The organism is Ancylobacter sp. G4_0304 (genome assembly GCF_047501495.1).
In the GTDB taxonomy this organism is placed as follows: domain Bacteria; phylum Pseudomonadota; class Alphaproteobacteria; order Rhizobiales; family Xanthobacteraceae; genus Ancylobacter.
This window is the reverse complement of record NZ_JAZDRM010000003.1, coordinates 112,343-168,414: the sequence shown is the minus strand read 5'-3', so window position 1 is coordinate 168,414 and position 56,072 is coordinate 112,343. Positions and strand designations below refer to the sequence as shown.

The 56,072-nt window shown below is 67.6% G+C and carries 53 protein-coding genes, 2 tRNA genes and 1 pseudogene (2 of these 56 running past the window's edge); 13 read left to right on the top strand and 43 right to left on the bottom strand.

All coding sequences use genetic code 11. The annotated features are described in order from the left end of the window. Together mfd and VRZ77_RS03165 are read right to left on the bottom strand one after the other, a co-directional pair. A pseudogene (gene mfd, locus VRZ77_RS03170) lies at positions 1–846 on the bottom strand (transcription-repair coupling factor); its annotated part reaches 2,646 nt to the left of the window's first position; the annotation flags it as partial. Next, positions 843–1,139, bottom strand: coding sequence for a succinate dehydrogenase assembly factor 2 (locus VRZ77_RS03165; RefSeq protein WP_414591257.1), 297 nt, complete (start codon positions 1,137–1,139; stop codon positions 843–845). The pseudogene mfd and the gene VRZ77_RS03165, both read right to left, overlap by 4 nt. A gap of 151 nt (positions 1,140–1,290) precedes the next feature. On the opposite strand from VRZ77_RS03165, the gene recG reads away from it, so the two are divergent. The 3 genes from recG (at position 1,291) to mobA (ending at position 4,437) form a co-directional block, all read left to right on the top strand. Next, positions 1,291–3,375, top strand: coding sequence for an ATP-dependent DNA helicase RecG (gene recG, locus VRZ77_RS03160; protein ID WP_414591283.1), 2,085 nt, complete (start codon positions 1,291–1,293; stop codon positions 3,373–3,375). A 103-nt stretch (positions 3,376–3,478) separates the two neighbouring features. Further along, positions 3,479–3,823, top strand: a complete 345-nt coding sequence (locus VRZ77_RS03155; RefSeq protein WP_414591256.1) for a YbaN family protein — start codon at positions 3,479–3,481, stop codon at positions 3,821–3,823. After that, a complete protein-coding gene (gene mobA, locus VRZ77_RS03150; RefSeq protein ID WP_414591282.1) occupies positions 3,823–4,437 on the top strand; it encodes a molybdenum cofactor guanylyltransferase MobA in 615 nt (204 codons plus the stop codon). The genes VRZ77_RS03155 and mobA overlap by 1 nt, the downstream gene beginning before the upstream one ends. 58 nt (positions 4,438–4,495) lie before the next feature. Here the strand turns inward: mobA and mobB are convergent, their stop codons facing one another. Continuing rightward, positions 4,496–5,023, bottom strand: coding sequence for a molybdopterin-guanine dinucleotide biosynthesis protein B (gene mobB, locus VRZ77_RS03145; RefSeq protein WP_414591255.1), 528 nt, complete (start codon positions 5,021–5,023; stop codon positions 4,496–4,498). 204 nt (positions 5,024–5,227) lie between these two features. Between mobB and VRZ77_RS03140 the strand changes: the two genes are divergently transcribed. Beyond that, the gene (locus VRZ77_RS03140) at positions 5,228–5,485 is read left to right on the top strand and encodes a sulfurtransferase TusA family protein (RefSeq protein ID WP_414591254.1); all 258 of its coding nucleotides are present in this window, start codon (positions 5,228–5,230) and stop codon (positions 5,483–5,485) included. A 15-nt stretch (positions 5,486–5,500) separates the two neighbouring features. Here the strand turns inward: VRZ77_RS03140 and VRZ77_RS03135 are convergent, their stop codons facing one another. The 5 genes from VRZ77_RS03135 to VRZ77_RS03115 all read right to left on the bottom strand — a co-directional run bounded on the left by VRZ77_RS03135 (position 5,501) and on the right by VRZ77_RS03115 (position 13,922). Next, positions 5,501–9,322, bottom strand: coding sequence for a VWA domain-containing protein (locus VRZ77_RS03135; RefSeq protein WP_414591253.1), 3,822 nt, complete (start codon positions 9,320–9,322; stop codon positions 5,501–5,503). 66 nt (positions 9,323–9,388) lie between these two features. Beyond that, a complete protein-coding gene (locus VRZ77_RS03130; RefSeq protein WP_414591252.1) occupies positions 9,389–10,684 on the bottom strand; it encodes an HlyD family type I secretion periplasmic adaptor subunit in 1,296 nt (431 codons plus the stop codon). A 9-nt stretch (positions 10,685–10,693) separates the two neighbouring features. Next, entirely contained in the window at positions 10,694–12,370 is a 1,677-nt protein-coding gene (locus VRZ77_RS03125; RefSeq protein WP_414591251.1) for a type I secretion system permease/ATPase, read from the bottom strand. Between the two features lie 446 nt (positions 12,371–12,816). Continuing rightward, positions 12,817–13,524, bottom strand: a complete 708-nt coding sequence (locus VRZ77_RS03120; RefSeq protein WP_414591250.1) for an FkbM family methyltransferase — start codon at positions 13,522–13,524, stop codon at positions 12,817–12,819. Between the two features lie 322 nt (positions 13,525–13,846). After that, positions 13,847–13,922, bottom strand: a tRNA-Lys gene (locus tag VRZ77_RS03115). Between the two features lie 234 nt (positions 13,923–14,156). Here VRZ77_RS03115 and wrbA point away from each other — a divergent pair. Then, entirely contained in the window at positions 14,157–14,756 is a 600-nt protein-coding gene (wrbA, locus tag VRZ77_RS03110) for an NAD(P)H:quinone oxidoreductase (protein WP_414591249.1), read from the top strand. An 88-nt stretch (positions 14,757–14,844) separates the two neighbouring features. On the opposite strand, the gene tgt is transcribed toward wrbA, so the two are convergent. The 7 genes from tgt to gyrA all read right to left on the bottom strand — a co-directional run bounded on the left by tgt (position 14,845) and on the right by gyrA (position 22,356). Next, positions 14,845–15,978, bottom strand: a complete 1,134-nt coding sequence (gene tgt / locus VRZ77_RS03105; RefSeq protein ID WP_414591248.1) for a tRNA guanosine(34) transglycosylase Tgt — start codon at positions 15,976–15,978, stop codon at positions 14,845–14,847. Then, the gene (gene queA, locus VRZ77_RS03100) at positions 15,975–17,054 is read right to left on the bottom strand and encodes a tRNA preQ1(34) S-adenosylmethionine ribosyltransferase-isomerase QueA (RefSeq protein WP_414591247.1); all 1,080 of its coding nucleotides are present in this window, start codon (positions 17,052–17,054) and stop codon (positions 15,975–15,977) included. Before queA ends, tgt begins: the two co-directional genes overlap by 4 nt. Before the next feature lie 114 nt (positions 17,055–17,168). After that, positions 17,169–17,630: a peptidylprolyl isomerase gene (locus VRZ77_RS03095; RefSeq protein ID WP_414591246.1), complete on the bottom strand. Its 462-nt coding sequence runs from the start codon at positions 17,628–17,630 to the stop codon at positions 17,169–17,171. 44 nt (positions 17,631–17,674) lie between these two features. Next, entirely contained in the window at positions 17,675–18,226 is a 552-nt protein-coding gene (locus tag VRZ77_RS03090) for a peptidylprolyl isomerase (RefSeq protein WP_414591245.1), read from the bottom strand. A 39-nt stretch (positions 18,227–18,265) separates the two neighbouring features. Then, the gene (coaD, locus tag VRZ77_RS03085) at positions 18,266–18,778 is read right to left on the bottom strand and encodes a pantetheine-phosphate adenylyltransferase (RefSeq protein ID WP_414591244.1); all 513 of its coding nucleotides are present in this window, start codon (positions 18,776–18,778) and stop codon (positions 18,266–18,268) included. Positions 18,779–18,912: 134 nt separating this feature from the next. Next, positions 18,913–19,494 (bottom strand): TIGR00730 family Rossman fold protein, encoded by a 582-nt coding sequence (locus VRZ77_RS03080; protein WP_414591281.1) that lies wholly within the window; start codon positions 19,492–19,494, stop codon positions 18,913–18,915. A gap of 90 nt (positions 19,495–19,584) precedes the next feature. After that, positions 19,585–22,356 (bottom strand): DNA gyrase subunit A, encoded by a 2,772-nt coding sequence (gyrA, locus tag VRZ77_RS03075; RefSeq protein ID WP_414591243.1) that lies wholly within the window; start codon positions 22,354–22,356, stop codon positions 19,585–19,587. A gap of 267 nt (positions 22,357–22,623) precedes the next feature. On the opposite strand from gyrA, the gene VRZ77_RS03070 reads away from it, so the two are divergent. After that, complete coding sequence (locus VRZ77_RS03070; protein ID WP_414591242.1) at positions 22,624–23,250, top strand: MarC family protein; 627 nt, start codon at positions 22,624–22,626, stop codon at positions 23,248–23,250. A gap of 9 nt (positions 23,251–23,259) precedes the next feature. On the opposite strand, the gene VRZ77_RS03065 is transcribed toward VRZ77_RS03070, so the two are convergent. After that, a complete protein-coding gene (locus VRZ77_RS03065; RefSeq protein WP_414591241.1) occupies positions 23,260–23,658 on the bottom strand; it encodes a DUF2306 domain-containing protein in 399 nt (132 codons plus the stop codon). 391 nt (positions 23,659–24,049) lie between these two features. Further along, positions 24,050–24,616, bottom strand: a complete 567-nt coding sequence (ssb, locus tag VRZ77_RS03060; protein WP_414591240.1) for a single-stranded DNA-binding protein — start codon at positions 24,614–24,616, stop codon at positions 24,050–24,052. A gap of 219 nt (positions 24,617–24,835) precedes the next feature. On the opposite strand from ssb, the gene VRZ77_RS03055 reads away from it, so the two are divergent. Further along, positions 24,836–25,027: a hypothetical protein gene (locus tag VRZ77_RS03055; protein ID WP_414591239.1), complete on the top strand. Its 192-nt coding sequence runs from the start codon at positions 24,836–24,838 to the stop codon at positions 25,025–25,027. A gap of 66 nt (positions 25,028–25,093) precedes the next feature. Next, complete coding sequence (uvrA, locus tag VRZ77_RS03050; RefSeq protein WP_414591238.1) at positions 25,094–28,000, top strand: excinuclease ABC subunit UvrA; 2,907 nt, start codon at positions 25,094–25,096, stop codon at positions 27,998–28,000. 1,293 nt (positions 28,001–29,293) lie between these two features. Here the strand turns inward: uvrA and VRZ77_RS03045 are convergent. Next, complete coding sequence (locus VRZ77_RS03045; RefSeq protein WP_414591237.1) at positions 29,294–30,391, bottom strand: COX15/CtaA family protein; 1,098 nt, start codon at positions 30,389–30,391, stop codon at positions 29,294–29,296. A 175-nt stretch (positions 30,392–30,566) separates the two neighbouring features. On the opposite strand from VRZ77_RS03045, the gene VRZ77_RS03040 reads away from it, so the two are divergent. Next, a complete protein-coding gene (locus VRZ77_RS03040; protein WP_414591236.1) occupies positions 30,567–30,830 on the top strand; it encodes a DUF2842 domain-containing protein in 264 nt (87 codons plus the stop codon). An 8-nt stretch (positions 30,831–30,838) separates the two neighbouring features. Here the strand turns inward: VRZ77_RS03040 and VRZ77_RS03035 are convergent, their stop codons facing one another. From VRZ77_RS03035 to VRZ77_RS03020, 4 genes are all read right to left on the bottom strand, one after another. Continuing rightward, the gene (locus VRZ77_RS03035) at positions 30,839–32,236 is read right to left on the bottom strand and encodes a lipopolysaccharide biosynthesis protein (protein ID WP_414591235.1); all 1,398 of its coding nucleotides are present in this window, start codon (positions 32,234–32,236) and stop codon (positions 30,839–30,841) included. 214 nt (positions 32,237–32,450) lie between these two features. Next, positions 32,451–32,528, bottom strand: a tRNA-Pro gene (locus VRZ77_RS03030). A 127-nt stretch (positions 32,529–32,655) separates the two neighbouring features. Continuing rightward, positions 32,656–33,372, bottom strand: coding sequence for a hypothetical protein (locus VRZ77_RS03025; protein ID WP_414591234.1), 717 nt, complete (start codon positions 33,370–33,372; stop codon positions 32,656–32,658). A gap of 69 nt (positions 33,373–33,441) precedes the next feature. Beyond that, a complete protein-coding gene (locus VRZ77_RS03020) occupies positions 33,442–33,630 on the bottom strand; it encodes a hypothetical protein (protein WP_414591233.1) in 189 nt (62 codons plus the stop codon). Between the two features lie 84 nt (positions 33,631–33,714). On the opposite strand from VRZ77_RS03020, the gene VRZ77_RS03015 reads away from it, so the two are divergent. Beyond that, a complete protein-coding gene (locus VRZ77_RS03015; protein ID WP_414591232.1) occupies positions 33,715–34,350 on the top strand; it encodes a nitroreductase in 636 nt (211 codons plus the stop codon). A gap of 3 nt (positions 34,351–34,353) precedes the next feature. Here VRZ77_RS03015 and VRZ77_RS03010 read toward each other — a convergent pair whose 3' ends face one another. Beyond that, positions 34,354–35,916 carry an aldehyde dehydrogenase family protein gene (locus tag VRZ77_RS03010; protein WP_414591231.1) on the bottom strand — a complete coding sequence of 521 codons (1,563 nt, stop codon included), beginning with the start codon at positions 35,914–35,916 and terminating at the stop codon, positions 34,354–34,356. Positions 35,917–36,331: 415 nt separating this feature from the next. Between VRZ77_RS03010 and VRZ77_RS03005 the strand changes: the two genes are divergently transcribed. After that, complete coding sequence (locus tag VRZ77_RS03005) at positions 36,332–36,691, top strand: septal ring lytic transglycosylase RlpA family protein (RefSeq protein WP_414591280.1); 360 nt, start codon at positions 36,332–36,334, stop codon at positions 36,689–36,691. A 71-nt stretch (positions 36,692–36,762) separates the two neighbouring features. On the opposite strand, the gene VRZ77_RS03000 is transcribed toward VRZ77_RS03005, so the two are convergent. From VRZ77_RS03000 to VRZ77_RS02975, 6 genes are all read right to left on the bottom strand, one after another. After that, positions 36,763–37,836 carry a MerR family transcriptional regulator gene (locus tag VRZ77_RS03000; RefSeq protein ID WP_414591230.1) on the bottom strand — a complete coding sequence of 358 codons (1,074 nt, stop codon included), beginning with the start codon at positions 37,834–37,836 and terminating at the stop codon, positions 36,763–36,765. Between the two features lie 131 nt (positions 37,837–37,967). Next, entirely contained in the window at positions 37,968–38,273 is a 306-nt protein-coding gene (locus VRZ77_RS02995; RefSeq protein ID WP_241616225.1) for an integration host factor subunit alpha, read from the bottom strand. 102 nt (positions 38,274–38,375) lie between these two features. Further along, entirely contained in the window at positions 38,376–39,353 is a 978-nt protein-coding gene (locus VRZ77_RS02990) for a beta-ketoacyl-ACP synthase III (RefSeq protein WP_414591229.1), read from the bottom strand. Continuing rightward, complete coding sequence (gene plsX, locus VRZ77_RS02985; protein WP_414591228.1) at positions 39,350–40,438, bottom strand: phosphate acyltransferase PlsX; 1,089 nt, start codon at positions 40,436–40,438, stop codon at positions 39,350–39,352. The genes VRZ77_RS02990 and plsX overlap by 4 nt, the downstream gene beginning before the upstream one ends. Positions 40,439–40,559: 121 nt before the next feature. Further along, a complete protein-coding gene (locus VRZ77_RS02980; RefSeq protein ID WP_414591227.1) occupies positions 40,560–41,105 on the bottom strand; it encodes a YceD family protein in 546 nt (181 codons plus the stop codon). Continuing rightward, the gene (locus tag VRZ77_RS02975; RefSeq protein WP_414591226.1) at positions 41,102–41,662 is read right to left on the bottom strand and encodes a ubiquinol-cytochrome C chaperone family protein; all 561 of its coding nucleotides are present in this window, start codon (positions 41,660–41,662) and stop codon (positions 41,102–41,104) included. Before VRZ77_RS02975 ends, VRZ77_RS02980 begins: the two co-directional genes overlap by 4 nt. 213 nt (positions 41,663–41,875) lie before the next feature. On the opposite strand from VRZ77_RS02975, the gene VRZ77_RS02970 reads away from it, so the two are divergent. Next, positions 41,876–42,403 (top strand): outer membrane protein assembly factor BamE, encoded by a 528-nt coding sequence (locus tag VRZ77_RS02970; protein WP_414591225.1) that lies wholly within the window; start codon positions 41,876–41,878, stop codon positions 42,401–42,403. A gap of 33 nt (positions 42,404–42,436) precedes the next feature. Here VRZ77_RS02970 and VRZ77_RS02965 read toward each other — a convergent pair whose 3' ends face one another. The 9 genes from VRZ77_RS02965 to glyA all read right to left on the bottom strand — a co-directional run bounded on the left by VRZ77_RS02965 (position 42,437) and on the right by glyA (position 50,241). Further along, a complete protein-coding gene (locus tag VRZ77_RS02965) occupies positions 42,437–43,678 on the bottom strand; it encodes an NAD(P)/FAD-dependent oxidoreductase (RefSeq protein ID WP_414591224.1) in 1,242 nt (413 codons plus the stop codon). A gap of 77 nt (positions 43,679–43,755) precedes the next feature. Continuing rightward, positions 43,756–44,514 (bottom strand): ABC transporter substrate-binding protein, encoded by a 759-nt coding sequence (locus VRZ77_RS02960; protein WP_414591279.1) that lies wholly within the window; start codon positions 44,512–44,514, stop codon positions 43,756–43,758. 129 nt (positions 44,515–44,643) lie between these two features. Then, positions 44,644–45,654 carry a thiamine-phosphate kinase gene (gene thiL, locus VRZ77_RS02955; RefSeq protein ID WP_414591223.1) on the bottom strand — a complete coding sequence of 337 codons (1,011 nt, stop codon included), beginning with the start codon at positions 45,652–45,654 and terminating at the stop codon, positions 44,644–44,646. Positions 45,655–45,662: 8 nt separating this feature from the next. Next, positions 45,663–46,154, bottom strand: coding sequence for a transcription antitermination factor NusB (gene nusB / locus VRZ77_RS02950; RefSeq protein WP_414591222.1), 492 nt, complete (start codon positions 46,152–46,154; stop codon positions 45,663–45,665). Then, positions 46,151–46,648 carry a 6,7-dimethyl-8-ribityllumazine synthase gene (gene ribH, locus VRZ77_RS02945; RefSeq protein ID WP_414591221.1) on the bottom strand — a complete coding sequence of 166 codons (498 nt, stop codon included), beginning with the start codon at positions 46,646–46,648 and terminating at the stop codon, positions 46,151–46,153. The genes nusB and ribH overlap by 4 nt, the downstream gene beginning before the upstream one ends. Before the next feature lie 43 nt (positions 46,649–46,691). Beyond that, positions 46,692–47,282, bottom strand: a complete 591-nt coding sequence (locus VRZ77_RS02940; RefSeq protein WP_414591220.1) for a riboflavin synthase — start codon at positions 47,280–47,282, stop codon at positions 46,692–46,694. Next, a complete protein-coding gene (gene ribD / locus VRZ77_RS02935; RefSeq protein ID WP_414591219.1) occupies positions 47,282–48,394 on the bottom strand; it encodes a bifunctional diaminohydroxyphosphoribosylaminopyrimidine deaminase/5-amino-6-(5-phosphoribosylamino)uracil reductase RibD in 1,113 nt (370 codons plus the stop codon). The genes VRZ77_RS02940 and ribD overlap by 1 nt, the downstream gene beginning before the upstream one ends. Further along, positions 48,391–48,927, bottom strand: a complete 537-nt coding sequence (nrdR, locus tag VRZ77_RS02930) for a transcriptional regulator NrdR (protein WP_414591218.1) — start codon at positions 48,925–48,927, stop codon at positions 48,391–48,393. Before nrdR ends, ribD begins: the two co-directional genes overlap by 4 nt. Positions 48,928–48,939: 12 nt before the next feature. Next, complete coding sequence (gene glyA / locus VRZ77_RS02925) at positions 48,940–50,241, bottom strand: serine hydroxymethyltransferase (RefSeq protein WP_414591217.1); 1,302 nt, start codon at positions 50,239–50,241, stop codon at positions 48,940–48,942. Positions 50,242–50,436: 195 nt separating this feature from the next. Between glyA and VRZ77_RS02920 the strand changes: the two genes are divergently transcribed. Then, on the top strand, positions 50,437–51,465 hold the full coding sequence (locus tag VRZ77_RS02920) for a histone deacetylase family protein (protein ID WP_414591216.1): 1,029 nt from the start codon (positions 50,437–50,439) through the stop codon (positions 51,463–51,465). A gap of 7 nt (positions 51,466–51,472) precedes the next feature. On the opposite strand, the gene VRZ77_RS02915 is transcribed toward VRZ77_RS02920, so the two are convergent. The 5 genes from VRZ77_RS02915 to VRZ77_RS02895 all read right to left on the bottom strand — a co-directional run. Continuing rightward, on the bottom strand, positions 51,473–52,615 hold the full coding sequence (locus VRZ77_RS02915; protein WP_414591215.1) for a diguanylate cyclase: 1,143 nt from the start codon (positions 52,613–52,615) through the stop codon (positions 51,473–51,475). Positions 52,616–52,797: 182 nt separating this feature from the next. Beyond that, positions 52,798–53,934 carry a GGDEF domain-containing protein gene (locus VRZ77_RS02910; protein WP_414591214.1) on the bottom strand — a complete coding sequence of 379 codons (1,137 nt, stop codon included), beginning with the start codon at positions 53,932–53,934 and terminating at the stop codon, positions 52,798–52,800. Between the two features lie 111 nt (positions 53,935–54,045). Beyond that, positions 54,046–54,558, bottom strand: coding sequence for a transcriptional regulator LdtR (gene ldtR, locus VRZ77_RS02905; protein ID WP_414591213.1), 513 nt, complete (start codon positions 54,556–54,558; stop codon positions 54,046–54,048). A 176-nt stretch (positions 54,559–54,734) separates the two neighbouring features. Beyond that, positions 54,735–55,166: a DUF6163 family protein gene (locus tag VRZ77_RS02900; protein WP_414591212.1), complete on the bottom strand. Its 432-nt coding sequence runs from the start codon at positions 55,164–55,166 to the stop codon at positions 54,735–54,737. Between the two features lie 25 nt (positions 55,167–55,191). Then, positions 55,192–56,072: the 3' portion of an enoyl-CoA hydratase/isomerase family protein gene (locus VRZ77_RS02895; protein ID WP_414591211.1), read on the bottom strand. 181 nt of this gene lie beyond the right edge of the window; only the last 881 of its 1,062 coding nucleotides appear in the window; its start codon lies off the right edge, out of view; the stop codon is at positions 55,192–55,194.

Below are 56,072 nucleotides of genomic sequence, written 5' to 3'. Positions count from 1 at the left end.
GTCGAGCCCGTCATTGAACAGCGGCAGCCAGTGCTCCATGCCGGGATAGCGCCGGCCCTCGCTCACGGCCTCGTACAGCAGGTCGCCGCGCTGGGCGGCGCCGAATTGCGCGACATAGGCCATGCGGAAGCGGCGCATGGTCTCGGTGGTGAGCTGCAATTCGCTCATCGGCACGAGGTCCAGCGCGCGCATCTGCGTAGCGGTGCGCTGGGTCTCGGGATCGAAGGAGCGGATCGATTCCAGCGTGTCGCCGAAGAAGTCGAGCCGCACCGGCGCCGGCAGTCCCGGCGGAAACAGGTCGACGATGCCACCGCGCACGGCATATTCGCCGGTGTCGCGCACGGTCGGCGTGCGCAGGAAGCCGTTCACCTCGCCCCAGCCGACGATCTCGTCCAGCGAGAGCGCATTGCCCGGCGCGGCGGAAAAGGACTGGGTCGCGATCAGGGCGCGCGAGGGCACGCGCTGGAGCGCGGCGTTGACCGTGGTCAGCACGATCGAGCCGCCCTCGCGGCCCTTCACCCGCGCGAGACGGGCGAGCGTGGTCATGCGGCGGGCGACGATGGCGCCGTTGGGCGAGGCGCGGTCATAGGGCAGGCAGTCCCAGGCAGGCAGCGCCAGCACCTCCACGCCGGGGGCGAAGAAGTCGAGCGCCCGCTCCAGCTCCGCCATGCGCTCGGTGTCGCGGCAGACCACGATCAGCGTCGGCCATGGCGCCTTGTCCTGCGCCGCGAGGGTACGGGCGAGGTCGGCGATCACCAGACCCTGCATGCCGGGCGGCACGTTGGCGAGGGTCAGCGTCTTGCCGGGCGCCAGCAGCGCGCCCAGCCGGGAAAGCGAGATCGTCATATTTCGGGAACGCCCTCGCCGGACAGGTGGAACAGCCGGAAACGGTGGAAGATGGGAGTATCGAACGCGGGATCGGGCACGCCGGTATTGATCCAGCCGAACAGGTCGGGGTCCTCGACCTCGATCAGCTTCTCGAAATCGGCGACATCCTCTTCGGAAAGCTCGGAAATCAGCGCGTCCGCGAAGCGGCCCATCAACAGGTCCATCTCCCGCGTCCCGCGATGCCAGGAGCGATAGAGGATGCGGCGGCGGCGGGGGTCAAGGCCCGCGCTCGAACGTGTCGTTCCGGTCATGAGAGGACCTCGTGGATCGCCCTATAGCGAAGGAAGCGGCTTTTAGCGCGACATGGGCGCCCTGTCATGCCTTGCGGGGGAATGCGTGCTGCGCGGATTGCGCAGGCGACACGCTTCGTCCACCTTGCCCCGCACCATGGCAACCGGCTCCCTGCGTCCCGACATCCTCAACCCGTATTTCGCATCGATCGAGAGCCTTCCCGGCATCGGTCCCAAGCTCGCGCGCCCGTTCAACCGGCTGCTCGGCCGTCCCGAGGGCGCGCGGGTGCTGGACATCCTGCTGCACCTGCCCTCCTCCACCATCGACCGCCGCGCCCGTCCGACCATTGCCGAAGCGCTGCCCGACACGGTGGTGACGCTCAAGCTCCATGTCGACCGCCATGTACCGACCCCGCGCGGCGCCCGCACCCCGCACCGTGTCTTCGCCCATGACGAAAGCGGCGATATCACCCTCGCCTGGTTCAGTGCCGATGGCGGGTGGATCGAGCGTCTGATGCCCGTCGGCGAGACCCGCTATGTCTCCGGCACCCTGACGCTCTATGACGGCGCCGCGCAGATGGTTCATCCGGACCGGGTGGTCGATGAGGCTGGCCTCGCCAAGCTGCCGGCAATCGAGCCGATCTATCCCTTGGTGGAAGGTATCGGTCAGGGCCATGTCCGCCGCGCGGTCGAAGCCGCGCTGGCGCGGGCGCCGGAACTGCCAGAATGGCGCGCCGATGCCGCCGGTCTGCCAGGCTTCCATGCCGCGCTCGCGCGCATCCACCATCCGCGCGAGCCGATCGACGCCAGCCCCGCCGGTTCGGGCTGGCGACGGCTGGCCTATGACGAATTGCTGGCGAGCCAGCTCACCCTCGCTCTGGTGCGCGCCCGCACCGTTCATCTGGCAGGCCGGCCGAGCGTCGGCGATGGCCGGCTGTCGCGGCGGATCGAGGAGGCGCTGCCCTTCGCCCTCACCTCCTCGCAGGTCGAGGCGCTCAAGGCGATCCGATCCGACATCGCCTCGCCCCACCGGATGCTGCGGCTGCTTCAGGGCGATGTCGGCTCCGGCAAGACCGTGGTCGCGCTTCTGGCGAGCGCCACCGTGATCGAGGCCGGGCGGCAGGCCGCGCTGATGGCACCGACCGAAATCCTCGCGCGCCAGCACATGAAGACGGTCGAGAAGATCGCCGCCGCCGCCGGCCTGCGCGTCGCGCTGCTGACCGGGCGCGAGAAGGGTCGCGCGCGGGAGATGGTGCTTGCCGCCCTCAAGGCGGGTGAGATCGACCTGATCATCGGCACCCATGCCCTGTTTCAGGAGGGCGTGGAGTTCCATGACCTCGCCCTCGCCCTCGTCGACGAGCAGCACCGCTTCGGCGTGCACCAGCGCCTCGCCCTCGCCGCCAAGGGTGAGGCGGTGGACGTGCTGGTGATGACCGCGACCCCGATCCCGCGCACGCTGGTGCTCACCTATTTCGGCGACATGGATTCCAGCGAGCTGCGCGAGAAGCCGGCCGGGCGCAAACCGATCGACACCCGCACCATTCCCTCCGACCGGCTCGACGAGGTGGTCCAGCGCCTTGCCCATGCGCTGGCAGAGGGGCGGCGTGCCTACTGGATCTGCCCGCTGGTCGAGGAATCGGAAAGTTCGGACCTCGCCGCCGCCGAGGCGCGCTTCGAGGAACTGCGCCACTGGTTCGGCGACAAGGTGGGGCTGATCCATGGCAAGATGAAGGGCGCGCAGAAGGACGCCGCCATGGCCGCCTTCGCCGCCGGCGAGACCCAGCTTCTCGTCGCGACCACCGTGGTCGAGGTCGGCATGGACGTGCCGGAGGCCACCATCATCGTGATCGAGCATGCCGAGCGCTTCGGCCTCGCCCAGCTGCACCAGTTGCGCGGGCGCGTGGGGCGCGGCTCGGAGGCCTCGATCTGCCTGCTGGTCTATCGCCGCCCGCTTGGCGAGATCGCGCGCGAACGCCTGCAGGCGCTGCGCAGCTCCGAGGACGGGTTCTTCCTCGCCGAACAAGACCTCAAGCTGCGCGGCGAAGGCGATGTTCTCGGCACGCGTCAGAGCGGCTTTCCCGGCTTTCGCCTCGCGCGGCTCGATGTCCATGGCGACCTTCTGGAGCGCGCCCGCGCCGAGGCCCTAGATATCGTTCAGAATGATTCCGACCTGATCGGGGAACGTGGAGCGGCCCTGCGGACTTTGCTACATATCTTCGAGCGAGACATCGCCGTGAAGCTCCTGAGCGCCGGCTGATTATTGCGTCACGACGATGGAACGACTTTACCCTGCGATGGTAATGAACCCGACGGACGATAAACCCCGCCGCATTTCTTACGCTACGTCACCCCTGCGCTGGATGATGTTCGCGCTTGGCTGGCTGTGCGTCGGCATCGGCGTTGCCGGCATCATCCTGCCCGGACTGCCGGGCACCGTCTTCCTCATCCTCGCCGCCTGGCTGTTCTCACGCTCCTCCCCGCGCTTCGAGGCCTGGCTGCTTGCCCATCCCCGGCTGGGGCCTTCCGTGGTGCGCTGGCGCGAGCGGGGCGCGGTGCCGCGCTGGGCGCAGCTCGTCGCGACGGGAAGCATGGCCCTCAGCTTCGGTCTGATGGTTTATACCGGGGTGCCGCCTGCCGGGCTGATCCCCGCAGGGCTGGTGATGCTGGCCTGCGCCGCCTATCTGCTCACCCGGCCGCCCGCGTGATGGACAAGCCGGTCGGCCTCATCCTCGCGGGCGGGCTGTCGCGCCGCATGGGCGGCGGCGACAAGGCACTCCGGCCACTGGGAGCGGGCACGGTGCTCGGCGCGGTGGTGGCGCGCGTCGCGCCTCAGGTGAGTGGGCTCGTGCTGAACGCCAATGGCGATGCCGCGCGCTTCGGGCTCGCGCTCACCGTCGTTCCCGATACGCTGCCCGACGCGCCCGGCCCGCTTGCCGGCCTGCTCGCCGGGCTCGACCACGCCGCGCGCCACCGGCCGGAGGTCCGGTATCTGCTCACGGTGCCGGCCGACTGCCCGTTCCTGCCGGACGACCTCGCGGCACGGCTGCTTCAGGCCTGCGTTGCCCATGGTAGCACCGCCGCCATCGCCGCCTCGGGCGGGCGGAGCCATCCGGTGGTCGGCCTGTGGGAGGTCACGCTGCGCGAGCGGCTGCGCACCGCTCTGGTGGACGAGGCCGAGCACCGCGTCGGCCGCTTCGCCGCCGCGGTCGGCGCTGTCACGGTGGAATGGCCGGCGGCGCCCGCAGACCCGTTCTTCAACGTCAACACCCCCGAGGACCTGGCGCAGGCGGAGCGGATGCTGGCGGACGGTGCGGGCTAGTCGTTGATTTCACGCATTTTCTTCACGCGAACCGGAATCCGCTTCGCTCGAAAATGCCCTAATCACCCGCCTGCCGCCACTCGATGGCGGTTACCGGCGCGGCATGCGCCTCGACCAGATCGGCGATGGCGGCGATATCGTTGAGGTCGATCACCGGCAGCGGCGCGTCCGGCAGCGCGGCATCCGAGGCGATGGCGATGATGTGGGCGTCCTCAGGATAGAGCAACGGCTTGCCGACCTCGGCACGGTGAATCTCGATCTTGGGGTGATGGTCGCGCTTGAAGCCTTCCACCAGCACCAGATCGACATGGGACAGATGCGCCAGCAGCTCCGGCAGCTCCGGCTCCGGTGCGCCGCGCAGCTCGTGCATCAGCGCCCAGCGATTGGCGGAGGAAATCAGCACTTCGGTCGCGCCCGCGAGGCGATGGGTGTGGGAATCCTTGCCCGGCTTGTCGACATCGAAATTGTGGTGGGCGTGCTTGACGGTCGACACCCGCAAACCGCGCGCCACCAGCGCGGGGATGAGCTGCGCCAGCAGGGTGGTCTTGCCCACCCCGCTCCAGCCGGCAAAGCCGATGAGCCTCATAGCCGCGTCTCCTTCGAGGATGGATGGCGTGACCGGCACATCGGATGGCGGGGCGGCCCTGTCAAGCCGCCGCCCGCCATCGCCCGATCGGGCTTCCAACTTGTCCCGATCCGGCTTTTGCTTGCGCGAGCGGCGCGGCCGGGCCTATTGCGACCGCAGGAGCCCCGGCCATGAACCAAGATCCGCCATGAACCAAGATCCGCCATGAACGACGACCCGCCGCAAAATCCGCCGACCGACGAGGCACAGACGCTCGACCTCCGGGGCCTGAAATGCCCGCTCCCGGCGCTGCTGACCCGCCGCGCGCTGGAGCGCGCCGCGCCGGGCCTTCGCCTCACCGTGGAATGTACCGACCCGATGGCGGTGATCGACATTCCCCACATGGTGCGCGAGACCGGCAACACGCTGGTCGGCCAGGAACGCCTGGACGACCGGCTGGTGTTTCATATCCGCAAGATGTGAGGCCACCAGTACCCGCTACAGCAGGAAATAATCCTTCAGCAGCGTCACCTGGGAGAGGTGGATGGAAAAATCCGCGCCGCCATCGCCGTTGACATCAGCGAGCACGAAGGAGCCTGAACTATTCTTATAGTAGCGCAGCTCACCCGCATGGTGGGTGAAATTCTGTGTGCCGATGAAGTTGAACGCCTGATCGCCCCCCAGATTCACATTGGCGTCGATCCCGGTGAGATCGATGCGATCCCCACCCGCGCCGTCGAAGCCGGCGATGGTATCTCGACCCGCGAGGCCCACCGTTGAATCCGCGATGGAGCGGAAGATGAACGTGTCCTTGCCGGCCTCACCGAACAGCTTGTCCGCGCCGATCCCACCGAACATCCGGTCGTCGCCCGCTCCACCGTAAAGCCGGTCATCGCCGGCGCCTCCATTGAGCGTGTCGTTACCGCCCCCACCCGACAGGCTATTCGCGGCGCCGTTGCCCAGCAGGAAATTATCGAGGTGGTTGCCCCAACCATTGATGGCGGCGGTTCCGGTGAGCGTGAGGTTCTCGACAAAATTGGCGAGCACGTAGCTGATTGAGGACTGGACCACGTCCAGGCCTTCACCACGCAGTTCGATCACCCGGTCGCCGGTATTGTCGACCACGTAGACGTCGTTGTCGGCACCGCCATACATCGTATCGGCACCGCCGCCGCCGTTCAATATGTCGTCGCCGTCGAACGCCTTGAGCGTATTGGCCGCACTGTTGCCGACCAGCTTGTTGCTGAAGTCGGTTCCCCAACCACTAATCCGCGCCGCACCGGTCAGGACGAGCGTTTCAACATTATCGGGCAGGGCGTAGCTTACCGAGGAGCGTATGGCGTCGACGCCTTGGCCCCATTGCTCGACCACGCGATCGCCGAGGTTGTCGACGATGTAGGTGTCATTGCCGGTGCCGCCCTCCATGGTGTCGGCGCCGGCGCGCCCGTCCAGAATGTCGTTGCCCCCGAACGCCTTGAGAATGTTGGCGCCGTTGTTGCCATACATCTTGTTGTTGAGATGGGTGCCCCAGCCGACCAGATTCGCCGAGCCGGTCAGGATGAGATTCTCGACATAGGCCGACAGGGCGTGGCTGACGGACGCGCGTACCGTATCGACGCCCTCGCTCAGATTTTCGTTCACCCGATCACCGGCGTTGTCGACGATGAAGGTGTCGTTGCCGAGGCCGCCATCCATCCGGTCGGCGCCGGCGCCGCCGTCGATCCAGTCGTTGCCGGCTTCGCCGCTCATGAAGTCGTTGCCGGCGTCGCCATAGAGCTGGTCATCACCACCGCCGCCCCATATCAGATCGTCGCCATTGCCGCCGAAGACGAGGTCAGCGCTGTCGAAGAATCGGGCCTCTTCGACGATTTGCGACGATGTCACGCTGGTGTTGGCAGGATCGCTGGCCGTTACCCGAACCGTGACAATGTCATCGGCGCCGATCGTGAGACCGTGCAGCACCGTGCTGAACGAAAAGCGCAGCCCCAGTGGGGTCGCGGTGAGCTGGTTGCCCGTGAGCGTGGTTGTAAGCGTGCCGTTGACGAACAGCTCGACAGAACGCACGTCCGACTTGCTGATGCCAGGATCGATCAATACGCTTGAGAGGTCGGAGGGATCGAGGACGATGTCGACCGAATTGTTGGACAGCCCATCATCGACCAGATCGAGATCACGCTCGACCGCGTAACGGCCGACGCCGAATGATTTCACCGTCGCTGCGATGCCATTCTTCGAGATCAGGCTGCTCACTTCGTCGGTGATGGTGCCGCCTTCATTATTGCCGCCGTCCGAAAGGAAGAAGACGAGGTTCTGGCCTTCCGTCGTACGATTGAAAAAGTTGATGGTCTGCTGCAGTCCCGCCTCGAAATCGGTTCCCCCGAGCTCATCCAGCGAGCGCAGGCTTTCGACGACGTTGCTCACACCATTGCCGTTGCTGTCATAGGCAGCGTTACCGGAATAATCGATCAAGGCATTCGATTCGAAAGGGATGACGGCAATGTTCAGATTCTCGGCGCCGATCTGAGCCGTGATCCCGGCGAGCAGCGCCTCGAAGGCGGCGATCTCGGCGTCGAGAATGGTGTTGAATACCCCGTCGCCATTGCGATCGCCGATGGTCACGTCGCCCGAAAAGGTGTCGGCCGTGCTGCCCGATACGTCGATCACGAAGGCGATGTTGAATTGGGTGCTGGTGATGGGCGTACGCGAAACGAAGCCGGTCACGGGCACGGCGGAACTGCTGGAAGCGTCCGGCAACGTCAGACTGACGGAAAGCTGCTCCCCGGTCGAGGGAATGGTTGTCGTTGCACTGGTTGTGACGAGGCCACTGCCGACATCGCCATGGAGTTCGTCGTTTCCATCGCCTCCGAAGAGCTTATCCTTTCCGTAGCCACCTAACAGCCGGTCATTGCCGCCGGCACCGGAGAGCACGTCGTCACCGCCGAGGCCGCGCAGCGTGTTCGCGAGGGCATTGCCCGTGAGCGTGTCGGCATGAGCCGAACCTGCGAGGTTTTCGATCGAGGAATAGACGTCGCCGCGGGCATCGTTCGTGTTGATCCCCGGCGAGGTAAGGCTTGCGCGCACGCCGGCACGGGCGTTCTCGTACGACGCGGTGTCATTGCCGGAACCGCCGACAAGCGTGTCAGCGCCGCCACCTCCAATCAGCGTATCGTTTCCACTCGCGCCGGTCAGCGTGTTGGCATTTCCATTGCCGGTCAATCGGTCATCGAAGCGCGAACCGGACAGATTCTCGATCGACGAAAGGAGATCAATGCCGGCACCAACCGTGTCCTGCCAGCCGGCGATATCCAGCGAGACGGAAACGCCCGCGGTTGCCGAGCCGTAACTGGCGGTGTCGAAGCCGGCTTCCCCCGCCAGCACGTCGTCGCCTGGACCGCCATCCAGCGTGTCGTTGCCGACACCGCCATACAAGCGATCGTCGCCGCCGCGGCCATAGAGCGTATCATTACCGCCGACGCCCTTGAGGAGATTGGCGGCGTTGTTTCCATAGATTGTATTGGCATAGCCGTTGCCAACACCGAAGATCGGCGCGCCTCCAATCAGTTCGAGATCGGAATATTGGCTCGGCAGAGCCGACACCGACACCGAGCTGGAATATATCGACGCCACATTGGCAACCTGAGACACCTCGGCCGACGTCATTGCGGTTGCGAGATGGGCCGAGATGTTGCTTGTCAGGGCGGTGGCGATCGAGGTCAGCTGAGACAGATCATGGCTCTGCGCCATGAAATGCACGAAGGCCTTGGTTTCTCCCGGCCTGAGCGTGACGTTGAAGCTGTAGGTCAGGTTGTCTCCACTCAGGCTGACGTTGGAAGGCCTGAGCGCGGCACCATTGATGCTGAAGAGATGCAGCACCGCCGGATCACCGCCGCCGCTCGTTGCATCATCCGTCACAATCCAGTTGTCGCCCGTCGAGAACGTCGTATCGCCCGAGGAGGTCGACAGGATGCGGGTCGAACCATCGCTGCCGAGATTGGTCGACAGGGTGAGCGTGCGAGTAATGGTCGACGATGTGGTGTTGGTCAGGAATTCGGTGAACCGGGCATAGGCAGCTCCGCTGCTCGGAACATAGCCTTTGCGCACGACGGCGACGTCGAGGATCGGCGTATAGCCGGGGACGACATGCTCGCGATCGCCATTCTCAAGATACGAAATATGGGGGCTGAACGACTGGCTGCGGACGCCGTCGCCAATGGTCAGATTGGCGGCCCCATCAAAGGCATCGGAAGTGCCGTTCGAAACCGTACCGTAATTCGTGAAGTCCCAGAGAAAACCTCGTGTGTCGATCAGCGATGCGGTCATATGTCCAATCCAACGTATGTTGATGATAAGTTTTGACGGCGCGACTTCTTTCTATTATTTGCCTTCTCACCTCTCCCGGAACGCCTTGTTGAAGTAATCCGCGAGCGGGCGGACGAGGTAGTTCAGGGGGGAGCGTTCGCTGGTCTGGATGAAGGTCTCGACCGGCATGCCGGGAATGACGTGGCGATCGCCGAGCACCTGGAGCTGTCCGGGATCCGGCTTGATCTCGACCCGGTAGAACGACGCGCCGGTGCGCTGGTCGGCGAGTACATCGGCGGCGACCTGGGTGACGTGGCCGAAAATATCCGGCGTCGAGCGATGATCGAAGGCCGAGAAGCGGATCTGCGCCACCTGCCCGACCTGCACCTGATCGATCTGCGTCGGCGCGATCTGGGTGGCGATCACCAGCTCGCTCCGCTGGGGGATGATGTAGAGCAGCGGGTCGGCCGGGCGGATCACCGAGCGCAGCGCGTGCACCTGCAAGCCCAGCACCACGCCCGGCACCGGCGCGGTCACGTCCATACGGTTCAGCACTTCGAGCTTGGCGGCGCGGTTGACCCGCAGTTCCGCGATCTTGGTCTCGATCTCGCGCAACGTCGTGGTCGCCTCCTCGCGCACCGTGGAGTGCACGTTGAGGATCGCGAGCTCGATCTCGGCGATCTTGCTGGCATTCTCCGCGATGCTGGCGCGGGCCTGGCTGATCGTGCCGTGGATCTCCGCCTCTTCGCGTTGAAGCGCGAGCACGCGGCTGGCGATGGTCAACCCCTGGTCGAGCAGCTGGTTCTGCACCGCCAGCTCCTGGCGTATCAGCTTGAGCTGGGTGTCGAGCGCCTCGATCCGGCTGGTCAGCCCCTCGGTCTGCCGGCCGATCTGGGTCTTGCGCTCCTGAAGCTGGCTGACCTGCTTGTCACGGGTTTCCGCGCGCGTGGTCATAAGCCGGGTCTGGCTGGCCATGATCCCGGCCGCCTCGGAGCTGGACGCCGCCGCGGCAACCAGATCGGGGTCGAAGACGATGCTATCGGCGCCGTCCTGTTCCGCCCTCAGCCGTCCGGCCGTGCCGAGAAGGCTGTAGAGCTGGCCCTCGATCACCGAGAGCTCGGAGCGGTCGAACGTGTCGTCGAGCCGCATCAGCACGGCGCCGGCCTCCACCGCATCGCCCTCCTTGACGAGGATGGTCCCGACCACGCCGCCGGTCGGATGCTGCACCACCTGCCGGTTGGTCGCCACCTCGACGATGCCAGGGGCGATCACAGCACCATGGATCCGGGTAAACGCCGCCCAGGCGCCGACACCGCCGACGAGGACGAACAGGGTGAGAAAGCCGATCAGGGCAAGGCCGCCGCTTTTCCACCGGGTGTCCATCGCCTCCCCCTAGCGCTGGCCGGCGGACATGCCGCCCGGAACGATCTGGGCGTGGTTGGCCAGACGCTCGCGCAATACCTGGTCGCGGGGCCCGAACGCGGTGCGCTGGCCATTTTCCAGCACGAGCAGCAGGTCGCATTCCTCGATGGCCGCCGGCCGGTGGGCCGTGACGATCACCGACTTTCCCGCCGCCTTGAGCTGCCGGATGGCAAGGTTGAGCGCCATGTAGCCCTCGGCGTCGAGGCTGGAGTTCGGCTCGTCGAGCACCACGAGCGCGGGATCCCCGTAAAGCGCGCGTGCCAGCGCCACCCGCTGCTTCTGGCCACCCGAGAGCCGCTCGCCGACACCGGTGAGCCGGGTGTCGTAGCCCTCCGGCAGGCGCAGGATCATGTCATGCGCCCCCGCCCGCTTGGCCGCCTCCACCACCTTGGCCGCATCCGGCACCTCGGCCATACGGGCGATGTTCTCCGCCACCGTCCCCGGAAACAGCACCACATCCTGCGGAAGATAGCCGACATGTTCGGCAAGGCCGTCGGGGCCGTACTGGTCCAGCGCGGCGCCGTCGAGGCGGACATGGCCGCCGACGGGCGCCCAGATCCCGGCGAGCACGCGCGCCAGCGTCGACTTGCCCGACGCGCTCGGCCCGATGATGCCGAGCGCCTGCCCGGGCTGCAACTCGAAGCTCAGCAGCCGCAGGCTGGCCGTCTTGCTGCCCGGCGGCACGACCGTGACCTGCTGCACCTCCAGCAGGCCGCGCGGCCTGGGCAGAGCGGTGCGGCCCTGCTCTTGGGGAACGCGCGCGAGCAGGGCCGACAGCGACCGCCAGCCCTGCGCCGCGCGCTGGATCACCGGCCAATAACCGATCGCGCCTTCGATCGGCGCCAGTGCGCGGCCGATGATGATCGAACTTGCGATCATGGCGCCCGCGGTGATTTCGTTGCCAAGCACCAGCCAGGCGCCGAGCGCGAGAATCGCCGATTGCAGGAACACCCGGAAGGTCTTCGAGGTGATGGAATAAAGGCCGTTGCTGTCCGAGTAGCGGATGTTGGCCTCCAGCGCCCGGCCGCGAAGCGCCTGCCAGCGTTGGCCCGCCGCGCCGCGCATGCCGAGCCCGCGTACCGTGTCGCTTTCGCGCTGCAACGTGTGGGCGTACTCGTCGCATTGTTGCGCGGCGGCGGTGGCGTGGGACTGATCGGCCTTTGTGCCGCTCTGGTTGAGCCAGGTCAGCAGAACCAGAATGATCCCGCCGACAACGCCCAGAAGCCCCATCAGCGGGTGAAATACATAGATGACGAAGAGAAAAAACGGCGTCCACGGCACATCGAACACGATGAACACCGCCGGCGAAGCCAGCATCTTCTGGATGGCTTCGAGATCGCGCGCGGCGGAAGATGCGCCGACGCCCTGCGCTTCCAGCATGGTCCGGTTGATCTGGGCCTGGAACACGCGCCCGTCGAACCGCTCCTGAAACCGCGCGCCGATGCGCGCGGCGAGGCGGCCGCGAATATGGTCGAGCAGCCCCATGGCGAAGTAGAGCCCGACCACCAGGCCGACGAGCACCACCAGCGTCGCTTCCGAACGCGACGGCAGGACCCGGTCGTAGACCTGCAGCATGAAGAGCGGGCCGGTCAGGACCAGAAGATTGACGAAGACGCTGAAGACGCCGATCGCCAGAAAGCCGGCCATGTCCGCGCGGAGGGCGGACGCCAGCTCGTCAACGCCTGATCGGGCCGGTGCGGGCATGAGTTCGATCTAGAAAACGGGGAACATGCTACCGATATCACACCATTCTCAAACAATTGTCGACGCTTCTTCTCGGCACAACCTCTGTTCAACGTGAGAACATCAGTACAATGTTGGTCACGTGGCGCATTTTGTAGCCGTCGCAAGGATGTAAGGGTGACTTGCGACACTTTACTGTTGAGATGGGGCGTCTGATCCGCCTCTTTTTGCGCTGCTCCGATAATCCGCCGCCCCTGTGCGGAGGCGGAGCTTTGCAGAAAAGCGGGTGATATTCGGATGGCATGGCCACGACCATCGGGTCGCGGCGATGCGCCGGAAAAGGGCATGGCCCCATGCGGTGATAGGCAGCCGGACAGCTGGGCGACTGTCCCAGACGGACCGCAGGCTCCTCAGCCGGCCGAGGCGACGAAGTCCGGGTTCTCGAACAGCAGAAACCCGTCATTGGTCTTGATCTCGCCCCAGGGCGTCTGGTTGACGCTGTTGCGTGGAAACACCAGCACTTCGCGCCAGCCATGGTCTCGGAAGGTCGCGAGCAGAGCGTCGTGGCTGCTGTCGGGATGATGCGTGCCGATCATGATCGACTTTACCGAGGCCTTGAGCGCGTCCATGGCGGCCGGCAGGGAATCATATTCAGCGCCTTGAATGTCGACGTGGAGGAAGTCGAGCGGGCCGGAGAACCGCGCCAGCACTTCCGGGACGCTCCAGCCGCGCACCTCGATGGTGTCGGTCGCCAGCGCCGTGCCGCGCAGCGACGCACCGTAATCGATGTCCGGGTCGACGACGGCGGGAAAGCTCAGCATGCCGGGACGCGAACTCACCGCGCCATGGACGATGCTGTGCTCAACCGGATCGATGTCATTGTCGAGAAAGTGCTGGATGATCCAGGAATGGTGGGCGGGATCGGCCTCGATCGCCAGCAGCTCCAGCCCGGTGATCTGGGGTCTCTGACGGCTGGCCAGCGCCGCGCGGACCAGCCAGGGCGCCCATCCGGCGCCGAGTTCCGCCATGCGAAACACGCCATCGGCGCGCGCGACTGCCGTGAGCAGGCCGATCCAGTCGAAATAGTGCTCATCGACCGGTGGAGCGGTCGGATGCACCACGCGTTCGGCGTTGCCGCCATGCGGAGCCCAGGCTCGCTTGAAGGAAAGCCGGGTTGCCGAGCCGATGAAGTCGTACAGGTGTTCGCCGGAGGCAACGGATGCGACGCTTGCAAACGAACTGAATATAGGATGATGGGCCAACGTCTCGAATCCAGCTTAGTTCTTTATTCTCTGAATAGAGAACGGTTTCCACTTCGGGTCTAGGGCATGGCGCCCCGGGTATCGAGCCGCGCGCACGGCCCGTCGCGTCCGCCTCGACCCACGCCGAACCGCGACACGCCGAACGTTGAAGGAATTCGCCGGAGAGGTAAAGGGAAAGTGGTGAGCCCGTCGGGATTCGAACCCGAGACCCCATGATTAAAAGTCACGTGCTCTACCGGCTGAGCTACGGGCTCCCACGGGAACGGGGCTTAAGGGTTTAGCAGCCAGAACGCAAGACGAAGACCCACTCACGTGGCGGCAAACCCCAGCTGTCCACGCCCGGCCCTCGCCTCCGCCATTGCATCGCTGCAAACATGCTCTGTCGATCATACCGCTTTCGATGCGCGGCCGGGGCGACTAGCTTGGTGTCCAGGAATTCGACGGCTCGCCCGACGGCGCGCCGGATACCATGTGAGGAGTTGGTTCAAATGGCCAAGGTTCTGGTTCTCTATTATTCGACCTACGGACACCTTGAGACGATGGCCGAGGCCGTCGCCGAGGGCGCGCGCGAGGCGGGTGCCGAGGTGGTGGTGAAGCGCGTGCCGGAGACGGTGCCGACCGAAATCGCCCAGCAGAATCACTTCAAGCTCGACCAGAAGGCGCCGGTCGCCACTGTCGACGAGCTGAAGGACTATGACGCCATCATCTTCGGCGCGCCGACCCGCTTCGGCACGGTCGCCTCGCAGATGCGCGCCTTTATCGACCAGACCGGTGGCCTCTGGTTCACCGGCGGCCTTGTCGGCAAGGTCGGCTCGGTGTTCACCTCCTCGGCCACCCAGCATGGCGGCCAGGAATCCACCATTCTCGGCTTCATGCCCACCCTGCTGCATCACGGCATGGTCGTGGTCGGCCTGCCCTACGCCTTCCAGGGCCAGATGGGTGTCGACGAAATCAAGGGCGGCTCGCCCTACGGCGCGTCCACCATCGCCGATGGCGACGGCTCGCGTCAGCCTTCCAAGGTGGAACTGGATGGCGCCCGCTTCCAGGGCAAGCATGTCGCCACCATCGCCGGCAAGCTGCACGGCTGATAGCCGGCATCGCCGGACACACGAACGGCCGGACCTTCGCGGGTCCGGCCGTTCTGGTTTGGGCACGCCTGCTGTCTGCCCGCAAGGGTCAGCGCGCCGGAATATCCCCGCGCGCCCAGCCTTCCTTGACCTCGGCCTTGTGCGCCTCGAAGCGCCCTTCCGCGATGGCGGCGCGGATGCCGGCCATCAGCGTCTGGTAATAGGCGAGGTTCACCCAGGTCAGCAGCATCGAGCCCAGCATCTCGTCGCAGCGGATGAGGTGGTGCAGATAGGCGCGCGAATAGTCCCGCGCCGCCGGGCAGTCGCTCGCCTCGTCGAGCGGGCGCGGATCATTGGCGTGGCGTGCGTTCTTCAGATTGATCTTGCCGAAGCGGGTGAAGGCCAGCGCGTGACGCCCGGCGCGGGTCGGCATCACGCAGTCGAACATATCGACGCCGCGCCCCACCGCCTCGATGATGTCGTCCGGCGTGCCGACGCCCATGAGGTAGCGCGGCTTGTCCTGCGGCAGGATGGCGTTGACCACCTCGATCATGCCGAGCATCACCGCCTGCGGCTCGCCGACCGCCAGCCCGCCGATGGAGTAGCCGGGAAAACCGATATCGACGAGCCCGCGCGCGGATTCCTCGCGCAGCTCCGGCACGTCGCCGCCCTGCACGATGCCGAACAGCGCGCGGCCCGGCGGCTGCGCCTCGAACGCCTTCTTCGAGCGCTCCGCCCAGCGCAGCGACAGGCGCAGCGCACGGGCCACTTCTTCCGGCGCGGCCGGCAGGCGCACGCATTCGTCGAGCTGCATCTGGATGTCGGAGCCGAGCAGGCCCTGGATCTCCACCGAGCGCTCCGGCGACATCTCGTGATAGGCGCCGTCAATATGCGAGCGGAAGGTCACGCCCTTCTCGTTCAGCTTGCGCAGGGCCGCCAGCGACATCACCTGGAACCCACCGGAATCGGTGAGGATCGGGTACGGCCAACGCATGAACTTATGCAGGCCGCCCAGCTCCGCGATCCGCTCGGCGGAGGGGCGCAGCATCAGATGATAAGTGTTGCCCAGCACGATATCGGCGCCGAGTTCGCGCACCTGCTCGGGATACATGCCCTTCACCGTCGCGGCGGTGCCGACCGGCATGAAGGCGGGCGTGCGGATGATACCGCGCGGGGTGACCACCTCGCCGAGGCGCGCGGCCCCGTCGGTGGCCTTGAGATGATAGGCAAAAGGCTGGGTCATGAGCGAGGTTCTGGCAGCAAAAGACTGGCGTCGCCATAGGAATAGAAGCGATAGCCGTCGGCGATGGCATGGGCGTAGGCGCGCTTCTGCACGTCATGGCCGATGAAGGCGGCAATCAGCATAACCAGCGTCGAGCGCGGCAGGTGGAAATTGGTCATCATCCCGTCGATGAAGCGGAAGCGGTAGCCGGGCGTGATGAAGATGTCGGTATCGCCGCGCCATTCGTGCAAGGCGCCGTCCTCGCGCGCCGCGCTTTCCAGCAGGCGCGTCGCCGTGGTGCCGACCGTAACCACCCGCCCGCCGCGCGCCTTCACCGCGTTCAGCGCCCGGGCGGTGGCGGCGGACACCTCGCCCCATTCCGCGTGCATGCGATGGCCCTCGGTGTCGTCGACCTTCACGGGCAGGAAGGTGCCGGCGCCAACATGGAGCGTGACGCGGTGGGTCTCGACCCCGCGCGCGGCCAGCCGCTCGATCAGCTCGGGCGTGAAGTGCAGGCCGGCGGTCGGCGCGGCGACCGAGCCCTCATAGTGCGCGAACATGGTCTGATAGTCGGCGCGGTCCCGCGCGTCATCCTCGCGCTTGGCCGCGATATAGGGCGGCAGCGGGATATGGCCGAGCGTGGCGATCGCGGCGTCCAGCGCCGCGCCGGACAGATCGAAGCGCAGCGTGACCTCACCGCCCTCGCCTTTCGCCTCGATGCGGGCAGCGAGCGGATGGCCCGCGCGGGAAAAATCGATGGTGTCACCGACCGCCAGCCGCTTGCCCGGCCGCGCCAGCGCAAGCCACGTGTCGCCCGACACCCGCTTGTGCAGCATCGCTTCCACCCGCACGCCCTCGCCCTGCGAGGTATCGCGCCGGCGGACGCCGTCGAGCCGGGCCGGAACAACGCGGGTGTCGTTCACCACCAGCGCGTCGCCGGGGTTGAGCAACTCCGGCAGGTCGCGGACGTGACGGTCCTCAAGCTCGGGTTTCCCCCCCGACCGCACCACCAGCAGGCGCGCGGCGTCGCGCGGCGAGACCGGGCGCAGCGCGATCCGCTCGGGCGGCAGCTCGAAATCGAACAGGTCGACACGCATTCACGTCATCCGTCATCCGCCGCGCCCTTCGCGGGCCGGGGGCCGTTCTCAAAAAACGATCCCGGAGCGCGCTCGTCGCGCGTCCGGGATCGGGTCTCAACGATGAGACGATGCTCAGGCGGCCGAGACGCTCGCCTTGACGATCATGTCCGGGTTGCGCACCGGCTCGCCGCGCTTCACCTTGTCGACATTCTCCATGCCTTCGACCACTTCGCCCCACACGGTGTACTGGCCGTCGAGGAAGGAGGCATCGCCGAAGCAGATGAAGAACTGGCTGTCGCCGGAATCGGGGTGCTGGGCGCGCGCCATGGAGGCCGTGCCGCGCACATGGCGGCCCTTGTTGAACTCGGCCTTCAGCTTCTTGCCCGAGCCGCCGGTGCCGTTGCCGTGCTGGCCGTCGCCGGTCTGGGCCATGAAGCCCTCGATCACGCGGTGGAACGGCACGTTGTCATAGAAGCCCTCGGTCGCCAGCTCGGCGATGCGCGCGACATGGTTCGGGGCGAGGTCGGGGCGGAACTTGATCTTGACGGGACCCTGCGTGGTTTCGAGCAGCAGGAAGTTGGCGGTTTCGGCCATGGTTTTTCTCCTTGGAAAACGTCAGCTACGCGAAGGAACGCCGCTCACTTGTCGGCGGCGACCTTCATGGAAACGATCTTGTCGGGGTTCGCCACCGGCTCGCCGCGCTTGATCTTGTCGATGTTCTCCATGCCCGACACCACCTGACCGACCACGGTATACTGGCCGTTCAGGAACGAGCAGTCCTGGAAGCAGATGAAGAACTGGGAATTGGCGCTGTTCGGGCTGGAGGCGCGGGCCATGCCCACCGTGCCGCGGGTGTGCGGCAGGCTGGAGAACTCCGCCGGCAGGTCCGGGTAGCGCGAGCCGCCCGTGCCGTTGCCATACTGGCCGTCGCCGGTCTGGGCCATGAAGCCCTCGATGACGCGGTGGAACGGCACGTTGTTGTAAAAGCCCTCGCGCGAGAGCGTCTTGATGCGCTCGGCATGCTTGGGCGCCACGTCGGGGCGCAGCACGATCACGACGGGACCCTTGGTGGTCTCCATCAGGATCGTGTTCTGCGGATCGGCGTTCGCCGGGATCTTGGGGGCCTGCGCGCTCGCCGGCACGGCGAAGGCGAGGCTGACGGCAAGGGCGGCGAAGAGGCTGCGGACCATGGGTGAACTCCGTTGAGGAACGCGGACCGGGAGGCCGTGTCAGGCGGGGGCGCGGCCGAACCGCGCCTTCAGCCGGTCCAGCACGGCGGGCGGCACGAAGGCCGAGACATCGCCGCCCATCTGGGCGATCTGCCTGACAAGGGTGGCGGTGATAGGGCGGGCAATCGGCGAGGCCGGCAGAAAAACCGTCTGCACCTCGGGGCGCAGCACGGCGTTCATGCCCGCCATCTGCATCTCATAGTCAAGATCGGTGCCGTCGCGCAGGCCGCGGATCAGCAGCGTCGCGCCGTGATCGCGGGCGGCGTCGACGACGAGATTGTCGAAGGTCAGGCATTCCAGCGCCGCGCCCTCGGCGGCGGCGATCGGCGCGAACACCTCGCGCAGCATCTCCAGCCGCTCGGCCGCGCTGAACAGCGGCGTCTTGCCGGGATGGATGCCGACGCCGACGATGAGCTTTCCCGCCAGCCGCGCCGCGGCGCGGGCGACCTCGACATGGCCGTTTGTCGGCGGGTCGAAGGAGCCGGGGTAGAAGGCGATGGCGTCGGCGCTCATGCGGTGTGTCCGTGGCGTCGTTTGCGTGGGCGGTCTCGGCTTCGGCGATGTTCAGCATGCGCGCGACGGCTCGGGGCCGGCGGGCGCGCGCAAGGGTTAGCCGCGCAAGCGTCGGCGCGCAAGCCGTGCGCCGCTCAGCGATGGCGGTCGGCGATCCATTTGGTGACGTTCGGCGGCTGATACGCGCGCAGTCGCTCGATCAGCGCGCCCGGCTCCTCCGCCACCAGCAGCATGTCGCGATGGGCGGGCTTCATGAAGGCTTCGTCGACCACATGGTCGAGAAAGCCCAGCAGCTGGTCGTAATAGCCCTCGACATTATAGAGCGCGCAGGGCTTGGCATGGCCGCCGAGCTGCGCCCAGGTCCACACCTCGAACAGCTCCTCCAGCGTGCCGACGCCGCCCGGTAGCGCGACGAACGCATCCGACAATTCGGCCATCAGCGCCTTGCGCTGGTGCATGGACTGCACGATCCGCAGGTCGCTCAGGCCGGGATGGGCGACTTCCTTGTCCACCAGCCGCTGCGGGATGATGCCGATCACCTCGCCGCCCGCCGACAGCGCGGCATCGGCGACCGCGCCCATCAGCCCGACCGAGGCGCCGCCATAGACAAGGCCGAGCCCCTGCCGGGCGAGCGCCGTGCCGAGCGCGGTTGCCGCCGCGCGATAGGCCGGCCGGTTGCCGCTGTTGGAGCCGAGAAACACGCAGACACGACGCATCGTGGATTCGGACATCGGATCTTCCGTCAATCGCTGAAATGACTGAAGGCGGCCGAAGCCGCCTTCAATGAGGTTCAAAGGGACCGCGGCTCAGGCCTCTGCTTCGCCGCCGGGCTCGTCCTCGCCCTCCTCCTCGGAGACGCGCTCGACCGAAACCACTTTCTCGTCCTCGGCGGTGTCGAACACGATGACGCCCTGGCTGCCGCGCCCGACGATGCGGATGCCGTTGACCGGGCAGCGGATGAGCTGCCCGCCATCGGTCACCAGCATGATCTGGTCGGTCTCCTCCACCGGGAAGGACGCCACCAGCGGCCCGTTGCGGTCGTTCACCGCCATGGCGACGATGCCCTTACCACCGCGCCGGGTGGTGCGGTACTCATAGGACGAGGACCGCTTGCCGTAACCGTTCTCCGACAAGGTGAGGATGAACTGCTCGGCCGCGCCCAGCTCGATGTAGCGGGCCTGGTCGATGCTGGCGGCGGCGAGCCCGGCCTCGTCGGCACCTGCCTCCTCGACATCCACCACCTCGGCCTCGGCCGCCTCTTCCGCTCCGGTCTCGGCGGCGTTCTGGCTGCGGCGCACCTGGTTGGCGAGCTTGATATAGGCGGCCCGCTCCTCGGCGCTGGCCGCGACATGACGGATGATCGCCATCGAGATCATGCGGTCGCCATCGTCGAGCTGGATGCCGCGCACGCCCATGGAATCGCGGCCCTTGAACACGCGAACCTCGGTGACCGGGAAGCGGATGCACTGCCCCCTGGCGCTGGTGAGCACCACATCGTCGTCCTCGGTGCAGAGCTGGACGTCGGCGATGGACTCGCCCTCCTCCAGCTTCATCGCGATCTTGCCGTTCCGGTTCACATTGGTGAAGTCCGACAGCTCGTTGCGACGCACCGTGCCGCCCGTGGTGGCGAACATGATCTGTAGCCGGCTCCACGTCTCCTCGTCCGGCAGCGCCATGATCGAGGTGATGCGCTCATCCGCGTCGAGCGGGAGGATGTTCACCAGCGCCTTGCCGCGCGCCTGCGGGGCCGCCAGCGGCAAGCGCCAGACCTTGAGCTTGTAGACCTGCCCCTTGGAGGAGAAGAACAGCACCGGGGCGTGGGTGGAGGCGACGAACAGGCGGGTGACGAAATCCTCGTCGCGCGTCTGCATGCCCGAGCGACCCTTGCCGCCGCGCCGCTGCGCCCGATAGGTGGAAAGCGGTACGCGCTTGACGTAACCGGCATGGGACACGGTGACCACCATGTCCTCGCGCGCGATCAGGTCCTCATCCTCGAAATCGCCCTCGGCTTCGGTGATCTCGGTGCGACGCGGCGTGCCGAATTCAGCTTTCACCGCAAGGAGTTCGTCCTTGACGATCTCATAGATCCGCGCGCGGCTGGCAAGGATGTCGAGATATTCGCGGATCTCCGCGGCGATCTTGTCGAGCTCGTCGGCGATCTCGTCACGCCCCAGCGCGGTGAGCCGCTGCAGGCGCAGGTCGAGAATCGCGCGCGCCTGTTCGGCGGAGAGGCGATAGGTATCGTCCGGCCCGAGCCGATGACGCGGATCGTCGATCAGCGCGATCAGCGGGGCGACATCGGCCGCCGGCCAGTCGCGGTTCATCAAGAGGTCGCGGGCGGTCGCGGGGTCCGGCGAGGTGCGGATGGTGCGGATCACCTCATCGATATTGGCGACCGCGATGGCGAGACCGACCAACACATGCGCCCGGTCGCGCGCCTTGCGCAGCAGGAATTTGGTGCGCCGGCTAACCACTTCCTCGCGGAAGGCGATGAAGGCGGTCAGCAGGTCGTGCAGCGTCATCAGCGCCGGCTTGCCGCCGTTCAGCGCCACCATATTGGCGCCGAACGAGGTCTGCAGCGCGGTCATGCGATAAAGGTTGTTGAGGACGACATCGCCCTGCGCGTCGCGCTTGACCTCGATGACGATGCGCATGCCCTCGCGGGAGGACTCGTCACGGATCTCGGAGATGCCCTCCAGCCGCTTCTCGCGCACCAGCTCGGCCATGCGCTCGATCATCGTCGCCTTGTTCACCTGATAGGGAATCTCGGTGATGATGATCGCTTCGCGGTCCTTGCGGATGTTCTCCACCGTGGCGCGCGAGCGCATCACGATCGAGCCGCGGCCCGTCATATAGGCCTGCCGAATGCCGCTGCGGCCGAGGATGAGCGCGCCGGTGGGGAAATCCGGGCCGTGGATGATGTCCAGCAGCCGCTCGACCTCCAGCGCGGGCTCGTCGATCAGCGCGACGCAGGCATCGACCACCTCGCCGAGATTATGCGGCGGGATATTGGTCGCCATGCCGACCGCGATGCCGCCGGCGCCGTTGACCAGAAGATTGGGGAACCGGGCAGGGAGCGCGGTGGGCTCCTGCTCGCGCCCGTCATAATTCTCCTGGAAATCGACCGTGTCCTTGTCGAGGTCGTCCAGCAGCGTCATTGCCGGCTTGGCCAGGCGCACCTCGGTGTAGCGTTCCGCCGCCGGGGGGTCGCCGTCGACCGAGCCGAAATTGCCCTGCCCGTCGATCAGCGGCAGGCGCATCGAGAAATCCTGCGCCAGCCGCACCAGCGCATCGTAGATCGCCTGGTTGCCGTGCGGATGGTACTTACCCATCGTATCGCCGGTGACGCGGGCGGATTTGTTATAGGCACGCTCGGGCGTGTAATTGTTCTCGCGCATCGAGAACAGGATGCGCCGATGCACCGGCTTCAGACCGTCGCGCACATCCGGCAGCGCGCGGGAAACGATCACGCTCATCGCATAGTCGAGATAGCTGCGCGAGAGCTCGTCGGTGATCGAGACGGGCCGGATGTCCGAGGGACCGCCGTCCTCCGGCTTAGAGGTATCGGAATCAGACAAGGAATCGACTTTCCGTGGTTGCGGAACAAGTGTGACTGTCTAGCCGATTCCGCTCCCGGACACCAGCCCGAGAGCGCTGGAACCTCTCAAAAAACGCCATTATTTTCAATGCGTTATAGCCGCTACTCCGAGAGGGCGCGCGAACGTGGCGGAACCGTGGCGTCGAGCCCTCCCGAAGATGCGCGCGGTGTGCTCTTCTGGGGCTGGCGCGGGGCTTGCTAAGTCCGCCCGGCGCGGGCCCGCATCGGGCCGCAAACAGGGGCCGACATGCTGGATTATCTGATCTCCGCCGCCATCACCATGCTGGTGGTGATCGATCCCATCGGCCTCGCGCCGATCTTCCTCGCGGTGACCGGCGGCCTCTCGCGCGAGGAGCGGCGAGTGGTCGCCTGGCGCTCCTCCGGCATCGCGCTCGGCATATTGGTGGTTTTCGGGGTGGTGGGCGCACCGATGCTGCACGCGCTGGGCATCACCCTGCCGGCCTTCCGCATTGCCGGCGGGCTGCTGCTGTTCACCATCTCGTTCGAGATGGTGTTCGGCCAGCGTCACGAGCGGCGCATCGATCCCGGCGAGACCATGGCGCGCGACAGCCTTTTGCGGAACCTCGCGGTGTTCCCACTCGCCATTCCGCTGATGGCCGGCCCCGGCGCCATCACCGCGATGATGCTGCTGGCCGGCGAGGCCAAAGGCGACCCGGCCAAGCTGGCGATGCTGTTCGCCATCACTGTTCTCGTGGTCGCCGCGAGCCTTGCGGTCTATCTCGCCGCCGAGCGGATGGACCGGCTGCTCGGCGTCACCGGCAACGCCATCCTCTCGCGCCTGCTCGGCGTGCTGCTGGCGGCGCTGGCAGTCCAGTTCGTCATCGACGGCATCCGCGCCGCCTTCCTGAGCTGACCGCGCGTCTCAATTGCCGAACACCACGGCATTCATGATCCGCCCCGGCCACAGGGTGAACAGCCCGGCCAGTACGAGGCCGCCCAAGAACAGGCCGCGCATGCCGTTCTCATGGCGCGTGATATCGCCCTGACGGGCGCGGTACACCGCCATCGGCAGCGCCCAGACCACATAGAGCGAGAGCAGATGGATCGGACCGAAAGGACCGATCCAGCGCATCTCATGGATCAGGAACGAGGAGAGCGCCACCACGGCCATCAACGTCGTCCAGGCCCAGCCCAGCGCGCGATGCGGCCCGGTGCCTTTCGGCGCCAGAAGCTGGAGTGTACCAAGCCCCAGCGCCGCCAGCGCCGCGAAGGCATGGATGCGGATCGGCAGCGACGCATCAAGCAAAGGCGCCAGCGTCATCAGATCCGTCTCCTTCTCACGACACTTGCAACGCTCACGACACTTGCAACGCTCACGACACTTGCACGCGATCCCGTCGCACCACCTCGAAAGCCGGATCGACGGGCTGAGTTCCAACCTCACCCGTCATCGTGCTCCCGCAATGCCGCCAACGAATGCGCGCCACCGGCCTGAACAGCATACCGGAGTGTCCCCGGCCTGAATGCCCTTGCCGACGGACCCTGCCGGCGATTGACACTGCTCGTTGACGCCCGCACCGGCGCCTCAGCCCGCTCCGCAGCGCTCGCCCGATTACCGCACCAGCAGAGCCGCACGCGCCGACGGCCGAGCCGTTCCGGTGGTGAGCACGCCCCGCCCCGCGGCGCACAGGCAGGCCGAGCAGGCCGCGCGATCAGAACGGGATTTCGTCGTCCAGGTCGCCGCCGCCACTGCTGCTGCCGCCACCGAAGCGCGAGCCTCCGCCCCCACCGCTCACCGCCGCCGGCTTGCGCTCGCCGCCGAACGACCGACCGGAGGAACCGCCGCCGAAGCTCTGCGAACCGCCCGAGCCGAAATCGCCCCCGCTGCTCGCGCCGTAATCGTCACCGCCCTCTGAGGCGCCGCCGCCACGGCTGTCGAGAATGGTCAGTTCGCCGCGGAACTGGCGCAGCACGACTTCGGTGAAATAGCGCTCGCCGCCGGACTGGTCCGTCGCCTTGCGGGTCTCGAGCTGGCCCTCGATGTAAACCTTGGTGCCCTTGCGCAGATACTGCTCGGCGATGCGCAGCAGGTTCTCGTTGAAAATCACCACGCTGTGCCATTCGGTACGCTCGCGCCGTTCGCCCGACGCCTTGTCGCGCCAGGTCTCCGAGGTCGCGATGCGCAAATTGCACACCCGCCCGCCATTCTGGAAGGTCCGCACTTCCGGGTCGCGGCCCAGATTGCCGACCAGGATCACTTTGTTGACGCTGCCCGCCATTCCGTCCTCCACAGCCCGTCATCCGCGCAAAAGCGGACCTGTCGCCATACCATAAACCACGCGCCCGCCCGACGCCCCTCCCGGCCCCGTGCTGTCCACATATTGGTCGGATGCGGCGGGGGAAAGGCGAAGGAAAATTGTTCTTGTTTTGTTCCTACCACCATGCTTATTTGCTGGCAACGGCAAATGACGCGGCTTTCACGCATTTCAGGCAGCACCATGCGACACGCTCCCGCCCGGTCTTTTAACGGCTCTCCCCTCGACACCCGCGCCCGTGCCGCGACGCTGCGGGCGCGCGACCATGCAACCGCCGACCATATGGGCGCCGCCTGCACCTTCGCCGCCGGCATGCTCGCGGCGGCGACGCTCGCGGTTGCGATGTTGCAAAGCGGCGCCGGCCTTCCTTTATAAGGGAGTGTCGCGCCGGGACGTTTCCGGCCGGCCTTCCCTTGCTCGTTCGCGAAAGAAGACATTCCAATGCAGGACCGCGTGGATCCGCCGCGTCGTGACGCCCGATCGATCGTCGTGCGGGGCGCACGCGAGCACAATCTCAAGAATGTCGACCTTGAGATTCCGCGCGACAGCCTCGTGGTGTTCACCGGCCTGTCCGGCTCCGGCAAATCCTCGCTCGCCTTCGACACCATCTATGCCGAGGGCCAGCGCCGCTATGTCGAGAGCCTTTCGGCCTATGCGCGCCAGTTTCTGGAGATGATGCAGAAGCCGGATGTCGACCAGATCGACGGCCTGTCGCCGGCGATTTCCATCGAGCAGAAGACCACCTCGAAGAATCCGCGATCGACCGTCGGCACGGTGACGGAGATTTACGACTATATGCGCCTGCTCTGGGCGCGCGTCGGCGTGCCCTACTCCCCCGCCACCGGCCTGCCGATCGAAAGCCAGACGGTGAGCCAGATGGTCGACCGCGTGCTGGCGCTGCCGGAGAAGACCCGGCTCTACCTGCTGGCGCCGGTGGTGCGCGGGCGCAAGGGCGAATACCGCAAGGAACTCGCGGAGTTCCAGAAGAAGGGGTTCCAGCGCGTCAAGATCGACGGCACCTTCCATGAGATCGCTGACGCGCCGGCGCTCGACAAGAAGTTCAAGCACGATATCGACGTGGTGGTGGACCGGCTGGTGGTGCGCGCCGACATTGCCAGCCGCCTGGCCGACAGTTTCGAGACCGCGCTGGGCCTTGCTGACGGAATCGCGGTGATCGAGTTTGCCGACGAGAAGGAGGAGAACGGCGAGGCCCGCCGCATCGTGTTCTCGGAGAAGTTCGCCTGCCCAGTCTCCGGCTTCACCATCCCCGAGATCGAGCCACGGCTATTCTCCTTCAACAACCCGTTCGGCGCCTGCCCAACCTGCGACGGGCTCGGCCACGAGAGCAAGATCGATCCCGAACTGGTGGTGCCGGACACTTCGCGAAGCCTCAAACAGGGCGCGCTGGCGCCCTGGGCGAAGTCCTCCTCGCCCTATTACGGCCAGACGCTGGCCGCGCTCGCCAAGCATTACGGCTTCAAGCTGACCGTGCCGTGGTCCGAGCTGCCCTCGCGGGCGCGCGATGTGCTGCTGTACGGCTCGGGCATCGAGCAGGTGACCTTCGTCTATGACGACGGCATGCGGGCCTATGAGACCACCAAGACCTATGAGGGCCTTGTCAACAATCTGGAGCGGCGCTGGCGCGAGACCGACAGCGACTGGGCGCGCGAGGAGATCGGCAAGTATTTCTCCGCCGTGCCCTGCGCCGCCTGCCACGGCTATCGGCTGAAGCCCGAAGCGCTGGCGGTGAAGATCGCCGGGCGGCATATCGGCCAGGCCGCCGAGCTTTCCGTGCGCGCGGCGCTGGAGTGGTTTGCCGCCCTGCCCGGCCAGCTCACCGACAAGCAGAACGAGATCGCGGTCCGCATCCTCAAGGAAATCCGCGATCGCCTCGCTTTCCTGCTCGATGTCGGGCTGGATTATCTCACGCTCGCCCGCGCCTCCGGCACTCTGTCCGGTGGCGAGAGCCAGCGCATCCGCCTCGCCTCGCAGATCGGCTCCGGCCTGACCGGCGTGCTCTATGTGCTGGACGAGCCGTCGATCGGCCTGCACCAGCGCGACAATGAGCGGCTGCTCGGCACGCTGCGCCGACTGCGAGACCTCGGCAACACGGTGATCGTGGTCGAGCATGACGAGGACGCCATCCTCTCGGCTGATTATGTGGTCGATGTCGGCCCCGGCGCCGGGGTGAATGGCGGGCGCATCGTCTCGCAGGGCACGCCGAAGCAGATCCTCGCCGACCCGGCGTCGCTGACCGGCAAGTACCTGACCGGCGCGCTCAGCGTGCCGGTGCCCAAGCGCCGCAAGCCCGACCCGAAGCGCCAGCTCCGCATCGTCGGCGCGCGCGGGAACAACCTCAAGAACGTCACCGCCGAGGTGCCGCTCGGCCTGTTCACCGCGGTCACCGGCGTCTCGGGCGGCGGCAAGTCGACCCTGCTGCTCGACACGCTCTACAAGGCGGTCGCCCGCCGGCTCAACGGCGCCTCCGAGCCCCCCGCCCCGCATGACCGGCTTGAGGGGCTGGAGCACCTCGACAAGGTGATCGACATCGACCAGTCGCCGATCGGCCGCACCCCACGCTCCAACCCGGCGACCTATACCGGCGCCTTCACACCGATCCGCGAGTGGTTCGCCGGCCTGCCGGAGGCCAAGGCGCGGGGCTATGGGCCCGGGCGCTTTTCGTTCAACGTGAAGGGCGGGCGCTGCGAAGCCTGCCAGGGCGACGGCGTCATCAAGATCGAGATGCACTTCCTGCCCGATGTCTACGTCACCTGCGACGTCTGCAAGGGCAAGCGCTACAATCGCGAGACGCTGGAGGTCGCTTTCAAGAACAAGTCGATCGCCGACGTGCTGGACATGACGGTCGACGAGGGCGCGGAGTTCTTCAAGGCGGTGCCGGCGGTGCGCGAGAAGCTGGAGACGCTCTCGCGCGTCGGGCTCGGCTATATCCATGTCGGCCAGCAGGCCAATACGCTGTCGGGCGGCGAGGCGCAGCGGGTCAAGCTTTCCAAGGAACTGTCGCGCCGCGCCACCGGGCGCACGCTCTATATCCTCGACGAGCCAACCACCGGCCTGCATTTCCATGACGTCGCCAAGCTGATGGAAGTGCTGCACGAACTGGTCGAGCAGGGCAACACGGTGGTGGTGATCGAGCACAATCTGGAGGTCATCAAGACCGCAGACTGGGTGATCGACCTCGGGCCGGAAGGCGGCGATGGCGGTGGCGAGATCGTTGCGGTCGGCACGCCGGAGGCGATCGCCAAGGAGCCACGCAGCCACACCGGCCGTTTCCTCGCCGAGGTGCTGGCGCGCCGCCCGGTCAAGCGCGGAAAGCAGGCGGCGGAGTAGATAGAGGATTGCGGGGCGACATAGAGCGGCGGAACAGGTGCGTGCAACGGGCTGCCATGTCGATACCGGGTCTGCCTCGTTCGGCTCGGCGGTAGCGCTTCCGGCTTCTTGCCGGCGGCATTTGGCGGAAAACCGTACGTACGCATGCCGGCTCCCTAGGAAGATCGCCTATCGACGGGCGGCGGCGGGATGGTGAGCCGCGCGGCGATGGAGATGTCCTGCGGGCAAAGGGAAGGCTTGAGGCCGGGAACGCGTCTCCCGTGCTGGTTTGTAGGCCCGGCCGCCGGGCCGCACGTGGCGCTGGCGCAGGTCGAAGTCGGGAAGCTCGACGCATGAGGCTCCGGAGTGGGAGACTCCGGAGCGGAGAGCTTCGGAGCCAAAGGCTCCCAGTGGAACGCCCGGAATGTGAGGCTCGATAGCGCGCGACTTTTATGAAGCGCGGACCGAAGACGAAGCGGCTGATTGCGCATCGCCAAGCCACGTTCTTCGAAGGCAGTCAGGTGCGTCGTCCCTCTCATCCGGCCGACGGGCCTGCGCTAGCAAGCGCCTGCGTGTCCCGGATGTCTGCGCGCAGCGCGACGGCCGCCGCATTCGCGGTTCACGGGTCGCGGCGCGAGGCCGTTGCGTTAGGAGCAACGGTTTCCGTCGCCGCCACGGTCCTTGTTGGACCGCCTTGCTCCGGCCGCCGCGTCACCGCTGTACCGGATCGACGCCACATCCGCCGTTCACGCGTTGCGGCGCGAGGCCGTTGCGTTACGATTCCAAACGAGGGGACAGTTCGCGTCGCCGCCACGATACTGGTCAGACCGCGCGCTCGACGGCCGCGTCAACGTTTATTCGGATCGCCGCCGCATTCGCGGTTCACGCGTGGCGGCGCGAGGTTGTTCCGTTAGGCTTCCGAAAGAGGCGGCAGTTGGCGTCGCCGCCACAGTCCTTGTCGGACCACCTTGCTCCGGCCGCCGCGTCACCGCCGTACCGGATCGCCGCCGCGTGAGGCTGCTCCATTAGGATTCCGAAGGAAGCTACAATTCCCATCGCCGCCACGATCCTCGTCCGACTGCGCGTTCCGACCGCCGCCGCGTCACCGTTTTGCCGGATCGCTCCAGGGTTTGCGCGGCTCGGATCGCGGACGGGTCGGTCATGAGCGGTTAGGTGACGAGCGGCTCGGTCACCGGCAGGTCAGCTTGCGGCAGCGGCGGGACCTGGTGAACCGGACGATGCTTCCTCGTCCTAGGCCTCCATAGCGGACGGATGCGCGGAAACGCGACGCGGGTGTAACCGCACCGGCCGGGTTCAGGCCGGCGCGTGATGCCCGGCCAGCCCCGCCGCCTCGCGCAGCCGCACCACATGCACCGTCACTGCGACCAGAACCACGGTGGCGCCGAACTGGTGCGCCAGCGCGATATCGATCGGCACCTGATGCACCAGCGTCATGATGCCGATGAACGCTTGCGCGGTGACGAGGCCGAAGATCAGCGCGGCCCGCCGCGCCGCCACGCCGCCCGCGCGCCGCGCGTCCAGCCAGTGCAGCAGCGCGAGCGCCCATAGCGCATAGGCGAGCATGCGATGGTCGAACTGCACGGTCAGCACGTTCTCGAAGAAGTTCCGCCACAGCGGCTGCTGCACGAACAGGTTCGCCGCCGGCGGAATGATATGTCCGTCCATCAGCGGCCAGGTGGTGTAGGTGAGGCCGGCATCGAGCCCGGCGACCAGGCCGCCGAGGAAGATCTGCACCAGAATCAGGGCCAGCAACACGCTCCCGCCCAGTGCCACCCGGCGCGAGGGCGCGGCCTGCGCCCCCGCCGGCTTCAGCCCGGCAGCGGTCGCCACCGTCGCGGCGAGGATCACGCAGGCCAGCGTCAGGTGCACGGCGAGCCGGTACTGGCTCACATCCACCCGCCCCACCAGGCCGGACGCCACCATCCACCAGCCGATCGCGCCCTGCAATCCGCCCAGCACGAACAGCCCGGCCAGCTTCCAGCGCAGCGGCCCGGTGACGAGGCCGCGCCACAGGAAGTACAGGAACGGCAACAGAAACACGAAGCCGATCAGCCGGCCGAGCAGACGGTGCCCCCATTCCCACCAGAAGATGGTGCGGAACTCATCGAGGCTCATGCCCTTGTTGATCTGCTGATATTGCGGGATCTGCTGATATTTCTCGAATTCCACCTGCCAGGCCGCTTCGCTCAGCGGCGGCAGCGTCCCGGTCACCGGCTTCCATTCCACGATGGACAGGCCGGATTCGGTCAGCCGCGTCGCGCCGCCGACCACCACCATCAGCATGATCATCGCGGCGACGAGGTAGAGCCACGCCCGCACCGGCCGGAACCTGTCGCCCGTCGTCCGCCCGTAAACCCCATCGGCCGCCACGGCCGGTACATCGAGGGCCATCTCTGCGCTCCCTGCAGCATTGCGACGGCCCTGCCCCCGCGCACGGGCCATCCGTTCCCGGAGGCGCCACCTCTGGTGGCTTCCTCCCCGGCGCGGCGAGGGTTATAGAGCAGTTTCCCCGCGCGCAACGGGCGTTTTGTCCCGCGCGCGGCATTGTGTCCCGCCGGAACCCGCCATGCCCGAGACCGACAAGCGCCCCGCCATCCCCTCCGCCGCCCTGCCGCCGCGCTGGCGCAAGCTGGTCGGCACGCTGGCGATGATCGTCCTGGTGCTCGGCTGGGCACTCGGCGCGATGGCGCTGGCACAGGGCCGGGTCACGGTGCTGCCGGCGTTCTGGCAGTTCCTCGCCTATGTCGTGCTCGGCATCGGCTGGATCGTTCCTGCCGGCCTGCTCATCCGCTGGATGCTGAAATTTGACCGGCGGCCGGACACGCTGTAGCGCGCCGCTCACGCCGCCTGCGAGAAGCCGGGCGGCGGCGCCTCGGTGAAGGTCACCATGGCAATGTCGCCGAAGCCCCAGGACGCCAGCCGGTCGAAGGCCTGAACCGCGTCGGTCGCGAGCCCGCCGGGCCGCGTCACCAGAATTAATGTCGGCTGGAGCGCGGCGAGGCGGCCGGCACCCTCTTCCTCGCTCAGCGGCGGCGCCGCCACCACGACGTGATCATAGGTGCGCTCCAGCGCGCCCAGAATCAGCGCCAGCCGTTCCGCCGATACCAGCCCGTCCGCCTCGCGCGCGCCGCGGCCAGGCGGAATGACATGGCAGCGCGAGGCGGTCTCGCGATGGATCACATCGGAGAAGCTAGCGACGCCGAACAGCAGGTCGGTGAGGCCGGCGGCGCGCGGATCGGCCGTCAGCCCGTCGAGCTGCGGCGCCGCGACGTCGAGGCACACGATCACCACCCGCTTTTCCACCGCCAGCGAGCGCCCGAGCGCCAGCGCGCAGTCGGCCGCGCCCGCCTCGGGGCCAAGGCCGGTGACCACCACCAGCCCGGCCGCCGGGCCGCGCAGCTCGACAAGGCGGGCGAGGTCGGCCAGCTCGCCATCGCGGGACACGCGCCGGCGCGGCTCGGCCTCGCTCTCCGCACCGTCATCCTCGGCCTCGCTGCCGATCCACGGCAGATGTTGGGCATGGCCTTGCGGCGCGGGGGCGGCGACGGCATCGGCCGGGTCCAGCGCATGGACCTCGGCGCGGCGGCGGCGCGCCAGCGCCTGAACGGCGAAGGCCAGCACGAAACCGGCAATGCCAGCCCCGGCGACGAGCATCCAGGGATGGGGCAGCAGCGGCAGCTCCGCCGGCTCGGCCCGCGCCAGCACGCGCGGCGTAGCCGGTGCGGGCTGCGGGTTCATGCTGAACGCGGTCGTGGTCTGCTGCAATTTCAGATAGCCGTCGGCAAAGGCATTGGCGACATCGGCGGCGAGGCGCGGGTCGGTCGCGACATAGCTGATGGCGGCGCGCCCCTCGCCGAGCGGAACCACGGTGAGATTGGCCTCGATCTCGCGCAGCGCCTGCGTCTCGCGCGAGACCGGCAGACTACGCGGCGCGCCGAACAGCCCGGCGAGCCGCACCGTGGCCTGAGGCGGCGGCAGGAGGCGGGCCGTCAGTCCGGCGTCGGCGAGAATCTGCCGGGCGAATTCGCGCGAGCCTATTACCTGCACCCGGCTGCGGCTCGACTCGTTCTGCCGCCCCTCGACCCGCAGCAACGCCTCGGAGGCATAGCGCGCGGCGGTAAACGGAACCATGACCGCGGCACAGACCGCGCCTGCCAGTACAGGGGCCATCAGATGGCGGCGCAGGGCGCGCAGCACGGACGCGCGGGCCTGTGGCGGAACGGGCGACGCGGACACGACAGCACCGGCCTCGCCTTCCCTCGGGAAGGTCGGAGAATCGCCGGACGCCTTGTTGCCATCGCTCCACATGACGGCGATTAGAGCCGCGGCATGGTTTCCGTCGCGTTAAAGCGGGGCGAAGAGTCGGGTCAATCAGCCGGGGAAATGCGGACGGCCACGCGGCGGACGGACGCCCGTTTCGGCAAGCCCTTGCGATTTACCGAGAATGAAATGGTCGGAGCGAGAGGATTTGAACCTCCGACCCCTAGTCCCCCAGACTAGTGCGCTAACCAGGCTGCGCTACGCTCCGACGCCGTGAGGCGCGCCTTCTCTAGCCATTTGCCGGCCGTGACGCAAGCCGCACAAGGCGATCAATCCACGCCAAACCGCGCCAGTGTGCCGGCGGAGCTCCGAAAGCGTCCGGGAAACCGGCCGGCTCATTTGCCCGCCAGCGGTACGGCGGGCGCCGGGAAGGCCAGCACATCGCGGCGGTAGCTTTCGACCAGGGCGCTGAACGGCGTGCCGTCGGGCAGGGTCAGCACCGCGCGGTGCTCCAGCAGGAAATCGGGAATGGCCAGCGTTTCCCCGCCCGCTGGCGGCGGCGCGCCATTCTCCCAGCCCGGCGGCAGCGGATGCCACAAGAGCTTGGCCGACAAGGTGGTGCGGCGGAAGCCGAGCGGGCGGACCACGCGGCCGAAGGAGGTGTCGCTGGTGTCGAGCTCGCGATTCATCTCCGCCGTCAGCCGCGCCGGCACATACCAGTTATCCGCCTCGGAGAGCACATGCTCGCCGCAGCGCAGCCGCACCCGGCGATAACGCACCGGCTCGTCCGGGCCTACTTTGAGCTGCGCGCGGACCTCGTCGGACGGCGCCTTGTCCTGCCCGGTGACGCGATCGGCCACAATGGTCGGCGGATCGGCGAGCCGGTGCGCGCCGCACCAGCGGTCGAGCGTCAGCGTGGCGCTGGGGTTGGCGAGCAGGTCGGCATTCAGCGTCTGGATCAGCGCGAGGGCCTGAAGGCGGGTCACATAATCATCCGGCCACTGGAAGGCGGCAGCCGGCGCGCTGGCGGCGACCAGGCCGATGAATGCCGCGGCACCACCCGCTCGCCATTTCGAGAACTGTCGACGCAGGGCGCAAAAGAAGATCGACATGGCGGGGCGAGCCGGGACCTGTTGCGGAGGCCGCAGTGTTGGCGATTCAGGCCGGGCGGGAAAGCCCGTTCATTCGTGCATGATCGGTGCCACGCCGGGCCCGACCGCGAATTCGTCGCTGACAAAGCCGAGCACCGCCAGCACCAGCAGCGCGATCACCAGCACCACGAGCACGCCGCGCAGGCCGTGGGTGCGATGTCCGTAGACGCCGCCGCCCAGCAGCAGAATGACCAGGATCAGGATGATGATGGTCAGCATGTTTCCCCCTCGCCGCCTCTATCCTTGCCAACAACCCGCCTCTCCGCGAAAAGTTGCCGGTGTCGCGCCACGCCGGAGCCCGCCATGAACCACCACAGCCACGCCTCCGCCCCTGCGCTCGACGACGCCGCGGCGCTGGAGATTCCGGCGAGCGAGGAGATGCTGGCGCGGCTGGAGGCGCGGCGCTCGGTGCCGCTGCGCGCGCTGGCGGGGCCCGGTCCAACGCCTTCGGAACTGGCGCGCCTGCTCACGCTGGCCGCGCGGGTGCCCGATCACGGCCGGCTGGTGCCGTGGCGCTTCATCGTGATCGAGGGTGAGGCCCGGCGCGCGCTCGGCGAACAGCTGGATGCGCTCTATGCCACGCAGAATCCGGAACTGCCGCCGGCCAAGGCCGATATGTGGACGCTGTACCTCTCCCGCGCGCCGCTCACCGTGGTTCTGGTGAGCCGGCCGGATCCGGCGGCCAAGGTGCCGGAATTCAATCAGGTGCTTTCCGCCGGGGCCGCCGGCATGGCGCTGACGGTGGCGGCGAGCGCCATGGGCTTTGCCACGCAATGGCTGCTGAAATGGCCGGGCCGCGACCCGGAGGCGGCCGCGCTGGTGGGCGCGCGGCAGGGCGAACGCATCGCCGGCTTCCTCCATGTCGGGCGCCCGCGCATGGTGGCGCCCGACCGCCCTCGCCCATTGCTGGACGAGGTGGTCACGCGCTGGGGAGAGTAAGGATCAGTCCTCGATGTCGAAAGAAACGCCCTGAGCCAGCGGCAGGGCGCGGGAATAATTGATGGTGTTGGTGGCGCGGCGCATATAGGCCTTCCACGAATCCGAGCCGGCCTCACGCCCGCCGCCGGTTTCCTTCTCGCCGCCGAACGCCCCGCCGATCTCCGCGCCCGAAGGCCCGATATTCACATTGGCGATGCCGCAATCCGAACCTTCAGCCGAGACGAAGGCCTCGGCCTCGCGCAGGTCGTTGGTGAAGATCGAGGAGGACAGGCCCTGCGGCACGTCGTTCTGCAGCTTGATGGCTTCGGGCAGGCCGCCGGCGCGCAGCACATAGAGGATCGGCGCGAAAGTCTCGTGGCGCAAGATCTCGACCTGCTCGTCGATCTCCACCAGCGCGGGCCGGACATAATAGGCGTCCGGCGCGCCGGTCTCGACACGCTCGCCACCGTGGATGGTGGCCCCAGCCGCGCGGGCGGCTTCCAGCGCCGCCTGCATGCCGTCAAACGCCGCCTTGTCGATCAGCGGGCCGATGAGGGTGCCGGCCTCGCGGGGGTCACCGATGCTCACCGAGCCATAAGCCTTGGCGAGGCGCGGGACCAGCGTGTCGTAGACGCCCTCATTGACGATGAGGCGACGCAGCGTGGTGCAGCGCTGGCCGGCCGTGCCCATGGCGGCGAAGGCGATGCCACGCAGCGCGAGGTCGAGGTCCGCGGACGGGCAGACGATGGCGGCGTTGTTGCCGCCAAGTTCCAGAATGGAGCGGCCGAAACGGCGCGCCACCCGCTCGCCGACGATGCGGCCCATGCGGGTCGAGCCGGTGGCGGACACCACCGGGATGCGGGGATCGTCGGTCAGCACCGCGCCGATCTCCGCGCCGCCGACCAGCACCTGCGAGAGCCCTTCCGGCACGCCGCCGAACACCTTCGCCGCCTTCTCGAACAGCGCCTGCACCGCGAGCGCGGTGAGCGGGGTCTTCTCCGACGGCTTCCAGATCACGCTGTCGCCGCAGACCAGCGCCAGCGCCGCGTTCCACGACCACACGGCGACGGGGAAGTTGAAGGCGGTGATGATACCGACCGGCCCGATCGGGTGCCACGTCTCCATCATGCGGTGGCCGGGGCGCTCCGAAGCGATGGTGAGGCCGTAGAGCTGGCGCGACAGGCCGACGGCGAAATCGCAGATGTCGATCATCTCCTGCACCTCGCCGAGGCCCTCGGAGACGATCTTGCCGGCTTCCAGCGTCACCAGCCGGCCGAGCTCGGTCTTGTGGGCGCGCAACTCCTCGCCAATGAGGCGGACCAACTCGCCGCGACGCGGAGCCGGCACGGTGCGCCACGCCTCGAAGGCCTCGCGCGAACGGGCGACCGCCGCCTCAGCTTCGGCCTTGGAGGCTTCCGCCACCTGCGCCACCACCTCGCCGGTGATGGGCGAATGCGACGTACGGGCGCCGCCCTTCCACAGCGCCTCCGGCACGCCGAGCGCCGCGAGCAGCCCGGCGACCTCGGCCGTGACGGAGGGATGCGCCTTGCCGGTCGCGTTCTGGCCGGCGGTGCTCTGGGTGGTCATGGCGTGCAACTCCTCGGCGGGCTCGTGTGACGTCCCGGTCCATAGCACTGGCGGGGCGGGCAAATCCATTGCGCCGTTATGGCGAGAGCCCGCGCCAAAGCCCGCCGCAACCATCTTCCGCTGATGCGTGAATGACGCGAAAACGCGCATGCGTCTTGTCTGTTCACGACTGTGTATAAGCCTTGCAGCGCGCAGGCAAATACCTATCTTTTGAGCGCGATGAGGCAAATATAGCCGCGATCGACTGGCCGCATATATTATGCGTAATGCCAGCTATGGTTCGCTCTTTTCAAATTCCTGCCGCATAATCGCTAAGACCCCGACACATTTCCTTCTCATCCAGACCGCTGGATGCAACTTCAGAAGGAAGAGGGTATTGCAGGCTTGGGAAAAGGGGCGGATCACGCGCCTGGCGATGGTCGCCGGCGTCATCGTCGCCACCACCGGACACGCGGCCTTCGCGGACACAAAGAAGAACGTTACCAACACCAACGCCGCCATGTCGGGGATGGCGTCGTATTACGGCTATGGCGGACGTACCGCCAATGGCGAGCGGCACAGCCCGCAGGCCATGACCGCCGCGCACCGCTCGCTGCCCTTCGGCACCAAGGTGCGGGTCACCAATGAATCCAACGGAAAATCGGTCGTGCTGCGTATCAATGATCGCGGCCCCTTCGTGCGCGGGCGCGTCATCGATGTCTCGACCGCCGCGGCCGACACGCTCGGCTTCCGCAAGCGCGGCGTCGCCAAGGTCTCCCTGGCCGTCGTCGACTGAACACTGACGAGCTGGCGGCACGGCGCGGAACAGCGCCGGCCGCAGCCTCGCGCCGTCTTACTCTGTCGCGCTCAGCCTTCCTCGCGCGCGTCGTCGAGCAGACGGCGGCACTCCTGCAATTCGTAGAGCGCCGCCTGCAGCCGCTGGATATCCTCGCGCGCCAGCGTGTCCTCGACCGGGCGCAGCGGGATCGGGCGCAGCGGCGCGACGGCGGCGGGAGCCGGACGCGGCGGCGGCTCCGGCACATAAGGCTCCGGCGCGTAATCGGTCTCGTCCGCGTAGTCCGTCTCGTCCACGTCCTGTGGCTCGGGTTCCGGCGTCAGCGCGCGGAACGGGAAGCCGGCACGCCCCTCCCCGCCGGGTTCCTGCGGCGGGCGCGGCTCGACGCGCGGCCGAACCGGCTCGGCACGAGGCGGATCGTGACGCACAGGTTCATGCCGCACCGGCTCGTGGCGAACCGGCTCATGACGGGCCGCCTCGGGCGCATAGGGCTCGCGGCGCAGCATCTCCGCGCGCGGCGCGGGCTCCATGCGGGGGGGCTCGGCGCGGGGCGGCTCCGTCCGGTGCGGCTCCATGCGCGGCTCCCCGCGCGCGGGGCGGCTCTGCGGGGCGAGATCCGGCAGCAGCGGCAGCTCCAGATATTCCGGCTCGGCCTCGGGACGGCGGCGCGCGGCGCGGCGCGGCGCGGGCTCCTCCGGCTCCGGTTCCGGCTCGGGCTGCGCGGCGCGCTGGCGCGAGGGCAGCAGGCTGAAGAAGCCGCCAAGCCCGCCCGAACGCGGCGCGGGCTCGCGACTGACCGCCGGATGACCGGCATCGACCGAATAATCCTCGACGTCCTCGCTCAGGCCGGACGCGGCCAGCGCATCGGCTTCCGCGTCGCGCCAGATCGCCTGCACGTAGCGCGGGCCCTCCTCCTTGAGGATGCGCTGCACGCCGCGGATGGTGTAGCCCTCCCCGTACAGGAGATGGCGGATGCCGCGCAGCAATTCCACATCGTCGGGGCGATAATAGCGGCGACCACCGCCGCGCTTTAGCGGGCGAATCTGCGGAAAGCGCGACTCCCAGAAACGCAGCACATGCTGCGGAAGATCGAGATCATCCGCGACCTCGCTGATCGTGCGGAAGGCATCGGGGCCTTTCTCCACGCTCGGCTGCTCCTGGCTGGCGCATCGTCGGGCCGGATCGGAACGATCTCGCCGCGCGAACGATGCTCACTCGATTGATTCCCGTGTCTTCTCAATCGCCCGACATGCCGGCGAAAGCAGGGCCGCGGCCCTCACGCGTCCGGCGTTTCGCCGTTGATCTGCTGCTTGAGGATGTTGGACGGCTTGAACACCATGACCCGGCGCGGCGCGATCGGCACTTCTTCGCCGGTCTTGGGATTGCGGCCGACCCGCTCGCCCTTCTGGCGCACCACGAAAGAACCGAACGAGGACAGCTTCACCGTCTCGCCCCGCGCGACGCAATCGGCGATCTCCGATAGCACCGTCTCGACCAGCGCGGCCGATTCCGTACGGGACAGCCCGACCCGCTGATACACTGCCTCGCAAAGGTCCGCCCGGGTAATGGTACGACCCGCCATAGCTCGTCTCCGCCTCGCCGCCTTAACGGTCCGTTAATTCATCTGCCAACCTAGGCGCCGTCGCCCGCGCTGGTCAACGGCACATCGCGCCGAACCGCCGTGCTACCAGCGGATTAGCGCCGATCCCCAGGTAAATCCGCCGCCCATCGCTTCCAGCAGGACAATATCGCCGCGCTTGATGCGTCCGTCGGCATGGGCGCTGGCCAGCGCCAGCGGAATCGACGCCGCCGAGGTGTTGCCGTGATGATCCACCGTCACCACCACCTTCTCCGCCGCGATGCCGAGCTTGTTGGCGCTGGCGTCGATGATGCGGCGGTTGGCCTGATGCGGCACGAACCAGTCCAGCGACTGCGCGGTGACGCCGGTGGCGGCGAAGGCGTCCTCGATCACGTCGGTGATCATGCCGACGGCATAGCGAAACACCTCGCGGCCTTCCATGCGCAGGAAGCCGGTGGTCTTGGTCGAGGACACGCCGCCATCGACATAGAGCTTGTTCTTGTGGCGCCCGTCCGAGCGCAGATGGGTGGTCATGATCCCCGGCTCGTCCGCCGCGCCGGTCGCGGGCACGGCTTCCAGCACCAGCGCGCCGGCGCCATCGCCGAACAGCACGCAGGTGGTGCGGTCCGACCAGTCGAGGATGCGCGAGAAGGTCTCGGCGCCGATCACCAGCGCGCGCTTGAAGCTGCCGGACTTGAGGAAATTGTCCGCCGTCGCCAGCGCGAACACGAAGCCCGAGCACACCGCCTGCACGTCGAAGGCCGCGCCATGGGTGATGCCGAGCCCGGCCTGCACCGACACCGCCGTCGCCGGAAAGGTGTTGTCGGGCGTCGAAGTGGCGAGCACGATGAGGTCGATGTCGCCCGGCTCCAGCCCGGCATCGGCCAGCGCCGCGCGGGCGGCGTTGAGCGCGAGGTCGGAGGTCACCTCGCCTTCCGCCGCGATGTGGCGCTCACGGATGCCGGTGCGCTGCACGATCCAGTCGTCGGACGTGTCCACCATCTGCGCGAGGTCGGCATTGGTCAGGGTGTGCGCCGGCAGATAGGCGCCGACACCGCGCACCACGGATCGAATCATGCTCACGATAAAACCTGCAACTCGTCGCCAATCCCGCCATCCGCACCGGCCCCGGAGCCGGAGCCGGAAGCCTGCGGACGGCCGTTAATGCCCGCCGCGATGCGCGAGAGCAGCTCGTAGCGCACCATGTCGTAGCCGATATCGACGGCGGAGGCGAAACCTTCGGCGTCGGTGCCGCCATGGCTCTTGATCACCACGCCGTTCAGCCCGAGGAACACGCCGCCATTCGACTTGCGCGGGTCGAGCTTTTCGCGCAGCGCATGGAAGGCGCCGCGCGCGAACAGATAGCCGATCCTGGCCATGAAGCTGCGCTGGATCGCGCCGCGCAGGAACTCCGCCACCTGCTTGGCCGTGCCCTCGGCGGCCTTCAGCGCGATGTTGCCGGAGAACCCCTCCGTCACCACCACGTCGACCTTGCCCTGGCCGATGTCGTCGCCCTCGACGAAGCCGCGATAATCGAGGCCGGGATAGTCGGCCTCGCGCAGCGCGGCAGCGGCGTCCTTCACTTCCTCGACGCCCTTGATCTCCTCGACGCCGACATTGAGCAGGCCGACGCTCGGGCGCTCGATGTCGAACACGATGCGCGCCATGGCGGCACCCATCACCGCCATGTCGATGAGGTGTTGCGCGCTGGCGCCGATCGACGCGCCCACGTCCAGCACCACGCTCTCGCCGCGCATGGTCGGCCACAGGCAGGCGATGGCGGGGCGGGAGATGCCGGACATGGTTTTCAGGTTGACCTTGGCCATGGCCATCAGCGCGCCGGTATTGCCGGCAGAGACGGCGCAATCGGCCTTGCCCATGCGCACCGCGTCGATCGCCTGCCACATCGAGGAGACGCGCCGGCCGCGGCGCAGCGCCTGGCTCGGCTTGTCGTCCATCTGCACCACAACCTCGGTGGCGAACACCTCGCTCGCCGCCGCAAGCTTCGGGCGCGCGGCGAGATGCCGGGCGATGAGCGCGGCATCACCGAACAGCAGGAAGCGGATATCCGGGTGACGGATAAGAGCGATCTCGGCGCCGGGCAGCACCACGTCGGCACCGTGATCTCCGCCCATGACGTCGAGCGCTATTCGGACGGAAGAAGACATCAAGCCGGTCTGATCTCGTTGCAACAGGAAGGTCGCGCGGCACGCAGCCGCCGGCAGAGGGCATGCCTCAGTTGATCGTCCCTGACAATAGCCTCTCGGCCCGTCACAGCAACAGGAGCGATCACTCCTTGTCTCCGTCCCGCAACTTCGCCAGCGCGGCGAAGGGCGAGAGCTGCTCGTCCGGCAGTTCCTCGACCCGCTTGAACTCGGCGCCGGGCTTGCGCGGATAGGGGTCGAGCGCGAGGGCGAGGAACTCCGCCGCCACCGCGCCGACATCGACCGTGCCGTCGACCAGCGGGTCGGGCAGGTCCAGCTCGCTCACGTCGATCTCCGCGCCGGGACGGATCTCCGGCAGCTGGTCCTCGGGAGCGAACGTCACGTCGATCTCCTCGGAGACCGACGTGTCGAATTCCTCCAGCGTCACCACGCAGACCTGGCGCACCACGGCCTCGACGCGCCCTTCCGCCCGCACGCAGCCGCGCGAGCCGGGAACCAGCGTGACCTTCGCCTTGAAGGCGGAAATGGCGGGAATGCCGAACTCGCGGGCCAGCGCCGCGCGCGCCGCCTCGTCCGGCTCGACGCGGAAGGTCGAGCCGGTATCGGGCAGGCTGGCAACCAGCACCGGCTGGGACAGCGGAGAGGTGTGCGGCTCAGAAGCTTGGCTCATGGGACAATCGTCTCCGTGTCAGCGGGGCCGAGCGGCGGCAGCGGCAGCTCGCCCCCGGCGAAAACCTCGAATGGTACAGCGGCCAGCGCCGCGACCCGTTGCCGGATGCAGGCGGCGAGCGCGGCGGCCTCGGTCGTGCGCTCGGCCTGCGAGCCGTAGACGTTGCGCAGCAGCGCCTGCGCCAGCACTGCCTCGTCGCCCGAGGCGAGCGCCTCATCATAAACCCCGACGCGGCCATAAAAAGCCTCGGCGACGCGCTTCATTTTCTTCGGCACGGTGAGGTCGCCCACGCCCATCTCGCGCAGATTGGCGTCCATGTCGGCGCAGAACGTGTCGAACACGCGCTGCCCCAGCTCGCGGCGCGCCTCGTCCTCGCCCTTCAGGCGGTGAAACAGCAGGAAGGCGTGCAGCACGATCATCTCGAACCGCCCCTCGATGGTGTCGGGGACCTCGAAATCCGTGTAGAAGCCGGGATCGCGCGAATGCGCCACGATCGCGCCATAGAGCCGCTGGATGCTCTCGCGTCCGTCGTTCCGGCGGAAGAAGCGCAGAATCATGGCCGGCTCCTGCCTCGTTGCCGCTGTCATTGCGAGTGTCGCGAGGCGGGTTAGCGCGCGCGGCGGCCGGTGGCAAGTGGCGCGGACGGGCGTGCAGCGGCCGCAGGGTTCTGACAGCGCTGTCACCTCATGATGCATCGAGAGTTGCAACATCGGGTCGGCCTGTGCTTTTTCGCAGGACGAACGGACGCAGTGGCGACGGGAGTTTGGTAGATGGCAGGGTTGGGCAGGATGGAAAAGGCCGGGACGCCAGCGCGGCGGCTTGCGGCACGGCGGCTTGCGGTCGTCGCCATGGCGAGCCTCGGCCTCGCGGCATGTTCCGGCGAGCTGCCCACGCCCACCGCCAGTCTCGGCCTCACCCGCACCCCCACCGGCTTCGTCTCCGAGCAGCAGCGCGGCTATGTGCCGACGGAAGGTGCGCTCGAACAGGTGCCGGTCGGCTCCAGCCAGGAGCAGGTGCTCCTCGTGCTCGGCACGCCCTCGACCGTGGCCACCGTGGACGGCGAGGTGTTCTATTACATCTCGCAGAAGACCAAGAAGGTCATGTTCCTGCGCCCGGAGGTGATCGAGCAGCGGGTGATGGCGGTCTATTTCGACCCCAAGGACAAGCGCGTCACCCGCATCGCCGATTACGGGCTGAAGGATGGCAAGGTGTTCGACTTCGTGTCGCGCACCACGCCGACCAGCGGCCAGGAACTCTCCATCCTCGGCCAGGTGTTCAACGCCGCCGGCGCCATCTGACGACCGCGCCGGCGTCGGGTCACGCGCGCCGGATCAGGCGAACCGCGTCGCCGCGAACGGCGCGGGATCGGTGCACGGCGTATGGCCGTTCATCATCTCCGCCAGCAGCCGCCCGGTTATCGGCCCCAGCGTGAAGCCGAGATGCTGGTGGCCAATGGCGAGCCACAGCCCGTTCTGCCCCGGCGCCGGGCCGATGACCGGCAGCATGTCCGGAAAGGCCGGGCGGCACCCCATCCATGGTTCGGGCTCCAGCCGCTCGCCCAGCGGGAACAGGCCGCGCGCCAGCTTTTCGGTGACCGCGAGCTGGACCGGGGTCTTTGGCGCATCGCGGTTCGCGAACTCGACGCCGGTGGTCAGGCGGATGCCCTGCTCCATCGGTGTGATGACATAACCGCCCTCCTCGTCGAGCACCGGGCGCTTGAGGCCGGCATTGCCCTCGGCGCGGTAATGCATGTGATAGCCGCGCTTCACCGCCAGCGGCAGCCGGACGCCCAGCGGCGACAGCACGTCCATCGCCCACGGGCCGAGCGCCACCACGGCGTCGGCCGCCTCGATCTCGCCCTCGGCCGTCGTCACCTTCCAGCCCGCGCCGCCGCGCTTCAGCGTGCGGGCGTCGCCGGTGACGATCCGCCCGCCCAGCGACTGGAAATACGCGGCATAGGCCTGCGTTACGGCACCGGGATTCGAGGCGGAATGCGGATCCTCCCACAACACCGCGCCGGTGAAGACCGGGCGCAGCGAGGGCTCGACCGCCAGCGCCTCGTCGACGCTGAGCTCGCGCGGGTTCAACCCGTATTTGCGCGCGAGCGCGAACTCGGTGCGCTCATTGGCGAGCCCGGCCTCGGTGCGGTAGAGCTTGAGCCAGCCGCCCTCGCGGAAATAGTGCATGGCCCCGGCGGGGCCGGCGAGATGATTGTGCTCCTCGATGGTGCGCGAGAGCAGCTTCTCGATGGTGCGGGCATAGTCGAGAATGCGCGCGGGGGCGGACGCCTTCCAGTATTGATACATCCACGGCGCCAGCGCCGGCAGCGCGCTCCAGTGGTAGTTCGCGCCCGGATTGCGCTTGAGCGCGACGTCGATCAGCGCGCTCAGGCTGTGCGGGAAGGCGACCGGATAAATCGAGGCGCGCTCGATAAGGCCGGCATTGCCATAGGAGGTCTCCTCGCCGGGACCGCGACGGTCGACCAGGACGACGGAGCGCCCGCGCAGGGCGAGATGAAGGGCGACCGAGACGCCGACGATGCCGGCGCCGAGGACGATGGTATCGGCTTTCATTGACACACACACAAGTTGGCTGGAACGGAGAACGGCGCGGCAGGCGATCCCGCCGCGCCGGAGAATGGCGCGTTCCGTCAGTTGATCGGGAACGGGAAGTACTTGTCGTTGATCTTCTTGTAGGTGCCGTCGGCGACGATTTCCTTGATCGCCTTGTTGAGGGCCTCGCGCAGCTCGTTGTCCTCCTGGCGCACGGCGATGCCGGTGCCGTCCGGGTTGACGTCGGAGAGGTCGGCCCCGACGAAGGCGCAGCACTTGCCGGCGTCGGTCTTCTCCAGCCATTCATAGAGCACGAACTTGTCGGCCAGCACGGCGTCGAGCCGGCCGCTGGCGAGGTCGGCATTGGCCTCGTCCTGGGTCGGATAGAGCTTGATCTCGGAATCCTTGTACTTGTCTTCGAGATAGGTCGCGCCGGTGGTGGCGGACTGGGCGCCGATGATCTTGCCCTTCATCCCGGCCGGCGTGATGTCGGTGATCTTGCTGTCCTTCGGCGCGATGAAGTTGCCCGGCGTCAGGTAGTAGGGGTCGGTAAACGCCACCTTCTGCTTGCGCTCGTCGGTGATCGACATCGAGGCGACGATGGCGTCGTACTTCTTGGCCAGAAGGGCGGGAATGATGCCGTCCCAGTCCTGCGCGACGAAGGTGCACTCGACCTTCATCTTGTCGCAGAGCGCATTGGCGATATCGATGTCGAAGCCGACCAGCTTGCCGGTCGAATCGACCGAGTTGAACGGCGGGTAGGCGCCCTCCGTGCCGATGCGGACCTTCTTGATCTCCGCGTGAGCCATGCCGGCGCTGGCGGCAAGCACGGCCGCGGCGGCGAGCATCTTCAGCATTTTCATATCGCATTTCCCGATTGTGTCGGGCCGGTGGAACCGGCCTTCGATCCCCACACGCTAGGCCGTGCCCGGAAGGCAGGCAATCAGCGTTTTGCCTAGTCTTTGGTACAGGGCGCAGGATGGCGCTCAGAAGTGACTGAAGCTGGTGCGCGAGAGCGTGACGGGCTGACCCTGTGCGTCGCGCACGGTGAGCCGCTCGCCTGCCAGCCCGGAATCGAGCGTGCGCCCGATCACCGCGACGCCGATACCCGCGACCGTGGCGAGCGTGTGGAAGGCGTCGAGCCGGTCCTGCGGCATCACCGCGAGGATTTCGTAATCGTCGCCGCCGGTGATCGCGGTTTCCAGAAGCGCGGGCTCGGCCGCAATCGCCGCCCGCGCCGCCGCGCTGAACGGGAGGCGCGCAAGATCGATCTCGCCCGCGACGCCCGACGCCTTCAGCATCTTGGCAAGGTCGCCCACCAGACCGTCGGACACGTCCATCGCCGCGCTGGCATGGGCACGCAGCGCGCCGGCCAGCGCCAGGCGCGGGCGCGGATGGAGATAGCGGTCGTTCAGGTGGCGGCGCGCCTCCTCCGACAGGGCGGCAAATCCCGGCCGCCCCGGTTCCAGTCGCAGCGCGAGACCGAGCGCGCCGTCGCCGATGGTGCCAGAGACGACAATGGCCTGCCCTGCCCCGGCGCTGGCGCGGCGCACCATCTGGCCGGCGGGCACGCTGCCGAGCGCGGTGATGGAAATGGTCAGGGGCCCCGGTGTGCGCACCGTGTCGCCGCCGAGCAGCGGCGCGCCATAGCTCTTGCAATCCTCGCCCAGCCCGCGCGCGAAGGCGGCGAGCGCGGCGGCGTCCATGCCGTCGGGGATCGCGATCGCGAGCAGCACGCCGAGCGGCGACGCGCCCTTGGCGGCGAGGTCGGAGAGATTGACCCGCATCGCCTTGCGGGCGACGGAATCCGGCGGATCGTCCGGGAAGAAATGGACGCCCGCGACCAGCGCGTCCTTGGTGAGCACCAGCTCATGGCCGGGCGGCACGGTGAGGCAGGCGGCATCGTCGGTGAGGCCGAGCGCGCCGGGATGGGTGGCGATCGGCGCGAACAGCCGGGCGATCACATTGTCCTCGCCGGAACCGCCCTCGCCCGCCATGGTGCGCCTCAGCCGGTGAATTCGCCGGCGCGCTGCTCGCGGGCCAGCCCGTCGAGCACGGCATTGACCATGCCGGTCTCGTCGCGGTCGAGGAAGGCGGCGGCGACGTTGACATATTCCGCGATCACCACGCGCGCCGGCACGTCGGGCCGGCCCGCCAGCTCATAGGCTCCGGCGCGCAGCACCGCGCGCAGCACGGTTTCAATGCGCTTGAGCGGCCAGCCGCGCACCAGCGCCGCGTCGAGCACCGGATCAATGCTGCGCTGCTCACGCACCACGCCGCCCACGATGTCGCGGAACAGGGTGAGATCGGCGGGGGCGATCTCGTCGCCCTCAATCTCCTGCCCGATCCAGTGGCTCTCGAACTGGGCGAGGATCTCGGTGAGCGGGGTGGCGGCGACGTCCATCTGGTAGAGCGCCTGAACCGCGTTGAGCCGCGCCGCGCTCTTGCGGAGCGGCTTGTGGTTCTCGGGTTTGGCCGGCTTCGAGGCGGAGGTCATTTCGCAGCCACGCTCCGCTGGAGACGCAGCAGCGTCAACGCCGCCTCGACCGCGCCGCCGCCCTTGTTGCCTTCGCTTCCCCGGGCGCGCACCCAGGCCTGCTCGTCATTCTCGACGGTGAGGATGCCGTTGCCGAGCGGCAGCTTGCGCGCCACGGCGAGGTCCATCAGCGCACGCGAGGATTCGCCGGCGACGATCTCGAAATGGTAGGTCTCGCCGCGCACCACGCAACCGAGCGCCACAACGGCGTCATAGGGAGCACCGGCCGCCGCTGCGGCATCGACCGCGATGGCGATGGCGATGGGGATTTCCAGCGCGCCTGGCATGGTGACGACATCGGCGCTGGCGCCGGCCGCTTCGACCGCGGCACGGGCGCCGGCGAGCAGCTCGTCGGCGATATCGTCATAGAAGCGCGCCTCGACGATCAGCACCCGCGCGCCCGTGAGCGGGACGGCGGGGCTTTCGGATGCGCGCGGCGGGCGGGGGCTCGCCATAGGAACACCTCATGAAACGGATCGGGCCGACGACGTACAGGCCTCAGCGGAACTCCGCAAGCCGCGCAGCATAGCGAGCCATCATGTCGACTTCGATATTGACATGCGCGCCCGGCTGGACCTGCCCCCATGTGGTGTGGGCCAGCGTGTGCGGAATGAGCAGGCAGGAGAAGCGCGGGCCGTCCACCGTGTTCACGGTGAGCGAGGTGCCGTCGAGCGTCACCGACCCCTTTACCGCGATGAAGGGCGCGAGCGCGGCCGGCGCCTCGAAGGTGAAGCGCGTGGTCTCGCCGAGATCTTCGCGGGCGATCACGGCGGCGAGGCCGTCGACATGGCCCTGCACCACATGCCCGCCCAGCTCGTCTCCGATCTTCAGCGCGCGCTCCAGATTGATGCGCCCGCCGGCCCGCCAGTCCTTTACCGTGGTGATCGCCAGCGTCTCCGGCGCGGCCTCCACGGAAAAGCTTGAGCCTTGCGTCTCGACGACCGTCAGGCACACGCCGGCGCAGGCGATCGAGGCGCCGAGATCGATGCCGCTGGTGTCGTAGCGGGTGGCGATGGTCAGGCGGCGCACATCGTTGCGCGGTTCGACCGTGGTGATTTCGCCGATATCGGTGACGATGCCTGTGAACATTAGCGGCGCCTCATGACGCGCAGGCGGTCGCGCCCGTGCGTGTGTGTTTCGACCTCGACCAGATGGGTATCGAGCGCGGCGAGCGGCAGGCCCTCCAGCGCATCGATGGCATTCGCGCCGAGCGGATCGGGTCCTGTGAAGATGTCGGCCTCGTCCACCAGATCGGCGGCAACGAAGGCGCTCGCCACACGCGGCCCGGCCTCGACCATCAGCCGGGTGATGCCGCGCACCGCCAGCAGCCGCAGCGCCTCGGCCAGATCGAGCCCGCCGGTGGGGCCTCGCCCCACGCGCATCACCTCGACGCCCAGATCGTTGAGCGCCGCCTCGCGCTCCAGCGGCGCGCCCTCCCCGGCGATCACCCAGAGCGGGGCGATGTCGAGGCTGCGCACCAGGGCGCTGGACAGCGGCAGGCGCAGCGCGCCGTCGAGCACCACGCGCACCGGCGAGCGGTCCGCCATGCCCGGCAGGCGGCAGGTCAAAAGCGGATCGTCCGCCAGCACCGTGCCGATGCCGGTGAGCACCGCGTCATGGGTCGCGCGCAGCATGTGGACGGCCGCTCTCGCCTCCTCGCCGGTGATCGCGGCCGGGCGGCGCCCTTCCAGCCCCGCCTTGCCATCGGCCGAGACCGCGAGCTTGAGCATGACATGCGGCCGGCCGTCGACCACGCGACGGATATGGCCGGCATGGGCGAGCCGCGCCTCAAGCGCGCCGGGACCGACATCGACCGTGATGCCCGCCTCGCGCAGAATGTTGAAGCCACGCCCGGCAACGCGATCATCCGGATCGCCGATCGCCGCCACCACGCGTGCGACGCCCGCCGCGCGGATCGCGTCGACGCAGGGCGGCGTTCGGCCGTGATGGGAACAAGGCTCCAGCGTGACATAGAGCGTCGACCCGCGCGCGGCCTCGCCGGCTATAGTGAGCGCCTGCGGTTCGGCGTGGGGACGCCCGCCCGGTGCCGTCGCGCCGCGTCCAAGCACGAAAGGGCCGGACGGCGTCTCCCGCACCACCACGGCGCCCACCGCCGGATTTGGCCAGGTCGCGCCGAGATGGCGCCGCCCCATGGCCAGCGCCGAGGCCATCAGCGCCTCGTCGAGCTCGGCAGGGGTCATTCGTCGGACACGGCGGGCTTGGCCGTGGCGCGCACCGGCGGACGCCGCGGCTCGCCGTCCTCGTCGAGCAGTTCCTCGGCCGCCTTCGGGCCCAGCTCGCCGAGCAGGGTCTCGAAATCCTTGGCCTCGCGGAAATTGCGGTAAACCGAGGCGAAGCGGACATAGGCGACATCGTCGAGCTGCTTCAGGCTTTCCATCACCCGCTCGCCGATCATCTCCGAGGAGATTTCGCTCTCGCCCTGGCTCTCCAGGCGGCGCACGAGGCCGGAGACCAGCCGCTCGATGCGCTCGGGATCGACCGGGCGCTTCCTCAGCGCCACCTCGATGGAGCGGGCGAGCTTGTCGCGGTCGAACGGCACCCGCCGGCCGGAGCGCTTGAGCACGGTCAGTTCGCGGAGCTGCACCCGCTCGAAGGTGGTGAAGCGGCCGCCGCAATCGGGGCAGATGCGGCGGCGGCGTATGGCGGCGCTGTCCTCGGTGGGACGGGAATCCTTGACCTGCGTCTCCAGGCTCCCGCAATAGGGACAGCGCATCGGCTCACCTCATCAATAGATCGGGAATCGGCCCAGCAACTCGGCCACCTTGGCACGAACCGCCGCCTCGACCAGGCTGTCCTCATCGGTGCCCTTCTGCGACAGCACGTCCAGCACCTCGGCGATCATGTCGCCGATCTGCTGGAACTCGCCGACGCCGAAGCCGCGCGTGGTGCCGGCCGGGGTGCCGAGGCGGATGCCCGAGGTCACGAACGGCTTCTCGGGATCGAACGGGATGCCGTTCTTGTTGGTGGTGATATGGGCGCGGCCGAGCGCGATTTCCGACACCTTGCCGGTCAGCTTCTTCGGGCGAAGATCGACGAGCATGAGGTGGGTATCGGTGCCGCCCGAGACGATCTCGAAGCCATGGCCTTTCAGATTTTCCGCAAGCGCCTTAGCGTTTTCGACCACGTTCTTCGCGTAAATCTTGAAGTCCGGCTGCAGCGCTTCGCCAAAGGCCACGGCCTTGGCGGCGATGACGTGCATCAGCGGACCGCCCTGAATGCCGGGGAAGATCGCCGAGTTGAACTTCTTGGCGAGTTCCTCGTCATTGGTGAGGATCATGCCGCCGCGGGGGCCGCGCAGGGTCTTGTGGGTGGTGGTGGTGACCACATGGGCATGCGGCACCGGATTGGGGTGCGCGCCGCCCGCCACCAGGCCGGCGAAATGCGCCATGTCGACCATCAGATAGGCGCCGACGGAATCGGCGATGGCGCGCATCTTCGCGAAGTCGATGTGGCGCGGATAGGCCGAGCCGCCGGCGATGATCACCTTGGGCTTGTGCTCATCGGCGAGCTTGGCGACCTCTTCATAGTCGATGCGCTGGTCGTCGCGGCGCACGCTGTAGGGCACCGGCTTGAACCACTTGCCCGACAGGCTCACCGGCGCGCCATGGGTCAGGTGACCGCCGGCCGCGAGGTTGAGGCCGAGGAAGGTGTCGCCCGGCTGCATCAGCGCGAAGAACACGGCGGTGTTGGCCTGAGCGCCGGAATGGGGCTGCACATTGGCGAAGCCGGCGCCGAACAGCTTCTTGGCGCGGTCGATGGCGAGTTGCTCGGCCACGTCGACATACTGGCAGCCGCCATAATAGCGACGGCCGGGATAGCCTTCGGCGTATTTGTTGGTCAGCACCGAGCCCTGCGCTTCCAGCACCGCGCGGGAGACGATGTTCTCCGAGGCGATCAGCTCGATCTCGTCGCGCTGGCGACCGAGCTCGGCGGAAATCGCGCCGGCGAGTTCGGGATCGGTCTCGGCCAGCGGGGCGGAGAAGAAGCGGTTCTGGGAAGAGGAAGCAGCAGCTTCGGCGTGCGACATCAGGAATCTCCGTGGCGCCAGGCACGCATCGCCTGCCGTGGCGCGCATGCCGAACATGCGCGGTCGCTTAGCACAGCGGTCCTGCCGTTTCAAAGCAAGAGGCGATGCGCGGCGCACAGCAGGGCGGATCGGCGGTGACGCGCCGCCCCGCCTCGCCTAACCTGCGCTCTCCCGCCACGGAATCGCATAGCCGTCATGCAGATCATCCATTCGCCGCGCCATCTCGGACATTCCGGCCATGTCGAGCTCAATGACGGGCGCATCGTGCCGGCTTTCGAGAAGCCCGAGCGCGTCGAGATGGTGCTGAACGCGATCGCCGCCCGCGACCTCGGGCCGCTGGTCGGCCCGCAGCTCCACGGGCTCGATCCCGTGCTCAGGGTGCACGAGCCGGCCTATGTGCGGTTTCTCGGCGATGTCTGGGGGCTGTGGACCAGCGAGGGCCGCGAGGGCCCGGCGCTGCCGAGCTTCTGGCGCGCGCCGGGCATGCGCGCGATCGAGCCGCTCGCGCTCGACGGCAAGCTCGGCCATTTCTCCTTCGACGCGGGGTGCTGCATCGTCGAGGGCACCTGGGATGCGGTGCAGGCCAGCGCCGACCTCGCGCTCACCGGCGCGGACCTGCTGCTGGCCGGCGAGGCCAGTGCCTTCGCCCTGTGCCGTCCGCCGGGACACCACGCCCATGCCGGCACGATGGGCGGCTATTGCTACCTCAACAACGCCGCCATCGCCGCGCAGGCGCTGCGCGACGGCGGGATGGCGCGGGTCGCGGTACTCGATGTCGACTATCACCACGGCAACGGCACGCAGGCGATCTTCTACGACCGCGCGGACGTTCTGGTGTGCAACATCCACGCCGACCCTATGCAGGAATTTCCCTATTTCCTCGGCCATGCCGACGAGACCGGCGCCGGGGCGGGCGATGGCTACAACGCCAACTTCCCGCTGCCCTGGGGCACGGATTTCTCCGGCTGGAGCGCGGCGCTGGCGGCGGCCTCCACGCGGATCACGGCGTTTGCGCCGGACGCGCTCATCGTCTCGCTCGGCGTCGATACCTACCAGGGCGACCCGATCTCGCGCTTCCGGCTCGACAGCCCGGATTATCTGCGCATGGGCGCGATGATCGCCGGGCTGCACCTGCCGACGCTGTTCGTGATGGAGGGCGGCTATGCGGTCGAGGCCATCGGCATCAACGTCGCCAACACGCTGGAAGGCTTCCTGCAGGGGTGAGGCCCCCTCACCCTTCCACCCGGTTGCGGCCGTTGCGCTTGGCGGCGTAGAGCCGCTGGTCCGCGCGCGCCATCAGCTCTGCCAGCGTGTCGCCGGGTCGCCGCTCGGCAATGCCGAAGCTCGACGTCACCCGCCACGGCGCAGGGATGATGCCCTCCTCGCCTTCTTGCACGCGCAGCCGCAGCCGCTCGCAGAAGCGGGCCGCGTCGGACACCGCGGCGCCGGGCAGCAGGATGGCGAACTCCTCGCCGCCGATCCGCCCGGCCACGTCGTCGCGGCGCACCGCTTCGCCGATCCAGCGGCCGAAGGCGCGGATCACCGCGTCGCCCGTCGCGTGGCCATAGCTATCGTTGATCGCCTTGAAGTGATCGATGTCGCAGAACACCAGACAGGCGCGCTCCGGCAAGGCACGGACGAGATAGGCGCTCGCCTGCTCCTCGAAGCCACGCCGGTTCAACAGCGGGACCAGAGCGTCGCGGTTACGCTCCGTGCGCAGTTCCTCGATGATGTCGAGCGCGATCGCCAGCAGGAAGGTGAGGCACAGCAGCAGGGCGAGGATGATCAGCGCGAAATTCAGCAGCGAGAAGAACAGCGATGCCCGGTAGTTCTCGATGCTGGCGGTGCCATTCGGCCCGTCGGCGAACAGGGTCAGCAGCGTGCGGGGCAGGAAATGCAGCCCGACCAGCAGCACCGTCCAGAACAGCACGCGGTCGATCGGCTTCGGGTCCGGCGCCAGCCGCAGTGCGCCGAACACCAGCAACGCGCCGCAGCCGAGATTGAGCACATAGATGCGGATCCGGAGATCCTCGTGCACGTAAAAGAAAAAAGCGATCAGGCAGAGGATGCCGCCGGCGAGCAGCGCCAGCCAGGGGACGTTGCCACGAACGCCGACCCGCATCAGCAGCGCCTCGATGAAGAGGGCGAGGCAGGTCATGTACAGGACGGCGGACACCATGGTGTTCACGCCGTATTTCGGCATGAGCGGGAGGAACATCTGCGCCAGCACGGCCACGGTATAGAGCCCGGCAGCGGCGGCCATGAGAAGGATGTGGCGCTGGTTGCGGTGGTTGGTCCACAGCACCAGAAACACCAGAGCAAAGACCAGCCCGATGGCAGGGTTCAGCAGCGCGAATAGGCGCAGAGGTGTCACGGAGTACATCTTCCAGGCGGCAAATGATGACCGGAGGCCGGCTGGCGCTTGGTATCAGATTGGTGAGGTTGTGGCGACGCGACGTTACAGCCGAGACCGGGATCTGGTCGCCCAAAAGCGCTTCAGCCGCGGCAGCGAGCGGTTGATCAGCTGGAAGCCCCCTACCGTGGACCTAGGCCCCCTCACCCTTCCACCCGGTTGCGGCCGTTGCGCTTGGCAGCGTAGAGCCGCTGGTCCGCGCGCGCCATCAGTTCCGCCAGCGTGTCGCCGAACCGCCGCTCGGCAATGCCGAAGCTCGACGTCACCTGCCACGGCGCGGGGATGATGCCCTCCTCGCCTTCTTGCACGCGCAGCCGCAGCCGCTCGCAGAAGCGGGCCGCATCGGACACCGCCGCGCCGGGCAGCAGGATGGCGAATTCCTCGCCGCCGATCCGCCCGGCCACGTCGTCGCGGCGCACCGCTTCGCCGATCCAGCGGCCGAAGGCGCGGATGACGCCATCGCCCACGCCATGGCCATAAGTGTCGTTGATCGCCTTGAAGTGATCGATGTCGCAGAACACCAGACAGGCGCGCTCCGGCAAGGCACGGGCGAGATAGGCGCTCGCCTGCTCCTCGAAGCCGCGCCGGTTCAACAGCGGGACCAGAGCGTCGCGGTTACGCTCCGTGCGCAGGTCTTCGATGATGTCGAGCGTGATCGCCAGCAGGAAGGTCAGGCACAGCATCAGCACGATGACGATCAGGGAAAAGTTGAGCCCGGTCCAGAACATGGAGCGACCGAAGGCATCGCTTGTCAGCGTTCCGTCCATCATCAGGGTCAGCACGGCGCGCGGCAGGAAATGCAGGCCCGCCAGCAGGAGAAGCCAGAAGATCACCCGGTCGATCGGCTGGGTGCGCCCGGCGAGCCGCATGCGCAGCGCCGCGTAGCACAGGAAAATGCAAAACCCTGTACTTACGACGAAAATTCGCGTGTGGAGATCGCGGTCGATGTAGAAGAAATTGAAGACGGACAGGAAGATGCCCGCCGAAATGACGAGACTGCCGACATAGCTGCCGCGCACGCCGACGCGCCGGGAAACCGATTCCGTGAACAGGCCGAGGCTGCCAAGATACAGCACGTTCGCCAGCAGCGTGTTCGCTCCGACATCCGGCGGGATCTGGAAAATCTGGACGAGCATCGCCAGCGAAAAGGCGAAGCATGCCCCGCCCATCAGCAGGATATAGACGCGATGCTTCTGGTTCAGCCAGAGCAGCACGAAGACCAGCGTGAAGATCAGCCCGATCGACGGGTTCAGCAGCGTGAAGAGCTTGACGCCGGTCATGGGCCCGCCGATCCCCGGATACCGGCCCGGAACCGACATCAGCTCCCGCCACCATCGGTAGCGGGATATCACCCGATCGGCCGGCGCGGAAGAAGCGGCCGGTATGGTGCCTTACAGCCGATACAGGATCTGGTCGGTCCAGAACCGCTCCAGCCGCTGCAGCGAGCGGTTGATCACCTGGAAGTCCTGCGCCGCGATGCCGCCGATCTGCTCGATGGTCGCGACATGCTTGGCATAGAGCGCGCCAACGATATCGCGGATTTCCTCGCCCTTGGGCGTCAGACTGATGCGCAGGGCGCGGCGGTCCATGCGCGAGCGCTGGTGCTCCAGATAGCCCATCTCGGCGAGCTTCTTGATGTTGTAGGAGACGTTGGCGCCGAGATAATAGCCGCGCGTGCGCAGTTCGCCCGCGGAAAGCTCGGCATCGCCGATGTTGAACAGCAGCAGCGCTTGCGCCGCGTTGACATCGGTGCGCCCGCGCCGGTCGAACTCGTCCTTCACCACGTCGAGCAGGCGGCGATGCAGGCGCTCCAGCAGCGTCAGCGCCTCCTGGTAGAGCGGCGTGATCTGATCCTTCTGCGGCTCGAAGGCCGCGACATTCGCGGTCCGCGCTGCGCTCTTCATGTTCGACACCTTTGAATTCCGTCGCGGGGATTTTCTCCCTCTCCATCGGAATACAGTGTCGGGCGCGGCTTCTAAAACCGCTTTAAGCAGGAGGATGAATCCTTCGTAACACCTTATCCCTTACAAGGACTTAACGCCCGCGCGGCGTTGGACTTAACGCCGGCGCGGCGCTGGGCTCAACGCTCGCTCTCGCGGGCGGCCTTGTAGGTGAGGAAGGCGTAGATCGCGACCAGCACCGTCTCGACGCCGGCGACGATGAACAGCCGGCCGACGCCCTCGGGTGCCGAGGCGTTGATGAGGATCTGCACCGTGGCGGTGACGAGCCACAGCACCACGCCCCAGGACGCGCCGAGCCATAGCCCCACCGCCGCCACCGGGTTCATGATCGCCGCCCAGATCACGGCGGACTGCGCGGCCATCGAGATCATCTCGAACCGGCTGGTCTCGCCATCCCATACGCCGCAGATCAGCGTCCAGCTATAAATGGTCTTCACGAGCAGGAAGCCGGCCAGCACCCGCAGATACAGCAGCACACGCCGCTGCCACGGGGGCATCGCGGTGCCGGCGGGACCGAGCGTGGCGTCGATGGGATCGTAAGGCGAGCTCATGGCGCCTCAATACCCGAATTTGCGCTCACGTCAGCACCAATTCGTCGGGGAGCGGCACGTCGAACAGCGCATCGATGGCGCCGGGGTCGATATCCTCCAGCCGTTCCGGGCGCCAGCGCGGCGTCTGGTCCTTGTCCACCAGCACCGCGCGAACGCCCTCATAGAAGTCGTGGCCGTCCAGAACCCGGCTGACCACGCGAAATTCCAGCGTGAGGCAGCCGCCGAGATCGTGATGCAGACCGCGCTGCATCTGTTGGAACGCGATGTTGACGCTGGTCGGCGAGGCGCGGCGGATCGTGGCGGCCTGCAATCGCGCGAACTCCGCCTCCACCCCCTCGCCCCGCGCGGAATAATCCAGCGCCGCCAGCACGGCGAGCACGCTGGTGCCGGCGAACACGCGGTCGATCAGCGGGTAGAGCGGGCCGAGTGAGGGCTGCGGCGGCGCGGCGGCGAGGCTGGCGAGCACCGCGCCCATCTCCTCCCCGCGCGACAGCCGCTCAATGAGCTCCGGCCAGCGGGCCACGGGAACGTGATGGGTATAGAGCCCGATCGCCATGGCGTCGGACAGGCCGATGCGCGCGCCGGTCATGGCGAGCCAGGTGCCGCTCCAGCCCTTGAGGCGCGGCAGCACATAGGTGCCGCCGACATCGGGGAACAGGCCGATGGCGACTTCCGGCATGGCGAAGCCAAGCCGCTCGCCGGCGACGCGGTAGCGGCCATGGCCGGAGACACCGAATCCCCCGCCGAAGCACAGGCCGTCGACCAGCGAGACATAGGGCTTGGGATAGCGCGAGATGAAATGGTTGAGCTGGTACTCGTCGCGCCAGAAATTGCGCGCCAGCTCCTTGTTCCCGGCCTTGCCGTGGTCGTGCATGTGGCGCACGTCGCCGCCGACGCAGAACGCCT

Bases quoted from the DNA above. Each gene is read 5' to 3' on its own strand.
- VRZ77_RS03040 (WP_414591236.1), top strand. From the start codon at position 30,567: ATGCCCGAGACCGACAAGCGCCCCGCCATCCCCTCCGCCGCCCTGCCG.
- plsX (WP_414591228.1), bottom strand. From the start codon at position 40,438: ATGTCTTCTTCCGTCCGAATAGCGCTCGACGTCATGGGCGGAGATCAC.
- VRZ77_RS03140 (WP_414591254.1), top strand. From the start codon at position 5,228: ATGAACGACGACCCGCCGCAAAATCCGCCGACCGACGAGGCACAGACG.
- VRZ77_RS03135 (WP_414591253.1), bottom strand. From the start codon at position 9,322: ATGACCGCATCGCTGATCGACACACGAGGTTTTCTCTGGGACTTCACG.
- VRZ77_RS03005 (WP_414591280.1), top strand. From the start codon at position 36,332: ATGGTCGCCGGCGTCATCGTCGCCACCACCGGACACGCGGCCTTCGCG.
- VRZ77_RS03055 (WP_414591239.1), top strand. From the start codon at position 24,836: ATGCGACACGCTCCCGCCCGGTCTTTTAACGGCTCTCCCCTCGACACC.
- VRZ77_RS03010 (WP_414591231.1), bottom strand. From the start codon at position 35,916: ATGACCACCCAGAGCACCGCCGGCCAGAACGCGACCGGCAAGGCGCAT.
- VRZ77_RS03155 (WP_414591256.1), top strand. From the start codon at position 3,479: ATGATGTTCGCGCTTGGCTGGCTGTGCGTCGGCATCGGCGTTGCCGGC.
- VRZ77_RS02980 (WP_414591227.1), bottom strand. From the start codon at position 41,105: ATGAGCCAAGCTTCTGAGCCGCACACCTCTCCGCTGTCCCAGCCGGTG.
- coaD (WP_414591244.1), bottom strand. From the start codon at position 18,778: ATGAGCGCCGACGCCATCGCCTTCTACCCCGGCTCCTTCGACCCGCCG.
- VRZ77_RS02995 (WP_241616225.1), bottom strand. From the start codon at position 38,273: ATGGCGGGTCGTACCATTACCCGGGCGGACCTTTGCGAGGCAGTGTAT.
- ribD (WP_414591219.1), bottom strand. From the start codon at position 48,394: ATGACCCCTGCCGAGCTCGACGAGGCGCTGATGGCCTCGGCGCTGGCC.
- mobA (WP_414591282.1), top strand. From the start codon at position 3,823: ATGGACAAGCCGGTCGGCCTCATCCTCGCGGGCGGGCTGTCGCGCCGC.
- VRZ77_RS03020 (WP_414591233.1), bottom strand. From the start codon at position 33,630: ATGCTGACCATCATCATCCTGATCCTGGTCATTCTGCTGCTGGGCGGC.
- VRZ77_RS02960 (WP_414591279.1), bottom strand. From the start codon at position 44,514: ATGCTGAAGATGCTCGCCGCCGCGGCCGTGCTTGCCGCCAGCGCCGGC.
- glyA (WP_414591217.1), bottom strand. From the start codon at position 50,241: ATGTCGCACGCCGAAGCTGCTGCTTCCTCTTCCCAGAACCGCTTCTTC.
- tgt (WP_414591248.1), bottom strand. From the start codon at position 15,978: ATGACCCAGCCTTTTGCCTATCATCTCAAGGCCACCGACGGGGCCGCG.
- nusB (WP_414591222.1), bottom strand. From the start codon at position 46,154: ATGACCTCCGCCTCGAAGCCGGCCAAACCCGAGAACCACAAGCCGCTC.
- VRZ77_RS02940 (WP_414591220.1), bottom strand. From the start codon at position 47,282: ATGTTCACAGGCATCGTCACCGATATCGGCGAAATCACCACGGTCGAA.
- VRZ77_RS03065 (WP_414591241.1), bottom strand. From the start codon at position 23,658: ATGACGCTGGCGCCTTTGCTTGATGCGTCGCTGCCGATCCGCATCCAT.
- VRZ77_RS02970 (WP_414591225.1), top strand. From the start codon at position 41,876: ATGGCAGGGTTGGGCAGGATGGAAAAGGCCGGGACGCCAGCGCGGCGG.
- VRZ77_RS03125 (WP_414591251.1), bottom strand. From the start codon at position 12,370: ATGGCCGGCTTTCTGGCGATCGGCGTCTTCAGCGTCTTCGTCAATCTT.
- VRZ77_RS03130 (WP_414591252.1), bottom strand. From the start codon at position 10,684: ATGGACACCCGGTGGAAAAGCGGCGGCCTTGCCCTGATCGGCTTTCTC.
- VRZ77_RS03015 (WP_414591232.1), top strand. From the start codon at position 33,715: ATGAACCACCACAGCCACGCCTCCGCCCCTGCGCTCGACGACGCCGCG.
- ldtR (WP_414591213.1), bottom strand. From the start codon at position 54,558: ATGAAGAGCGCAGCGCGGACCGCGAATGTCGCGGCCTTCGAGCCGCAG.
- VRZ77_RS02965 (WP_414591224.1), bottom strand. From the start codon at position 43,678: ATGAAAGCCGATACCATCGTCCTCGGCGCCGGCATCGTCGGCGTCTCG.
- VRZ77_RS03080 (WP_414591281.1), bottom strand. From the start codon at position 19,494: ATGCGTCGTGTCTGCGTGTTTCTCGGCTCCAACAGCGGCAACCGGCCG.
- mobB (WP_414591255.1), bottom strand. From the start codon at position 5,023: ATGAGGCTCATCGGCTTTGCCGGCTGGAGCGGGGTGGGCAAGACCACC.
- VRZ77_RS03095 (WP_414591246.1), bottom strand. From the start codon at position 17,630: ATGGCCGAAACCGCCAACTTCCTGCTGCTCGAAACCACGCAGGGTCCC.
- queA (WP_414591247.1), bottom strand. From the start codon at position 17,054: ATGCGTGTCGACCTGTTCGATTTCGAGCTGCCGCCCGAGCGGATCGCG.
- ssb (WP_414591240.1), bottom strand. From the start codon at position 24,616: ATGGCGGGCAGCGTCAACAAAGTGATCCTGGTCGGCAATCTGGGCCGC.
- VRZ77_RS02910 (WP_414591214.1), bottom strand. From the start codon at position 53,934: ATGACCGGCGTCAAGCTCTTCACGCTGCTGAACCCGTCGATCGGGCTG.
- VRZ77_RS03025 (WP_414591234.1), bottom strand. From the start codon at position 33,372: ATGTCGATCTTCTTTTGCGCCCTGCGTCGACAGTTCTCGAAATGGCGA.
- VRZ77_RS03165 (WP_414591257.1), bottom strand. From the start codon at position 1,139: ATGACCGGAACGACACGTTCGAGCGCGGGCCTTGACCCCCGCCGCCGC.
- VRZ77_RS03070 (WP_414591242.1), top strand. From the start codon at position 22,624: ATGCTGGATTATCTGATCTCCGCCGCCATCACCATGCTGGTGGTGATC.
- VRZ77_RS02920 (WP_414591216.1), top strand. From the start codon at position 50,437: ATGCAGATCATCCATTCGCCGCGCCATCTCGGACATTCCGGCCATGTC.
- VRZ77_RS02975 (WP_414591226.1), bottom strand. From the start codon at position 41,662: ATGATTCTGCGCTTCTTCCGCCGGAACGACGGACGCGAGAGCATCCAG.
- VRZ77_RS02900 (WP_414591212.1), bottom strand. From the start codon at position 55,166: ATGAGCTCGCCTTACGATCCCATCGACGCCACGCTCGGTCCCGCCGGC.
- nrdR (WP_414591218.1), bottom strand. From the start codon at position 48,927: ATGCGCTGTCCCTATTGCGGGAGCCTGGAGACGCAGGTCAAGGATTCC.
- VRZ77_RS03090 (WP_414591245.1), bottom strand. From the start codon at position 18,226: ATGGTCCGCAGCCTCTTCGCCGCCCTTGCCGTCAGCCTCGCCTTCGCC.
- VRZ77_RS03045 (WP_414591237.1), bottom strand. From the start codon at position 30,391: ATGGCCCTCGATGTACCGGCCGTGGCGGCCGATGGGGTTTACGGGCGG.
- ribH (WP_414591221.1), bottom strand. From the start codon at position 46,648: ATGGCGAGCCCCCGCCCGCCGCGCGCATCCGAAAGCCCCGCCGTCCCG.
- thiL (WP_414591223.1), bottom strand. From the start codon at position 45,654: ATGGCGGGCGAGGGCGGTTCCGGCGAGGACAATGTGATCGCCCGGCTG.
- wrbA (WP_414591249.1), top strand. From the start codon at position 14,157: ATGGCCAAGGTTCTGGTTCTCTATTATTCGACCTACGGACACCTTGAG.
- uvrA (WP_414591238.1), top strand. From the start codon at position 25,094: ATGCAGGACCGCGTGGATCCGCCGCGTCGTGACGCCCGATCGATCGTC.